The organism is Sphingobium jiangsuense, from assembly GCF_014196495.1.
Classification (GTDB): domain Bacteria; phylum Pseudomonadota; class Alphaproteobacteria; order Sphingomonadales; family Sphingomonadaceae; genus Sphingobium; species Sphingobium jiangsuense.
On the sequence record NZ_JACIDT010000016.1, the window covers coordinates 1 to 57,671 of the forward strand.

47 protein-coding genes and 1 pseudogene (1 of these 48 running past the window's edge) are annotated in these 57,671 nt (G+C 65.9%); 20 read left to right on the plus strand and 28 right to left on the minus strand.

Features of this window, described 5'->3' with window-relative positions; all coding sequences use genetic code 11:
• Window positions 1-103: 103 nt before the first annotated feature.
• Genes trbK-alt through GGR43_RS17815 form a run of 6 tightly spaced genes read left to right on the plus strand, consistent with a single transcriptional unit; the run spans window position 104 to window position 4,847 of the window.
• The gene (gene trbK-alt, locus GGR43_RS17790) at window positions 104-391 is read left to right on the plus strand and encodes a putative entry exclusion protein TrbK-alt (RefSeq protein WP_223177510.1); all 288 of its coding nucleotides are present in this window, start codon (window positions 104-106) and stop codon (window positions 389-391) included.
• Window position 392: 1 nt separating this feature from the next.
• Window positions 393-1,700 carry a P-type conjugative transfer protein TrbL gene (gene trbL, locus GGR43_RS17795; protein WP_053555773.1) on the plus strand — a complete coding sequence of 436 codons (1,308 nt, stop codon included), beginning with the start codon at window positions 393-395 and terminating at the stop codon, window positions 1,698-1,700.
• Between the two features lie 6 nt (window positions 1,701-1,706).
• Complete coding sequence (trbF, locus tag GGR43_RS17800) at window positions 1,707-2,390, plus strand: conjugal transfer protein TrbF (RefSeq protein ID WP_053555772.1); 684 nt, start codon at window positions 1,707-1,709, stop codon at window positions 2,388-2,390.
• Entirely contained in the window at window positions 2,387-3,403 is a 1,017-nt protein-coding gene (gene trbG, locus GGR43_RS17805) for a P-type conjugative transfer protein TrbG (protein ID WP_053555771.1), read from the plus strand. The genes trbF and trbG overlap by 4 nt, the downstream gene beginning before the upstream one ends.
• Before the next feature lie 14 nt (window positions 3,404-3,417).
• Complete coding sequence (locus tag GGR43_RS17810; RefSeq protein ID WP_053556406.1) at window positions 3,418-4,626, plus strand: TraB/TrbI/VirB10 family type IV secretion system protein; 1,209 nt, start codon at window positions 3,418-3,420, stop codon at window positions 4,624-4,626.
• Entirely contained in the window at window positions 4,623-4,847 is a 225-nt protein-coding gene (locus GGR43_RS17815) for a DUF2274 domain-containing protein (protein WP_053555770.1), read from the plus strand. The genes GGR43_RS17810 and GGR43_RS17815 overlap by 4 nt, the downstream gene beginning before the upstream one ends.
• Before the next feature lie 15 nt (window positions 4,848-4,862).
• On the opposite strand, the gene GGR43_RS17820 is transcribed toward GGR43_RS17815, so the two are convergent.
• From GGR43_RS17820 to copC, 23 genes and pseudogenes are all read right to left on the minus strand, one after another.
• A complete protein-coding gene (locus GGR43_RS17820) occupies window positions 4,863-5,201 on the minus strand; it encodes an EexN family lipoprotein (protein WP_246343883.1) in 339 nt (112 codons plus the stop codon).
• 1 nt (window position 5,202) lies between these two features.
• The gene (locus GGR43_RS17825) at window positions 5,203-6,126 is read right to left on the minus strand and encodes a LysR family transcriptional regulator (RefSeq protein WP_083455517.1); all 924 of its coding nucleotides are present in this window, start codon (window positions 6,124-6,126) and stop codon (window positions 5,203-5,205) included.
• Between the two features lie 20 nt (window positions 6,127-6,146).
• Complete coding sequence (locus GGR43_RS17830) at window positions 6,147-8,678, minus strand: heavy metal translocating P-type ATPase (protein ID WP_188073321.1); 2,532 nt, start codon at window positions 8,676-8,678, stop codon at window positions 6,147-6,149.
• A gap of 54 nt (window positions 8,679-8,732) precedes the next feature.
• The gene (locus GGR43_RS17835; protein WP_246343884.1) at window positions 8,733-8,948 is read right to left on the minus strand and encodes a hypothetical protein; all 216 of its coding nucleotides are present in this window, start codon (window positions 8,946-8,948) and stop codon (window positions 8,733-8,735) included.
• A 298-nt stretch (window positions 8,949-9,246) separates the two neighbouring features.
• Window positions 9,247-9,549 carry a TFIIB-type zinc ribbon-containing protein gene (locus tag GGR43_RS17840; protein WP_083455516.1) on the minus strand — a complete coding sequence of 101 codons (303 nt, stop codon included), beginning with the start codon at window positions 9,547-9,549 and terminating at the stop codon, window positions 9,247-9,249.
• Between the two features lie 49 nt (window positions 9,550-9,598).
• Window positions 9,599-10,207, minus strand: a complete 609-nt coding sequence (locus tag GGR43_RS17845; RefSeq protein WP_053555767.1) for a cation efflux transmembrane domain-containing protein — start codon at window positions 10,205-10,207, stop codon at window positions 9,599-9,601.
• On the minus strand, window positions 10,200-10,700 hold the full coding sequence (locus tag GGR43_RS17850) for an SRPBCC family protein (RefSeq protein ID WP_188073322.1): 501 nt from the start codon (window positions 10,698-10,700) through the stop codon (window positions 10,200-10,202). The genes GGR43_RS17845 and GGR43_RS17850 overlap by 8 nt, the downstream gene beginning before the upstream one ends.
• A 100-nt stretch (window positions 10,701-10,800) precedes the next feature.
• Complete coding sequence (locus tag GGR43_RS17855) at window positions 10,801-14,037, minus strand: efflux RND transporter permease subunit (RefSeq protein ID WP_188073370.1); 3,237 nt, start codon at window positions 14,035-14,037, stop codon at window positions 10,801-10,803.
• Between the two features lie 5 nt (window positions 14,038-14,042).
• Window positions 14,043-15,215: an efflux RND transporter periplasmic adaptor subunit gene (locus tag GGR43_RS17860; protein WP_053555764.1), complete on the minus strand. Its 1,173-nt coding sequence runs from the start codon at window positions 15,213-15,215 to the stop codon at window positions 14,043-14,045.
• Window positions 15,212-16,480 carry a TolC family protein gene (locus GGR43_RS17865; RefSeq protein ID WP_027443720.1) on the minus strand — a complete coding sequence of 423 codons (1,269 nt, stop codon included), beginning with the start codon at window positions 16,478-16,480 and terminating at the stop codon, window positions 15,212-15,214. Before GGR43_RS17865 ends, GGR43_RS17860 begins: the two co-directional genes overlap by 4 nt.
• Window positions 16,481-17,226: 746 nt before the next feature.
• Window positions 17,227-18,642, minus strand: a complete 1,416-nt coding sequence (locus GGR43_RS17870; protein ID WP_027443719.1) for an argonaute/piwi family protein — start codon at window positions 18,640-18,642, stop codon at window positions 17,227-17,229.
• Complete coding sequence (locus tag GGR43_RS17875) at window positions 18,639-20,372, minus strand: SIR2 family protein (protein ID WP_188073323.1); 1,734 nt, start codon at window positions 20,370-20,372, stop codon at window positions 18,639-18,641. The genes GGR43_RS17870 and GGR43_RS17875 overlap by 4 nt, the downstream gene beginning before the upstream one ends.
• A gap of 145 nt (window positions 20,373-20,517) precedes the next feature.
• Window positions 20,518-21,132 carry a hypothetical protein gene (locus GGR43_RS17880; RefSeq protein WP_188073324.1) on the minus strand — a complete coding sequence of 205 codons (615 nt, stop codon included), beginning with the start codon at window positions 21,130-21,132 and terminating at the stop codon, window positions 20,518-20,520.
• 3 nt (window positions 21,133-21,135) lie between these two features.
• Window positions 21,136-22,053, minus strand: a complete 918-nt coding sequence (locus GGR43_RS17885) for a hypothetical protein (RefSeq protein WP_156894075.1) — start codon at window positions 22,051-22,053, stop codon at window positions 21,136-21,138.
• Window positions 22,054-22,498: 445 nt separating this feature from the next.
• A complete protein-coding gene (locus tag GGR43_RS17890) occupies window positions 22,499-23,608 on the minus strand; it encodes an L-dopachrome tautomerase-related protein (RefSeq protein ID WP_188073325.1) in 1,110 nt (369 codons plus the stop codon).
• Window positions 23,608-24,282 (minus strand): putative quinol monooxygenase, encoded by a 675-nt coding sequence (locus tag GGR43_RS17895; protein WP_184724585.1) that lies wholly within the window; start codon window positions 24,280-24,282, stop codon window positions 23,608-23,610. Before GGR43_RS17895 ends, GGR43_RS17890 begins: the two co-directional genes overlap by 1 nt.
• Window positions 24,283-24,339: 57 nt before the next feature.
• Window positions 24,340-25,179 carry an aldo/keto reductase gene (locus tag GGR43_RS17900; RefSeq protein WP_188073326.1) on the minus strand — a complete coding sequence of 280 codons (840 nt, stop codon included), beginning with the start codon at window positions 25,177-25,179 and terminating at the stop codon, window positions 24,340-24,342.
• Between the two features lie 320 nt (window positions 25,180-25,499).
• Complete coding sequence (locus GGR43_RS17905) at window positions 25,500-25,808, minus strand: putative quinol monooxygenase (protein ID WP_188073327.1); 309 nt, start codon at window positions 25,806-25,808, stop codon at window positions 25,500-25,502.
• Window positions 25,809-25,848: 40 nt separating this feature from the next.
• A pseudogene (locus GGR43_RS17910) lies at window positions 25,849-26,261 on the minus strand (GlcG/HbpS family heme-binding protein).
• A 783-nt stretch (window positions 26,262-27,044) separates the two neighbouring features.
• Entirely contained in the window at window positions 27,045-27,434 is a 390-nt protein-coding gene (gene cueR, locus GGR43_RS17915; protein WP_188073328.1) for a Cu(I)-responsive transcriptional regulator, read from the minus strand.
• Complete coding sequence (locus tag GGR43_RS17920; protein WP_188073329.1) at window positions 27,431-29,782, minus strand: heavy metal translocating P-type ATPase; 2,352 nt, start codon at window positions 29,780-29,782, stop codon at window positions 27,431-27,433. The genes cueR and GGR43_RS17920 overlap by 4 nt, the downstream gene beginning before the upstream one ends.
• 61 nt (window positions 29,783-29,843) lie before the next feature.
• The gene (gene copD / locus GGR43_RS17925) at window positions 29,844-30,746 is read right to left on the minus strand and encodes a copper homeostasis membrane protein CopD (RefSeq protein ID WP_188073330.1); all 903 of its coding nucleotides are present in this window, start codon (window positions 30,744-30,746) and stop codon (window positions 29,844-29,846) included.
• 3 nt (window positions 30,747-30,749) lie between these two features.
• On the minus strand, window positions 30,750-31,133 hold the full coding sequence (gene copC / locus GGR43_RS17930; protein WP_188073331.1) for a copper homeostasis periplasmic binding protein CopC: 384 nt from the start codon (window positions 31,131-31,133) through the stop codon (window positions 30,750-30,752).
• 124 nt (window positions 31,134-31,257) lie between these two features.
• On the opposite strand from copC, the gene GGR43_RS17935 reads away from it, so the two are divergent.
• The 8 genes from GGR43_RS17935 to GGR43_RS17970 all read left to right on the plus strand — a co-directional run bounded on the left by GGR43_RS17935 (window position 31,258) and on the right by GGR43_RS17970 (window position 39,273).
• The gene (locus GGR43_RS17935; RefSeq protein WP_188073332.1) at window positions 31,258-31,539 is read left to right on the plus strand and encodes a hypothetical protein; all 282 of its coding nucleotides are present in this window, start codon (window positions 31,258-31,260) and stop codon (window positions 31,537-31,539) included.
• Complete coding sequence (locus tag GGR43_RS17940; protein WP_188073333.1) at window positions 31,536-31,973, plus strand: periplasmic heavy metal sensor; 438 nt, start codon at window positions 31,536-31,538, stop codon at window positions 31,971-31,973. The genes GGR43_RS17935 and GGR43_RS17940 overlap by 4 nt, the downstream gene beginning before the upstream one ends.
• Entirely contained in the window at window positions 31,970-32,539 is a 570-nt protein-coding gene (locus tag GGR43_RS17945) for an RNA polymerase sigma factor (protein ID WP_188073334.1), read from the plus strand. The genes GGR43_RS17940 and GGR43_RS17945 overlap by 4 nt, the downstream gene beginning before the upstream one ends.
• 124 nt (window positions 32,540-32,663) lie before the next feature.
• On the plus strand, window positions 32,664-34,637 hold the full coding sequence (locus GGR43_RS17950; RefSeq protein WP_188073335.1) for a copper resistance system multicopper oxidase: 1,974 nt from the start codon (window positions 32,664-32,666) through the stop codon (window positions 34,635-34,637).
• The gene (locus GGR43_RS17955) at window positions 34,634-35,707 is read left to right on the plus strand and encodes a copper resistance protein B (RefSeq protein WP_188073336.1); all 1,074 of its coding nucleotides are present in this window, start codon (window positions 34,634-34,636) and stop codon (window positions 35,705-35,707) included. The genes GGR43_RS17950 and GGR43_RS17955 overlap by 4 nt, the downstream gene beginning before the upstream one ends.
• Window positions 35,708-35,763: 56 nt before the next feature.
• Window positions 35,764-36,207 (plus strand): DUF411 domain-containing protein, encoded by a 444-nt coding sequence (locus tag GGR43_RS17960; protein WP_419682428.1) that lies wholly within the window; start codon window positions 35,764-35,766, stop codon window positions 36,205-36,207.
• A 19-nt stretch (window positions 36,208-36,226) separates the two neighbouring features.
• On the plus strand, window positions 36,227-36,784 hold the full coding sequence (locus GGR43_RS17965) for a DUF305 domain-containing protein (RefSeq protein WP_188073337.1): 558 nt from the start codon (window positions 36,227-36,229) through the stop codon (window positions 36,782-36,784).
• Window positions 36,785-37,341: 557 nt separating this feature from the next.
• The gene (locus GGR43_RS17970) at window positions 37,342-39,273 is read left to right on the plus strand and encodes a putative bifunctional diguanylate cyclase/phosphodiesterase (RefSeq protein ID WP_188073338.1); all 1,932 of its coding nucleotides are present in this window, start codon (window positions 37,342-37,344) and stop codon (window positions 39,271-39,273) included.
• A gap of 15 nt (window positions 39,274-39,288) precedes the next feature.
• On the opposite strand, the gene GGR43_RS17975 is transcribed toward GGR43_RS17970, so the two are convergent.
• The gene (locus tag GGR43_RS17975) at window positions 39,289-39,774 is read right to left on the minus strand and encodes an Lrp/AsnC family transcriptional regulator (RefSeq protein ID WP_281392532.1); all 486 of its coding nucleotides are present in this window, start codon (window positions 39,772-39,774) and stop codon (window positions 39,289-39,291) included.
• Window positions 39,775-39,903: 129 nt separating this feature from the next.
• On the opposite strand from GGR43_RS17975, the gene GGR43_RS17980 reads away from it, so the two are divergent.
• Window positions 39,904-42,258, plus strand: coding sequence for a transketolase (locus tag GGR43_RS17980; protein WP_188073339.1), 2,355 nt, complete (start codon window positions 39,904-39,906; stop codon window positions 42,256-42,258).
• A 1-nt stretch (window position 42,259) separates the two neighbouring features.
• Window positions 42,260-43,549: a dihydrolipoamide acetyltransferase family protein gene (locus GGR43_RS17985; RefSeq protein ID WP_188073340.1), complete on the plus strand. Its 1,290-nt coding sequence runs from the start codon at window positions 42,260-42,262 to the stop codon at window positions 43,547-43,549.
• A 164-nt stretch (window positions 43,550-43,713) separates the two neighbouring features.
• Here the strand turns inward: GGR43_RS17985 and GGR43_RS17990 are convergent, their stop codons facing one another.
• The 4 genes from GGR43_RS17990 to GGR43_RS18005 are packed head-to-tail and all read right to left on the minus strand — an operon-like array spanning window position 43,714 to window position 50,326.
• Window positions 43,714-44,019 carry a DUF2149 domain-containing protein gene (locus tag GGR43_RS17990; RefSeq protein ID WP_188073341.1) on the minus strand — a complete coding sequence of 102 codons (306 nt, stop codon included), beginning with the start codon at window positions 44,017-44,019 and terminating at the stop codon, window positions 43,714-43,716.
• Window positions 44,019-44,495: a MotA/TolQ/ExbB proton channel family protein gene (locus tag GGR43_RS17995; RefSeq protein WP_188073342.1), complete on the minus strand. Its 477-nt coding sequence runs from the start codon at window positions 44,493-44,495 to the stop codon at window positions 44,019-44,021. The genes GGR43_RS17990 and GGR43_RS17995 overlap by 1 nt, the downstream gene beginning before the upstream one ends.
• Window positions 44,482-48,357, minus strand: coding sequence for a cobaltochelatase subunit CobN (cobN, locus tag GGR43_RS18000; protein WP_188073343.1), 3,876 nt, complete (start codon window positions 48,355-48,357; stop codon window positions 44,482-44,484). The genes GGR43_RS17995 and cobN overlap by 14 nt, the downstream gene beginning before the upstream one ends.
• Before the next feature lie 4 nt (window positions 48,358-48,361).
• Window positions 48,362-50,326, minus strand: a complete 1,965-nt coding sequence (locus GGR43_RS18005) for a TonB-dependent receptor domain-containing protein (RefSeq protein WP_188073344.1) — start codon at window positions 50,324-50,326, stop codon at window positions 48,362-48,364.
• 721 nt (window positions 50,327-51,047) lie between these two features.
• On the opposite strand from GGR43_RS18005, the gene GGR43_RS18010 reads away from it, so the two are divergent.
• The 4 genes from GGR43_RS18010 to GGR43_RS18025 form a co-directional block, all read left to right on the plus strand.
• The gene (locus tag GGR43_RS18010; RefSeq protein WP_188073345.1) at window positions 51,048-53,339 is read left to right on the plus strand and encodes a TonB-dependent receptor; all 2,292 of its coding nucleotides are present in this window, start codon (window positions 51,048-51,050) and stop codon (window positions 53,337-53,339) included.
• 117 nt (window positions 53,340-53,456) lie between these two features.
• Window positions 53,457-56,150 (plus strand): glycoside hydrolase family 2 TIM barrel-domain containing protein, encoded by a 2,694-nt coding sequence (locus tag GGR43_RS18015; RefSeq protein WP_284276801.1) that lies wholly within the window; start codon window positions 53,457-53,459, stop codon window positions 56,148-56,150.
• Window positions 56,151-56,181: 31 nt separating this feature from the next.
• A complete protein-coding gene (locus GGR43_RS18020) occupies window positions 56,182-57,456 on the plus strand; it encodes an MFS transporter (protein WP_246343906.1) in 1,275 nt (424 codons plus the stop codon).
• A protein-coding gene (locus GGR43_RS18025; protein ID WP_188073346.1) for a hypothetical protein crosses the window boundary here: on the plus strand, window positions 57,453-57,671 show its start. The gene runs 297 nt beyond the window's last position; 219 of the gene's 516 nt are visible here — the first part of the coding sequence; the start codon lies at window positions 57,453-57,455; its stop codon lies beyond the right edge, outside the window. Before GGR43_RS18020 ends, GGR43_RS18025 begins: the two co-directional genes overlap by 4 nt.

The following is a 57,671-nucleotide window of genomic DNA, read 5'->3' on the forward strand; positions in this document are numbered from 1 at the left end:
GGGCTTCATCTTCGTTCCTTCGTCACTACGACGAAGCCCAAATCCTCCTTAATTCACAACCTCAAATCTGTGCCATTGGCGCTGACGCCGGACAAGCAAGCTCCTGGCCCGGATCGGCGCGATCGTGTTCGTCGCCATCGCGATCACTATGACCGCGATCGAGATGAGCCGGCCGCCCGAACCCGCGCGCGAGGCGCCGGCGACCGTCGCCGAAACCCCGGCGACGGACCCGCTGCTGATCGAGCTGCGCCGGTGTCAATCGCTTGGACCGGCCGGCGCGAGCGATCCCGATTGCCTCCGCGCCTGGGCCGAGAACCGCCGCCGCTTCCTCGCGCCCGGCGCGCGTCCCGCCGCCCGCATCGCCGATGCGGCCACCCCGCAGGAGAATTGACATGGGCGGCACCGGCGTCGTCGATCGTTTCTTGGATGTCTTCACCCGCTACATCGACAGCGGGTTCGGCCTGCTCGGCGGGGAGGTGGCGTTCATCGCCACCACTCTGATCGTCATCGACGTGACGCTTGCGGCGCTGTTCTGGAGCTGGGGCGCCGATGACGACATTCTTGCCCGCCTCATCAAAAAGACACTGTTCGTCGGCGTCTTCGCCTACATCATCGGCAACTGGAACAGCCTCGCCCGCATCGTCTTCGAGAGCTTCTCCGGCCTCGGCCTGAAAGCCTCGGGCACCGGCTTCACCGCCGCCGAGCTGCTCCAGCCGGGCCGCGTAGCGCAGGTCGGGTTGGAAGCTGGCCAGCCGATCCTCGAATCCATTTCCGATCTGATGGGCTGGGTGTCGTTCTTCGAGAACTTCATCCAGATCGCTGTGCTGCTGTTCGCCTGGGCGCTGGTCATCCTCGCCTTCTTCATACTGGCGATCCAGCTTTTCATCACGCTGATCGAGTTCAAGCTGGCGACGCTCGCCGGGTTCGTGCTCATCCCGTTCGGCCTGTTCGGCAAGACCGCCTTCATGGCCGAGCGCGTGCTGGGGCTGGTGATCTCGTCCGGCGTCAAGGTGCTGGTGCTCGCCGTGATCGTCGGCATCGGCTCGACCCTGTTCGACGAGTTCCGCGCCGGCTTCGGTGGCGCGCAGCCGACGATCGAAGACGCGATGGCTGTCGCGCTCGCCTCGCTCTGCCTGCTCGGGCTTGGCATCTTCGGCCCGTCGATCGCCAACGGCATCGTCTCGGGCGGCCCTGCGCTCGGCGCGGGTGCCGCGGCCGGCACGGCGCTCGCCGCGGGCGGCGCGCTGGCCGGCGGTGCGGCCGCCGCCCGTCTTGGCGCCGGTGCGGTCGCTGGTGCGATCGGCGGCGCGGCGCGCGGCGCGGCCTTCACATCCGGGGCCGCCAGCAGCGCCTATGCGCTCGGCTCGGCCGGGAAGACCGGCGCGGCCGCCGTCGCGGGTGGGGCCGGCGGCGTCGGCAAGGCTGCCGTAGGCGCAGCCATGTCGCCGCTCCGCCGGGCGGCCGCCTCGCTCAAGGACAGCTATCGCTCGGGCGGCCGCGCCGCCGTGACCGCCACCGGCGGGACGATCTCCGGCGACCCGTCAACACCAACGCCGTCGCCGGACGGTCCGCCCGCCTGGGCGGCCGCGATGAAGCGCCGCCAGACCATGACTCACGGCGCGACCGTCGCCGCCCACACGCTGCGCTCCGGTGACGGTGGCGGCAGCGGCGCATCCGTCGATCTCAGCCAGAAGGATTAGCCGCCAATGTTCCGACGCCCCACCATCCGCTACGGGCAGACGCCCGAACCCACGACGCCCTACCAGCGCGCCGCCCAAGCCTGGGACGACCGCATCGGCTCTGCCCGCGTGCAGGCGAAGAACTGGCGGCTCGCCTTCTTTGGCTCGCTCGCTCTTTCGGGCGGCCTGGCCGGCGGGCTGATCTGGCAGTCCGCGCGCGGCCATATCGTACCGTGGGTCGTGCAGGTCGATCGGCTCGGCGAAGCGCAGGCGGTCGCGCCGGCCGAGGCCGGCTACCGTCCGACCGATCCGCAGGTGGCGTTCCACCTAGCGCGGTTCATCGAGCAGGTGCGCAGCATCCCGGCCGATCCGGTCATCGTCCGCCAGAACTGGCTCCGCGCCTACGATTTCACGACCGACCGCGGCGCGCTGGCGCTCAACGATTACGCCCGCGCCAACGACCCGTTCGCCAATGTCGGCCGCGTGCAGGTCGCGGTGGACGTGTCCAGCGTGATCCGCGCGTCGCCCGACAGCTTCCGCGTCGCCTGGACCGAGCGCCGCTATCAGGACGGCAGCCTTGCCGCCACCGAACGCTGGTCGGCGATCCTCACCGTCGTCGTGCAGCCGCCGCGAACGCCCGACGCCCTGCGCAAGAACCCGCTCGGCATCTTCGTCAATGCCCTCAACTGGTCAAAGGAGCTGTCGCAATGACGCGCCCACCGTTTCCCCGCGTCGCATCGGCGGCGCTGATCGCCTCCGCAGCCGCGCTCGCCGGCTGCGCCACCACGTCCGCCCGGCCGCCCGCAATCGCCTACGACGATCCGCCACGCGAGATCGCAGCGACGCCCGCGCCCGAAGCGCCACGCGCGGTCGAGGTGGTAACGATCCCCGAGCCGCTGCCGCTGCCCGGCCAGTTGAAGCCGGTCGGCGAATCCGCATCGCCGCCCGAGCCTGCCGATCCGCGCCGCCGCGTCGGCGCCGCCAACGCCGCCGCCCGTGTGCAGCCGGTGCGCGACGGGTTCCTCAACGCCATCCAGCAATATCCGTGGACCGATGGTGCGCTCTATCAGGTCTATACCGCGCCCGGGCAGGTGACGGACATTGCCTTGCAGGAAGGCGAGCAGCTCGTCGGGCCGGGGCCGGTCGCGGCCGGGGATACTGTGCGCTGGATTATCGGCGACACGATCAGCGGCAGCGGCCCGACCGCGCGCGTTCATATCCTCGCGAAGCCCACGCGGCCCGACATCGCAACCAACCTCGTCATCAACACCGACCGCCGCACCTATCACCTCGAACTGCGCGCGACGCCTTCGACCTACATGGCGTCGGTGTCCTGGACCTACCCGCAGGATCAGCTCATCGCGCTGCGGAGCGCCAATGCGGCGGCAGCCACCGCTGCGCCGGTGGCGAGCGGCGTGGACGTGTCCGCGCTCAATTTCCGCTATCGGATCGACGGCGAGCGAGCGCCGTGGCGTCCGGTCCGCGCGTTCGACGATGGCCGACAGGTCTTCATCGAGTTTCCGGCCGGGATCTCGCAGGGCGAGATGCCGCCGCTGTTTGTAGCCGGTGCGGCCGGCGACGCCGAGCTGGTCAATTACCGCGTGCAGGGCCGCTACATGGTGGTCGATCGCCTGTTCGCCGCCGCAGAGCTGCGGCTGGGCGATCGGCGCAGTGAGCAGCGCGTCCGCATCGCGCGCAATGATGGACGGGAGCGGCGGCCGTGAACGATCGCACCGACATGCCTGCCGCTGATCCGGCTCCGTCGCCGGCTCCTGCCGATCCGAGGCCATTCCAGCTCAGGGGCGACCCGCCGCGCGTGATGCGGCTGTCGCGCAAGGCGCTGACCGTCATGGGCGTCGTCGCCGGGCTCGGCATCGGCGGCTCGCTGATCTACGCCCTCAAACCGGCCAGCGAGCGGCAGGCGGAAGAACTCTACAATACCGAGAGCCGCGCCACGGCCGAGACCATCACGTCGGGTCCGCGGGACTATGCGCAGGCGCCGCGTCTCGGCCCGCCGCTTCCGGGCGATCTCGGCCGGCCGATCGTGTCCGCCCAGCAGCGCGGCGAGAATGTGCCGGTGCTGCCGGTCGGCGCGCAGCCGGGTCAGCCTGACCCGCGCGCGCAAGCAGAGGAAGCTGCCCGGCAGCGCGCGCAGCAGGAGCGCGACTCCGCTCGCATGAGCAGCGTGTTCCTCGGCGGCAATGCGGGCAACAGCGGGACGGCGGGTCTCCCGTCGGTGGCCCTGCCGGGGCAGGCTGCGCCGCAGCCGGCGCAGCAGCAGGCGGCCGCCGCCGAGGGCGATCAGGCCGGGAAGCGGGCGTTCATGGCGCAGGCGTCGAACCAGCGCACGGTGAGCGTCGAGCGGCTAAGCGCGCCAGCATCGCCCAATATCGTGCAGGCCGGAAGCATTGTGCCCGCAGCCCTCATTACCGGCATCCGCTCCGATCTTCCCGGCCAGATCACCGCGCAGGTCACGCAGAACGTTTATGACAGCCCGACCGGCCGCATCCTGCTCATCCCGCAGGGCGCGCGGCTGATCGGCGAATATGACAGCGAGATCGCAGCCGGGCAGACGCGGGTGCTGTTAGCCTGGGACCGGCTCATCATGCCGGACGGCCGCTCGATCGTTCTCGAGCGCCAGCCCGGCGCCGATGGCGCGGGGTTCGCGGGCCTCCAGGATCAGGTCAATCAGCATTGGGGCAACCTGCTGAAGGCCGCTGCTATCTCGACGCTTCTCGGTGTGGGGTCCGAACTCACAACCAGCGGCGACGACTCTCTGAGCCGAGCGCTGCGCTGGGGCACGCAGGGGACCATCAATCAGACGGGCCAGCAGGTCGTGCGTCGGCAGCTTAACGTGCAGCCGACGCTCACCATCCGGCCTGGCCATCCGCTGCGCGTGATCGTCACCCGCGACCTCGTCCTCGAACCAATAGGTGAAACGCGATGACCAAGTTGAAGCTCGGAGCGATCGCTGATGACCGACCTGTCAAAGTGACTGTCGAGCTACCCGCCGTCGTTCACCGCGATCTTACTGCCTACGCCGCCGCACTCGCGGCAGAGACCGGCGCTCAGGCCGTGCCGCCCGAGAAGCTCATTGCGCCGATGCTCGCGCGGTTCATGGCGAGCGACCGGGGTTTTGCACGCGGACGGCACAACGCGAAAAACTGACCACCTTGTGCGCGCTCAGTTGCCGAGAAAGCGCCTCCGACGCTCCTCCGCATCCACCTTGATGATCGCCTCCTCGGCATTGGCGCATTCTCCGCCTCGCACAGTGCCGTCGCGGCAGCCGGCCACGACTTGGCGCGCCTCGTCTATATGCGACATGAAATACTGAGTACCGCGCGCCTGGCTGGACGCTGGAGCTACCGGCGACGTGAACGTGTCGACGTCCGCCTGTTGCATCGGCGCGATCACGGGCCGCAAGATAAAACCTCCCGCAAATCCGATGAGCAATGTAACCAGAACGATGACGATTGTCCCAACCGAAAACATGGTGGTCACTCCATAAACCTGCCTAGCCATTTTACTGAGATTCCTTGGTAAAATCAAAAGACAGAGCATACCGTGTCTTGATGAATTCAAGGAAACGCCGAAGCGCAGGATTGCAGTTGTCATCCCGCCAGTAGCCCGAATATCCGATCAATGCCGGGCCTTGTTCCCCATGGATCGGACGATACACAACATCGGGATAAACCGCGCCGGTGGCGCCCTCGCACACAATGGTGACGCCGCGGCCACCGCCCAAAACGCTCAGGATCGTTTCCCGGCTCGATTGGTGCATTCGAATGTCCGGCTTCGACGCTGACGCGGGCAACCTTCCGAGCAGTAGATCGCGAATTTCAGAGCCCGGATCGGCTGCGGGCAACAGGAAGCGTTCGTTGCGCAGGTCCGTCCAATGCACGATTTCGCATTCCGCCAGTGGATTTGCCGTCGGGAGCGCGACCAGGACTCGTTCGCTCCAAAACGGCTCGGATCGAAAACCCTCGTGGGCCAGTGCGCCCATCAGGATGGCTATATCGATCTCGCCGGTATCCAGTCCTGCGAGCAAAACGCTGCGGTCAGCCTCGACGCACTCGACTTCCACAGCGGGATGCGCCTGGCTCCAACTCATCATGGTCGCGCGCAGATGGCCTGCCGAAACCGAACTGTTATGCCCCAATCGAAGGCCTCCAGCACGGCCCTGACCGGCAGCGCGCATCATCGCGACGAGCTTGTCCGCATTGGTGACGATCGATCTCGATCCGCGCAGGAAGGCACTGCCCGCCAGCGTCGGGGTAACACCAGCGCGGGAGCGCTCGAATATCGGCATGCCGACGGCACGCTCCAGCTTCAGAATATTGCGACTGAGAGTGGACTGCTCAATGTCGAGGGCACGAGCAGCGCGGTAGAAGCTGCCGTGGTCTGCCGCCGCAATGGCGTAACGCAGTTGACGGATGTCGAAGGCCATCGGCTCGCGTCTCACATCCGCTAGCGCGCAGCGCTGCTCGGGGACGCGGGCGACCGAGCACGCCTCTGTTGGGGGTCGGCATAGGCCAACAGTCGCAGCGCGTTGAACACGACCAGCAGTGTCGAGCCTTCGTGGACTGCAACAGCAGGTCCGATGCCGAGCCCGAGGATCGTCGCCGGCACGAGAAGCGCGACCACGCCAAGGCTGACGAATACATTCTGCCGGATCACGGATCGCGTCCGGCGGCTCAGGCCGACCGCGAAAGGGAGATGGTCGAGATTATCGGCCATAAGGGCAACGTCGGCGGTTTCGAGCGCCACGTCCGATCCCGCCGCACCCATCGCAATGCCCACGGTCGCCGTCGCCATGGCGGGCGCGTCGTTCACACCGTCGCCTACCATCGCGACCTTAGCTTCGGCGCGGAGCTTCTTGATCGCGTCCACCTTGTTTTCGGGCAGGAGATCGCCCCAAGCCTCGTCAAGTCCCACGTCCCGAGCGATGGCTTCGGCAGCAAGCTGGTGATCCCCGGAGATCATGATCATCCGCCGGATGCCGATCGCGCGCAGCCGTTCGAGCGCCTCGCGTGCTTCCTCACGGGGCGTGTCGAGCAATCCGATCACGCCTAGATCCCGCTCGCCGCGACGGACGATCATGATTGTCTGGCCGGTCTCGCGCAGCAGCGGGAGCATGTCGTGCATCCCCTGCGAGAGCGGAGCGATGCCGTCGGCGCCAAACATCTCGGCCTTGCCGATGAGAACCTCGTCCTCACCGATGACGGCCGAGACGCCGCGGCCCGTAAGGCTCTTCAGACTCTCCGCCTGCGGAACCTGACGCTCGCCGATATGATCGCGCCCGTCGCGCGCGATGGCTTGCGCAAGCGGGTGATCGCTCAGCGATTCAACCGCCACGGCCACCGCCATCATATCCTCCCTGGATACGCCGGGCGCGGTGACGACCTGATGGATGCGCGGCTCGCCCTTGGTGAGCGTGCCGGTCTTGTCGAAGGCGATCGCGTCGAGCGAACCGAGCAGTTCGAGCGGCGCGCCGCCTTTGATCAGCACGCCGCCCCGAGCCGCTCGCGCGACTCCGGAGAGAACGGCGCTGGGCGTGGCGATGGCGAGCGCGCAGGGGCTTGCCGCAACCAGCACCGCCATTGCGCGATAGAAGCTGTCGCGGAACGGCTCATCGACCACGACCCAGGCGAACAGCAGGATGAAGGCCAGCGCCAGCACCGCAGGCACAAAGAAGCGCTCGAACCTGTCGGTGAACCGCTGCGTCGGAGACTTCTGCGTTTCGGCCTCGCTGACCAGCTTGACCACCTTGGCGAGCGTGCTTTCGGTGGACAGGCGCGTGACCTCGATCTCGACGAGACCGCTGCCATTGATGGTGCCGGCGAACACCCTGCTTGCCGCGTCGATCCGGTCGGGATCGGCGCGGGCGGCCGCATCATCCAGCACGGGACGCTTGTCCACCGGCATACTCTCGCCCGTCACCGGCGCCTGGTTGATGGCGGTGATGCCTTTCACGACAAATCCATCCGCGGCCACACGCTCGTCGGGCTTCACGACGACGATTTCGCCGACCTTCAAATCCTCGACCGGAACATCGCTCGTGCCGCCGTCGGAGCGGCGCACGGTAGCGGTGCGCGGCGCCAGTTCGGCCAGCGCCTCGATCGCGCGCTTGGCGCGGCCCATGGCATAATGTTCGAGCGCATGGCCGAGGCTGAACAGGAACAGCAGCAGCGCGCCCTCGGCCCAGGCGCCGAGCGCCGCCGCGCCGGCGGCCGCCACCAGCATCAGCGTGTCGATCTCGAAGCGTTTCAGCCGGAGATTGTCGATCGCCTCGCGCAGCGTGTAGAAGCCGCCGAACAGATAGGTGGCCACGTAGAGCGTAAACGGCAGCCAGGCCGGCGCGCCCGCCACCAGCTTCTCGATTGCGAATCCGATCCCCAGGGTCGCGCCGCAGGCGAGCGCAAAGATCAGTTCGGTATTGGCCCCGAGCAGACCGCCATGCGCGTAATCGTGACCGTCGTCGGGGCCATGCTCCCGCTTCGGTTGCGCAGGGCCATCGACATGGCGGGCATGAGCATCTGCCGCCGCCGGCACAGGTCTGGGCGTTGCGCCGAGCTTCGTCAGTTCAGCGCTGATGTCGTCTCGGGAGAGCTGATCGCGATCATATTCGATGCGCACCATGCCGGCGGCCGAGGCGTCCGCTTCGATCACACCGGACAGGGCGCGAAGGCTTTCGGTGACCGTGCGCGCGCGGCGTGCGTGACCGATGCCATCGACCTCCCAAAGGATATGCCCGTAGCGGTCCGCGATTTCCGCTCCCGAGGCATGGGCGAGTTCGCGGATGCGTGCGAGCGTCACCACTTGCGGGTCGAAATGGACGCACAGCGTCGCAGGGCTGGCGGCGTCGGCCGCGACCACATGCGCCTGCTCGACACCGGGCCGGTCCTTAAGCGCCGCGACGAGCCTGCCGACGCAGGCATCGGCCGCATCGGTGACGTCGGGGAGAAGTATGGGGATTTCGAGGCGGAGCTTTTCGATCATGACGTGGTTCCTTCGCGAGGCGCGCTTCTGTGGTGAGGACCGTGCGGCTCGCTGTCAGGGCGGTGCGGTATTGGACCTGAGCCGCGTGCAGGTCAGGGGCGGCGCATCGGGGCGCAACAGCGTCATCCGATCACCGCCGGAGAGCGACACGTTGAGCTTGTCGCCCACGAAGGTGAGGCCGGTGGCCGGCGCGACCAGCCGCACCGAACGACCATCCGGCAGAATCGTGAGATCGAGGGTCAGGCCGTCGGCGAGGAAATCGGCGTCCACGCGCGATCCATCGGCGCAGGCATAGATATGTTCGCCAACGAGATTGGAGACGGAGCGACGGTCATGCCGCTCGCCCGCATCCTTGTCGTTGGAAGCGGGCGAGCAGCCGGACAGGCCGGGCGCAAGCGCGAGCCCAGCTAGCGCGAGGAGCACAGGACGACCGCGCGTCGGCGTCCTTGCTCTCCATCCTCGCCGGAATCGTTCGCCATGGGCGCTCAAGGGGGCGGCGCCCATGGCGCGGGCCGTTCTCACACCTTCACCCGAAGGGCCCGTGGTGCGGCGGCCAATCCACAGCATCTCAGTCGAACAGTTCGCTCAGGAAGCTCTTGCGGCGATGATGGCCGCGCTCGTAGCCGTGCTTCCTGTCATGATCGCCGCGCCCGCGATGCTCGTCGAACATGCCGAGCCGGCCGCCGCTCGACCGGCGGGCCGCTTCGTCGCCGGCGCTCCGCTCGATGATCTTGTCGAGTTCGCCGCGATCGAGCCAGACGCCGCGGCATTGCGGGCAGTAGTCGATCTCGATGCCCTGGCGCTCGCTCATGACGAGATCGACGCGACAGGCTGGACACAACAGACTCGTTGAAGTGCGGCCTTCTACCATGATGGCATCCTTTCTTCTTCGGCTTGGGGGGAGTGAATGGTGGGAGGCCTCATTCCTTTGCCTCCCTGTCCCGGCGCGCTTCCTCTCGCGCATCGCGCAGGATCTCGACGCCACCCTTGACGGCGATGGCCGCGGCAAGCAGCCCGACCAGCAGATCGGGCCAGTTGGAGCCGAGCCACCAGACCAGCAGGCCGGCGATCAGGATTCCGCCGTTCGAGATGAAATCGTTGAAGCTGAAGGTCGTCGCGGCGCGCAGGTTGACGTCGGGCTCGCGCAGCCGTTGCAAGAGCTTGAGGCAGATGAAGTTGACCACAGCCGCGACCGCAGACATCGCCATCATGGTGATGCCGATCGGCTCGCTGCCTTGCAGGTAACGTCGTCCGACATCGAGCATGATGCCGCCGGCGAAGATCAGGAGCATGACCCCCGACACGGCGGCCGCGCGGGTCTTCCATTTCGCGCCTCGGCTGAGCGCGATCAGGCTCAGTGCGTAGACCGCCGCGTCCGAGAGATTGTCGAGACCGTTGGCGAGCAGCGCGCTGGAATCGCCACTGATCCCAGCGATCAGGAAGGCCAAGGCGATCCCGACGTTGAGCATCAGCACGATCCAGAGCGTGCGGCGCTCGGCGGGCGCGCCCGCGGATGCAGGGTCAGTCATTGGCGGCCTTTCGGGTGAGCTGGGCCTTGCGGGCACGCCGGCGCTGGCGGTTGATGGTGAGGCTGCTGCCGCGCGCTTCCCTGGTGAGGTAGCGGAGCAGCGCCGCATCCTGCGCGCGCATCGATCTGCGCAGGCCTCGCCGCACGAGATAACCAAGCGGGCTCAGCGCGCCTTCCATCCTGACCGTATGGCGAACCTGCGTCTGCGGGCCGGCCTCTTCGAGCGCATATTCCTCGCTCAGCGTGAACAACCCGCCGAGGCCGATCCGCCAGGCGAACCGTTGTGCCCGTTCGTAGGCGACGATCGTGGCTTCGGTTCTTAGCGGCAGTTCTCCCTTGAGCATGCCGAAGGTCAAACCGACTTCGGCGTGTGGGGTAGCGACGCGGCGAAAGCGATAGGTCGGATGCCACAGTGCGAACGCGGCCAGATCGGCGATATAAGTCCAAGCCCGGATCGGCGTGATGGTCAGGGCGAAAGCGGTGATCTCCTTCATGGTCCGCGCCCCTCTTCGCTGGTGGGCCTTGCGGCGGACGGCATAGCCGCCCGCCGTTCAGCCCGGACGGCGAAGACAAGGGTGCGATGATTGTCGAGACTCACAGCGGAGCCTCGACCGGATCAGCAGGTGGCGCGTCGTCCCGCTCCTCCCGTGCCGGGATATCCGTTTCCCTGCGCCCATAGCGGGCGTAGAGCGTCGGCAGCACGAACAGCGTGAGCAGGGTCGCCGAGATCAGGCCGCCGATCACCACGGTGGCGAGCGGCTTCTGCACCTCCGCGCCCGATCCGGTGGCGATCGCCATCGGCACGAACCCGAGGCTCGCCACCAGCGCGGTCATGACGACCGGCCGCAGCCGCATCATCGCGCCCTCGCGCGCGGCCCGTGCCCGGTCCATGCCTCGCGCCATCAGGTCCTGGATCGAGGAGACCATGACCAGGCCGTTCAGCACCGCGATGCCGGACAGGGCGATGAACCCGACCGCCGCCGAGATCGAGAACGGCATCCCTCGCAGGAACAGCGCAAGCACGCCCCCGACCAGCGCCAGCGGCACGCCGGTGAACACGATCGCCGCGTCGCGCACGCTGCCCAATGCCCCGTACAGCAGCAGGATGATGAGCGCGAAGCAGGCCGGGACCACCAGCATCAGCCTTTGACTGGCCGACTGGAGGTTCTCGAACTGGCCGCCCCAATCGAGATATTGCCCTGCCGGCAACCGGACTTGGGCGTCGATCGCGGCCTGGGCGTCGGCGACGACGCCCGCCACGTCGCGCCCGCGCACGTTCGCCTGGACGACCACGCGGCGCTTGCCGTTCTCGCGGCTGATCTGGTTGGGACCGTCGGTGACGCCGATCTCGGCGACGCTTTGCAGCGGGACGAACCCACCGTTCGGCAAGGGCACCGGCACCTGGCCGAGCGTTTGCAGATCGGCGCGCGCCGCATCCGACAGGCGGATGGTCACGGCGAACCGCCGGTCCCCTTCGAAGATCATCCCGGCGTCGCGGCCGCCGATCGCCGCCGATATCGTGTCCTGCACGGTCTGTGCGGTGATGCCGAGCCTCGACATGATGTCGCGGCGCGGGCGGATGTCGAGCATCGGCAGGCCCTCGGTCTGCTCGACCCGGACATCGGTCGCGCCCCGCGTCTGGCGCAGGATCGCCGCGATGCGGTTGGCGGTCGCGGTCATCGCGTCGGTGTCGTCGCCGAACACCTTGATCGCGATGTCGCCCCGCACGCCCGCGATGAGCTCGTTGAACCGCATCTGGATCGGCTGGCTGATCTCGAACGCGCCGCCGGGCAGCCCTTCCAGCACCCGCTCGACCTTCGCCACCAACTCGGCCTTGGAGAGGTTCGGGTTGGGCCATTCATCGCGCGGCCTCATGATGATGAAGGTGTCGGAGATGTTGGGCGGCATCGGATCGGACGCGAGTTCCGCGGTGCCGGTCTTGGAGAAGACGAACCGCACCTCCGGCAGCCGCCCGATCTGCCGTTCGATGCGTGACTGCATCGCCTGGCTCTGATCGACCGAGGTGCCGGGGATACGCAGCACCTGGGCGGTGAGGTCGCCTTCGTCGAGCTGAGGCAGGAACTCCTGGCCGAGAAACGAGAAGGTGAGGATCGCGGCGAGGAATGCGCCGACCCCGACCCCCATGGTGAGGGTCGGCCGCTTCATCGCCCGATCAAGACCCGGCTCGTACCGGCGCTTGAGCCAGGACATGATGCGGCCTTCCTTCTCCTCGACCGGCTTTGAGAGCCAGATCGCGAGCATCGCCGGCACGAAGGTGAGCGAGAGCACGAAGGCGCAGACGAGCGCGATGATGACGGTGAGCGCCATCGGCGTGAACGTCTTGCCCTCGACGCCGGTGAGCGTCAGCAGCGGGACATAGACGAGGATGATGATCGCCTGCCCGAACACCGACGGGCGGATCATCTCGCGCGCGGCCGTCGCGACGACCGACAGCCGCTCGTCGAGGCTGAGCGTGCGGCCATAGTGATGCTGCCGCTCTGCGATGCGCCTGAGCGCATTTTCAACAATGATGACGGCGCCATCGACGATCAGGCCGAAGTCCAGAGCGCCAAGGCTCATCAGGTTGGCCGAGACGCCGCCGCGCAGCATGCCAAAGCTGCTCATCAGCATGGTGATCGGGATCACCAGCGCCGCTATCAGCGCGGCCCGGAAGTTGCCGAGCAGCACGAACAACACGACGATGACGAGCAGCGCGCCTTCGGTGAGATTCTTGGCGACCGTCTTGATGGTCGAATTGACCAGCGCGGTGCGGTCGAGCACCGGCTGCACCACGACATCGGTCGGAAGCGAGGCGTTGATCTCTTTCAGCCGCTCGGCGACTGCCGATGCGACGGTGCGGCTGTTCTCGCCGATCCGCATGATCGCCGTGCCGACAACCACCTCCTCCCCATTCTCAGACGCCGAGCCGTAGCGGATCGCCTGTCCCAGGCGGACCTGTGCGACCTGATCGAGCCGGATCGGCACGCCTTCGCGCGTCGCGATCACGGTGCTCGCCAGCTCTCCGACATTGCGGATGCGTGCGTCCGAGCGGACTGCCAGACCTTCGCCGCCGCGGTTCACGACGCCGGCGCCCACGCCGACATTGTTCTCTTCGAGCGCGCGGGCGAGGTCGGACAGGTTCATGCCGATGGCGGCGAGGCGCTGCACGTCCGGCACGACCTGGAACTGCTTCACATAGCCGCCGATCGAGTCCACGCCGGCGAGGCCGGGCGTGTTCCTGAGCAGCGGAGCGACGATCCAGTCCTGCGCGGTGCGCAGATAGGTCGCCTTGTCGGCTTCGGTGACGAGCCGCTCGCCTTCGGGCGTGATGTAGCTGCCGTCGGGCTGGATGCCCGGCTCGCCGGGCCGGTGCCGGTCCTCCCGGCGATGTTCGAGATGGACCGTCCACATATAGACTTCGCCGAGGCCGGTCGCGATCGGCCCCATGGTCGGGACCGCACCCTCGGGCAGGCTTTCCTCGGCGACCCGCAGCCGCTCGGCAACCTGCTGGCGGGCGAAGTAGATGTCGGTCGAATCCGAGAAGACCGCCGTGACCTGCGCAAAGCCGTTGCGGCTCAGCGACCGCGTGTATTCAAGGCCGGGAACGCCCGCGAGCGCGTTCTCGATCGGGAAGGCGACCTGCTTCTCGACCAGCTCGGGCGAGAGCGCCGGCGCGGTGATGTTCACCTGCACCTGATTGTTGGTGATGTCGGGAACGGCGTCGATCGGCAGGCGACTGATGGCCCAGCCGCCGATCACCGCGGCGATGAGCGTCAGCAGCAGGATGAACCAGCGGCGCTCGACGGAGAATGTGACGATGCGGTCGATCATGGCGGTCAATGGCCTCCATGCTCGGCTTCGCCCTTGCCGAGTTCGGCCTTGAGGGTGAAGCTGTTGGCGCCGGCGAGCTGTTCGTCGCCGCGAAGGCCCGAGGTCACGGCCACATTGTCGCCGCTGGGCGCGCCGAGCGTGACCGGGGTTGCCCGGAAGCCGTGCTCGGTGCGCACGAACACCATCTGTCGGCCTTCGACGGTCTGCACCGCGCTTTGCGGGACCAGCACCGAACCGGCGCCGGCATCGCCGCCGGCCAGCCGGATCGACGCGGTCACCGGCTCGCCGACCCGCCATTGGCCCAAGCGGTTGTCGATCACCGCGATCACCGTCGCGAGCCGCGTCGCCTCGTCGAGGATCGGCGAGACAAAATCGACCCTCGCCACCGACCTGCGTTCCCCCGCGACGACCTCGATGTCCGATCCCGGCCGCACCCTGCCGGCATCAGCCGGCGAGAGGGCGAGCGTGACCGCCACGCGCGAAAGATCGGCGACCCGGAACAACTCCGCGTCGGCCGCGACCGTCTGGCCGAGCGTCACGCTGCGCGCGACCACCTGGCCGGACAGCGGCGATGCAATGCTGACGCGGTTGAGCGCGCCGCCTTGGCCACCGGCCGCGGCGACCTGCTGCTGCGCGAGGCGCAACGCGATCCGCGCCTCGGTCGCCGCCGTTCGTGCGGCGATCAGATCCTGCTCGGGCGAGACGCGCTCGTTGAACAGGCGCTGTTCGCGGCGAAGATTGGATTCAGCAAGTCCGAGCCTGGCGCGTGCTGCCTCGATCTCGGCGTTAAGCGACGCCGCCTCACGGCTTTCGATCACCGCGAGCGTTTGCCCCCGGCCGACCGATTGACCGAGATTGCGGGTGAGCGACACCACGCGCCCGCCGATCGCGGCCGACACCACCTGCATGCCTTGCGGATCGCCTTCGATCGTCGCCGGCAGCGTGAGCGCGCCACCACCGCTGCGCACCGCACGGACCAGCTCGATGCCGGCGGCGCGTATCTGCTGCGGCGTCAACTCGATCTCGCCTTCTTCTTCCGCGTGACCGCCTTCCTTGCCGGCTTGCGCGGTGTTCCCGGCATCGGCGTTCTCCGGCGCGGGGTCGCCGCCGGAGCATCCCGCGACAGCGAGGGCGGCGGCGAGGGTGAGCGGCAGGACCGCTGCAAAACGGGTCTTCATGGGTTTTCCCCCTGGGTAGTCGGCGCGCGTGCGGTCAGCCGCTCGAGCTGCGCCTGGGCGATGTGGTAGGAGAGCAGCGCGTCGATTGCGGCTGCGCGCGTCTCGGCAAGCGTGCGTTCGGCGTCGAGCAGGTCGAGCTGGCCGAACTTGCCTTCCCGGTAGCCGATGCGGGCGATGCGGGCGGCTTCCTCGGCCGCCGCCAGCGCAGGACCGCTCGCGGTCGCGGCGCTGGTCGCGGCATTGGCAGCGTCCGCTTGTGCGCGGGCGATGGCCTGATCGACGTCGAGCGCGGTGACCCGGCGTTGCGCCTCTGCCCGCTGCCGTTCGGCCGAAGCCTGTGACAGCGCCGCGCGCCCATTGTTGAACAGCGGGAGCGGGATCGACAGGCTGAAGATCGCCGCCGTGTCGTTGGTCTGCTCGAACCGACGGGCGCCGGCGCCAACAGTTAGATCGGGCACACGCTGCGAACGGGCGAGCCGAACCCCTGCGTCGGCTATGGCGAGGTCGGCGTCGGCCGCAGCGAGCGCCAATGTGCCGGCGCTCTCGATCGGACGGAGCGGCCCATAGCCTGCCGGCACCTGGCCGAACCAGCCCGCATCGAGCGGCCCTGTGATCGGTTGCCCGACAATCCGTGAGAGGCTGTAGCGCGCAACCTCGACGGCGCGTTCTTCGCGGGCAAGGGCCGTCTCGGCATTGACGCGAGCCACGTCGGCGCGCTGGACCTCGATCGGCGAGGCTCGGCCCGCCTGGACGCGAACCTGCGCGGCGCGCAGCGCCTCCGTCGCGATACGCACTTGATCGCGCGCCGTTACAAGCCGCCTCTCTGCGGCGGCGGCTTCGGCATAGGCGCGGACGACCGACAGCCGGAGATCAGCCTGCGCGATCGCCGCCTGGATAGCCGCTCGATCACTGCGCGCATTGGCGACGGCGATCCGCGCCGATCGCTTGCCGCCAAGCTCGATCGGCAACGTGAGGGAAGTCGTCGCCTCCACGCTGTCGATGCCCCGATAGGGGCCGGAGCCGGCCACATTTTCGGCTTCGACGGTGACGCTTGGATTGGGGCGCAGACCAGCCACGCGGCGACCGGCTTCTGCCGCCCGCACGTCGGCCGATGCGGCCTCCAGCGACGGCGAGACCGCGCCCGCCAATTCCAGCGCTTGGTCTAGTGTGAAGGATTGGCCAGCTTCCGCTGGCGGCGGCTCTTGGGCCTGCGCGACGCTCGCGCAAGCCATCGCGGCCAACACGGCCGCGAGCAATCGGTGCATGATCGAAGACTCCTGACGATTCCGGAAAGCCCCGCAGACGGGGCTAGGTTGGAGTCGTCAGGCTCTTGGAGGGCGGAGTGCTGGGTCTGTGCCAGCCGACACGAGGTCTCTGGCGTTGCCGATGGAGGGCGGCGACGCCGACAGCGACAAACTGGCGCCGACCCCGTCGTCAACCGGCGGGGCGACCTGATGATGCCCGTGACATCCGCCATGCTGGTGCGGCGTGGCTTTGTTATCGCTGGAAGGCGCTTGCTCGCTTCCGCCGGCATCGTGGCCAGAGCCTGAAACCACGTCCGATTCGAGGCAGACAACAACTGGCTCCACGGCATGCGAGACCGCGCCCGCTGTCACCGACAGCGCAACGAAGCACATCATGATCGTTGCCAAAATGCGAGCCATTCGCAGTTCTTAGCACGGAACCGCCGCTTTGAGAACCATCCCTTTGTCTCCGGCAAACTCACGGAACCAGCGTGACCCTACTTCCCAGGACCGGGTAGGGCTTGCGGTCACTCTCGCCGGTTCAGGGCGGTGGGAGTCGTCACGAAGCGGCACTAGGGTAGTGCAAACGGCGAGATATATTCGTTATGTTTATCCGGTGCGGAGCACCAAATTCCGCCGTCGGCCGCCGTTTATGCGCGTAAGCCGCACAGGCTACGATCTGCGAAAACTCAGGATTTGCATGATCGTAGGCACGACGGTCGCTGGCGGCAAAAAGTTCGAATCCTACCCGGTGAAACCCGTTCTCCCTACATGAAGAATCGGAACTGGTAGGGCGTGCTGCCCAGATTCGTCATGCGCTTAAGGACACGCGCAAGAACCTTCGCATAGCTCATCGTTACGGGTAGCGGATCATACAGCCCGTCGTTGTTCCAGTTCATCTTCGACAAGGCGAGTGCCGCGCGGGCGCTGTCGTCCCACGTGCCGTGCCCGGCATGGCGGACAAGTCGGATCGGACGCGGCGTGCCGCGTTGACCCTGAAAATAGGTTTTCGGCCCAAGAGTCTCGACGGCACCGTGCATCCACAGCAGCGCCTCGCGCTCGCCAAGCCCGATCAATGAGCCGCGCTTGACTGGAAATGCCGCCGCCTGACCTCCCGGATTGGCCTGATCGCGTTCCCAACGCGCGCCGCGCCAGCCCACATCCTCGACAACCTGAATCAAGTCGACCGCCTCGCACAGCGGCAACGCCTCGAAGCAGCCGAGCACTTCGGCGTCTTTGAACTCGGTCGACTTGTGGACCATCACCCGGCGTGGTGAGCGTCCACCATGTCGGTGACGATATAGCGTCATCGACCGCGTGATGACCCGGAACATCTCGGCCTGTGATAAAAAGGGATTGTCGCGCTGCACCTGCACGTCGGCGGTGTCGTAGGCGATAAATTCGAGGCCAGCGCCCTCCGCGTCGAACACCTGGCTGCAACAGGTCACAAACCGCGGTTTGTCGGCACCGTTCGACCGCACCGCATAGGAAATGCCGATATAGGCGGTCTCTGGATCGACATCGGCTAGCTTCCAGGGAACGCCGCCGGCCTTGGCATATAGCGCCAGGCCCACTCGCCACATCACGCTCGCACGGCAGCGATAAGCGAGTGCCTTGTCTTCACGCACGATCTGGATCGGCATCCCGCGCGCGGCCGTGTAAGCCTTGAGATGGTCGTGGAGATCGAAATCGTCCCCCACGCCGTAGAAGCCACGCTCCCATCGCTGCGGCAGGTAGATGAACAAGACATCGAACTCGCTACGGAACGCTTCAAGCGGCTGGATTGCACGGACGAGCTGTTCAGCGAGCAACACGTGCGGCATCGCCGATTGTGCCATCTCGCTCTCAAACGATCCGTCCAGCTCGACACGGCATTTCTTGGCTGCCGCCGTCACGCGCATGTCAAACACCGTATTGAAGCCCGGCCAGTCCGGCAGATAGTCGGTTCGCTCGACCGGGCGCACGCTTTGGCTCAGCTCGCGCATGAACGCGAACAGGCGTTCTGACTCGCCGGCCGGCGCCAATGTCGCCACTCGGATCGGTGATTGCACCAATCCGCGCGAATGGGGGCCGAAACGCTTGAGCCCGCGCAGCGGATGGATGTCGCGTTCGCTCGTCCGCTCGGGATGAAACACCAGCTCGGGCTCGGGATACCATATGGTGGGCGCGATCTCGCTCGTCATGGCTGCACCAGCTTAGAGAAGGCCGTGTTCTTCCCAACCGCGAAGCGCGCATCAATCCCGTCGCCAATCGAAAGCGCCGGAAGCGCTTCGCCGGCGAGGTGCTTTGCCCAAAAGTCGATGAGCCGATCCAGGTCACGATTATAACGCTTCACCGTCCGCTCGCGCGCGAAGTCGGCGGTGATCGCCTTAGTCTCGTCTGTTACGCCCTCGAACACGATCTTTGGATCAAGCAGCAGCCACAGACCGTCGTCCGCCCAGTCAAGCCGGACCCCGACCCCCTCGTGCCATTTCAGGTTCGGGTGTTTGGGCACAGCGCCAGTCGTCTGACGAGTTATCCCGCGAAGCCCATCCCATGCGCTGTCGGCGGGATCTACTGGCACGAGCAAATCAGCGCTACGGCGGCGGATCGCACGAACATTCTTGGCGGCACACAGCGCCTCTACCAAGGCGTCGCGTAGCAGGCCGCGTTCGCCAGACTCATAGCGCAGGCGCCGCTTTTCGAAGGTGGCCAGATCAAAAGCAGTGATTCCGAACGGGTCGAACACTCGATGGAACTCAGCATCGCTTCCGAAGCCGAGCACCCCCGCTTGGGTGCGGGTTACGATCAGGCGCGCGTTGGCCTCGGCGACCGCCGCGCGCGCCGCCGCGACACCCTCGATCGTGCATACCAGCTTGCGGCAATTGGCCGGGATGGTGACGGCAAGCCCATTGAGCCGAATGAGGGGCCAGCCTCGCTGGCCCGAGGGCTCGGGAGCGCCTGACACGCGCGACCGTCCCGTTGCCAGCGCGTTGAGAGCAGATGTGTCGAGCGCGGGCAGCAGCCGCACCAGATCACGTAATATCTCGTCGAAGCTCTCAATCCGCACCAGCCCGCATTCAACACCCGCGTCGTTGGCGCACTTGAGAAGTCGGATGACCCGTTCAAGCGGTGGATCGCTACCGCGATGCAGCCAGAACAGTCCACCAGGATAACCGCCCGGCTGATCGAGTGCCGCTTCAAGTGCGTCCATCACTGAATCGTCGCGTCCGCTGTAGCCGGCGACTACGAGGCCGGATCGGCGGCAGGCATCCACGAGCTGCTGACGAAGCGCGGCATCCTGCTGGCGCAGCTCATCGGTTGTGTTTTTAAGCCGACGCGAGCGGAAATCGCCGTGCAACTTTACTGCGATCGGCCATTTCTGCGCGCCGATCAATTGCCCTGCCAATTCCGGAGCGTCGAGTGCAACGATGCTCAACGTGCCCGTTGTGCCATACGTTCTCGCGCAGGCATCTTCTATCAAGTGGTCGAAATTGGTAGTCCAGACGAGTTGAGTGTGGCCCGCTTTTAGAAGTGACGCGAGAGCAAGATGGCCATAGGCCAGCTTCGCGCCGCTAATCATGCCTTGAATGAAAGTCGTGCGGTCGCGCTCCACCGGGTAGGTTGCTTCGAACAGCGCCGCGTATTCGTCCGGCGAACCCGGCGGGGGTAGTCGCTCGGAACTCGCAATATGCGAGTCCAACAACGCGCGGATAGCCGGATTGCCGAGATCGGCGACACTCTGCGGCGACGCCTTGCGCTGGGCGATGAATAAGGTCTGCTTGAACTGCCAGATCATATCCCAAGCGCTTGGAATACCAGCGGACACTGACGCGCCCGCGCCGAGCAACCACATCAACTGGCCTGGTCGCAGCGCAAAGCGCCGCGCAAAATCATCGCTCGATAGCTCGCTCAGGCTCGTTATGCTCTCCATCGGACTATGCCTAACCGATCCACGAGCCTTCGCCAGCAGATTTTGTTCTCTAATGGTTCTCTCGGCTCAACCTTGTGATCGGTAGCTGCGGGAAGCGATGCTACCTCCTGTAAGCACGTGGGCTTCCGCGCAGCCGCGGCGCAGGTCATTCGGGCGGTGCTGGCAGCCGATGGGGAGCCTCATAGGCTTCTAGCTGCCACGGCCCCTGATAGTTCTCGATGATGCCCTCGGTCGGCACGGGCATGCGGGCAATGAGCGCGATTTGCCCGAGGCACCGGCTCAGGTGTCCGCGCAAGATTTCGAGACCGTCGAAATAGGCTTGGCGCACGTCGGGCGGTCGATGAAACTCGCCGAACCGTGGATGCAGGGGCGCATCCTTGTCTCGCCGCAACAGCTCCTCGAAAGTCATAAACTGTCGAATCCCAGCCGCCATCGCTTCAAGCAGAAGGAACAGCGGTCCGTCCTGCAATTCGGCGAGTTCCACCTCTTTGTCGACGATAAATTGGCGGATTTCGTTGAGCGAGGTGAGGGCTTTCTCGATGCAATCGTCACAACATTCCCACGCGGATAGGACACGCCGATCGCGCAAACGGAGGACGATCTCGCGCGCCACCCGGCGCTCGCGATCTTGAGGGCTGACCGCAATGCTGATGAAAGGCAAGTTCAAGGTGACGTCCCCCAGCCGGCCAGTGACTTGGCGGCGAGCGCGGGCGAGGAGATCGGTCAGATCGAACTTGAAGGGGATATCGCCACTTCGCATGGTTCAGACCTCGTCCGGCAGGGTAATTGATGCGGCGAGAGCCGCTCCAATGGGGCCCGATCGGCGTTCGAGGAAATAGCGGACGCGATCGTCGTTGCTGTCATCGAATTGCTGTCCAACCTGACAGGTCAGCAGCAGATCGGCAGCCCAAGTTTCGAGCGGCCAATCCCGCCCAACGCAGGCGGACTTCAACAGGCTGAAGGTAGGAGATTGGCCGTCATTGAGTTCTGCAAGGGCACGGTGGACGTTGTCGGCATCGACCACCCGATTTCCAACCGGAATGTCGTCAACGCGGATTCGTTGTCGCAGGGGATAGGTAATTGCGTAGGGAAGCTCAGGCGGTGCGTAGAGCAGGTAGAAGACGGCCTTGCCGAAATCCCGATTGAGCGTGTCGATCAGCTCGACCTGTCGGTGTCCAGCCTGGATTGCGGCGAAGGTGCAGCTTTCGTCGAAGCTGTAGGTTCGGTGGAGCGCGGCGGCTGCTTGCTGCCCGTCGCGGCGGATGAATGCATTCATGCCATGAAGGAAGCCAATTTCATCCTCGTCCTCGACATCATGGTTGGTCGGAAAGAGGCGCTTGGACTGGAGCAGGCCAATCTTCTTCGCCACCAGCTTGTCGCGTCGATAGACGAAGACGAGGATCGCAATATCCGCCGTTTCCCAACGCCGGCGTTGCGGAAAGTCCCAATCCCAATGGGGAGCGCCTAAGCGCCGCAAACCACCGATGTTGTGAGTATCCATGCGGATGATCGCACCCGAAGGAAGGAGCGTCGGCGCGCTGTCGGGGATCAGCGCTTCAATCAAACCGTCATCGAGCGATGTCTCGCGGATGTTGGGGAGATTGACCAGACGTTCGCACACGCGGCGGTTTGCGTCCGCGAAGACACCGCGGAACCAAGCGACAACATCGGCGGGTATCACTGGCCAAGGATTCAATCTGGTTCCCCTCATCCGCCGAGGTAATTGCACTACGCAAACCGACAAAGCGCTATCTACATCGGCGGCAGAGGCAGCTTGCCATCGGGAGGCTCGAAAGTGTGGGCCGTTGATCCCACCATCGAAGCTACTCGAATAATCAGCGGCGGCGCACTACGCCATAGGGCAGCTACCGGTGCCCGGCGGCGGTTCTATAGTAGTGCAAACGGCGACTCGTATTCGTTATGCTTATCCAGGGCGGGGCGCCAGCTACCGCCGTAAGCCGCCGTGTCCAGCCCGTCTGCCGCCCCGACTACGTCAGGGTAGCAGGTCCGGCGCCCCTTGTCGGTGACGGAGTTCGAATCACGCCTCGCGGCCCAGTGCGAACGAGCGAGGCCACCGGGCCAGCGATGCCTTGAGCGAGCCGGCGCATATAATCGATGGCAGCGCGTTACCGACGAAAGGAAAAGAGCGCGGTTGGCAGCGAAGCGGGGGCGCCCGGCTTATACCAGTTCGTATCCTGGATGTGCGAGGCAGTGACGTAGATCGTCCCGTCCGGCCCTTCCGACAGCGTATCGGGCCAGCGCAATCTCTTGTCGGTCACCACCGGCTCCAGCGCATCGCCCGTCCAATATTTTACCGAATTGTCGGTTGGCGAGGTGACATAGAGTGTGTCGTCGCTGCCCATCCAGAGTCCGTCCGCGACATTGGTCGTGCCGACGGTCTTCACTGCCGCTTCGACGTCGGAGGTCGGAGTGCCCTTGCTGAGTTTCGACGTTTCGATCGAATAGAGCGTTCGGCCGGTAAGTGCCTGCCAGTAAAGCGTGCCGCCATCGTTGGAAATCGCGAGGCTGTCCGACGAGAAGGTCGGCTGGCGGCCGTCGGGCCGACGCAGCGGCTTGCCGTCAATCTCGACGATCACGTCCTTCTCGACCTGCGTCGACTTATGGCCGTCGAGCGCGCGGAAGGCGTCACCGGTGTCAAGGTCAACGACGATGATCGCGCCGCGCGTGCCGGAATCGGTGATGTAGCCGGTCTTGCCGTCAGCGCTGAAGCGAATGTCATTGAGATACGTGCCCTGCAGGGCCACCGTTTCGTCGAACAGGATCGTCTTGGTGACTTGATCGGTGGCGAGATCGACCCGGACCAGCTTGGGGCCGCCGGGAAGAATTTTTTCATTGCCGGGCGCGGCGGGGTCGAGCACCCACAAGGCGCCCCGACCATCTGCCACGATCGACTGCACGCAGACGAAATATTCGCCGACCGGCATCTCGTTCGCCTTGGCGTTGCGCCACGAATTCCATTTTTCGTCCGGATAGGCCTTGAGCTTTCCGCTCGGCAGCAGCTCGGCGACCGAGATCGGGGCGTCGTCGGTCCAGCGCGGGAAACAGACGAAGATCCGCCCGTCCTCGGTGACGCTTACGCCGGTCACCTGATGGCCGAAATCCGCGACCTTGGTGAGCTTCGAATCCGTGCCCGCGAACTTAAACGCGAACGCGGCTCCGGCTGCTGCGGTGCCGGCAACGGTGGCTCCGACGAGCGCCTTCTGCTTCGTGTCCATCAGACTGTCCCTCTCTCAAGCGGCCGCGTGACCGACGTGTTGCTGCTCGTCCTCTCCTCATCACCAGCGGACGCAATCTTGAACGCCAGGATCTCTGCGCGGTGGATCTGGGGAGGCTCGGCGAACAGCGAAGCGGAGCTTCCGGATAGCGCCGTGCCGACTTCGCCCGACAGATGCGCCTCGCGCCCTGCCTCGTCGGCGAAGGTATCGACGATGGCGAACCGAGTCTTTCCGAGACGCAGAGCGTACCACGACAGGGTGCCCGGCTCCCGCTCCACGGCCGATCGGGCTCCTTGCAGGAAGCGGGCAACCTCTTCCTCCGCACCGTCCCGTGCTTCAAGCGGAACATGCAGGGCCAGGCGCGGCAGGGCGTCCGCCGCCGGCACCTTGAGGGCGAGGATGTCGGCCGGCTCGATCTCCGGCAAGCCGTTGAGGATGGTGAAGGTCTTCACCACCAGCGCCCGGCCGACCGTGCCGAACAGATGCTTCAGCCGGCCGGCATTGCCGGGGAAGGTATCGAAGATGGCGAAGTCGGCGGGGCCAAAGCGCAGCGCGTACCAGTGCCGCGTGTCCTGCTCATGCTCGACCGGCTCCAGCGCACCCCGGAGGAATTCAGCGGCATCTTCCTGGTGGGTCGGCCCGGCTTCAATGCCTACAAACAGTGCCTTGTGCATCTTTTCTCTCCTTGTTCCGAAGGTAGCGCCTCGAGCTCCACGGAAGGCGTCCTGGGCCTAAATCATGGGAAGTTCGCGCGGCCGGGCGCCAAGCGGGAACGCCGCGTCGATCATGGCGAGTTCGGCGTCCGTCAGCCGCAGCGCGCCGGCGCCCGCATTGTCGGCAGCGTGCTCCGCGCTGGACGCCTTGGGGATAGCGAACAGCGATGGCCGACGCACAAGGAAGCGCAGCGCCACCTGGCGTGCTGTCGCGCCATGGCTCGCTGCAATCTCCTCCAGCACGCGGCCGCCCGGCGTGTCCGGGCCAGGGAAGTTGCCATGGCCGAACGGGCTGTAGGCAACCACGGCGACGCCGTGCTCCTCACACCAAGGCAGCACGGCATGCTCGATCGCGCGCTCACCAAGATTGTAGAGAACTTGGTTGCAGGCGATCCGGCCCTCGCCGCCGGCTTTCCAAGCGGCATCGAGGTCGGGAACGTCGAAGTTGCTTACGCCCCAAGATAGGATCTTTCCCTGTTCGCAGAGCCGCTCAAAGGCGGCGAAGGTTTCCTCGAGGGGGTACGACCCGCGCCAATGCAAGAGGTAGCAGTCCAACCTGTCAGTCCGGAGGCGCGCGAGCGAGCGCTCGCAGGCGGCGACCGTCCCGCTACGGGAAGCGTTGCTGGGGAGCACCTTCGAGACGAGGAAAACCTCGTCTCGCCGCCCCGCTATGGCCTCTCCGACCACAACCTCGGCTTCGCCGTACATCTCAGCGGTGTCGATGTGGGTCATGCCGAGGTCGATGCCGTGACGCAGCGCGGCGACCGCGGTGGGCCGGTGCGCGTCGTCGATATACCAGGTCCCCTGGCCGATCACCGGGACGTCGCCGGGTGCGGCACCGAAGGGACGCCGCTCCATGGTCTCCTGTCCCGGCGAAGACGGCCCCTGCTGCGCGGCGGCGTGTGTCACGCGGCCACCGCCCGCGGCGACACCTGTTCGAATCCGTCCGTCAGTAGGATCGCAACCTTCAGGCCGACGAGAATCTCATTCGCCATCTCTCCATCTCCTACAAGTTGTCACTTCGAAATTGGCTTCGTCTACCCCTAACTCTTCAACCAACTAACCGTCTGCCCCGCGGCTCGCCCCCTCCGAACGCCACGCGGACCAGCGCCCCAATCAAACTCCCGCTTCATGCAGCGTCTGGGTTGATCCGCACCGCCCCGCGGGCGCCACCTGTTCTAGGCAGGCTGCTTCTCCGCCACGACATCGAGCTGCTCGATCGTGGGCTTCTCGAAGAGAACGCCCGTGTTCTCACCGAGCGCTTTCCCGACGTCGCCCGACAGGTGCGCCTGGCGCCCGTCTTCGTCGGGAAAGGCGTCGAATATCCCGAACGACGAGGGTCCGAACTGGATTGCGAACCACCTTACGGTCTTGGGCTCCCCTTCGACGATCGACAGCCCCTGGTTCAAGAAGGCGCGGAGATCGTCCTCTTTGCCGGGTAGTGCTTCGAGGCGTACCAGAACCGCTTTGCTGACTTGCGTTGCCATCTTGAATCTCTCCTTTGCCTTGCTCGGGTTGTCGCGATGATCAAAACGCGGCTGCGGCCGCCTCGGCGACCGTCTGATCCTGCGCGCCGCTGCCCCCGCTCACTCCTACCGCCCCGACTACCTGGCCGTCTTGGCGAAGTGGATGCCCCCCGGCGAAGATCATCACCCGGCCATGGTTGGAGTTCTGGATGCGTAGAACTGCTTTCCGGGCTGAGCGTTCTCCCCCAGGTCCGTGGTGGCGATGTCGAACGCGCGCGCCGTGAAGGCCTTGTTGATCGAGATGTCGATGCTGCCCACCCACGCATTGTCCATGCGGATGTGGGAGACGAGGTTGCCGCCCGCGTCGACCACGGTCACATTGCTCGGCGACCCGATCTCGCCCGCCTTGGCCTGACCGGCAGCGATCACGCGCTGTGCGTCTTCGAGCGATACGGATACTTGGCTGATGGTCATGACGTTTTCCTTGGGTTGATCGCTTGGATCATTTTCGACCGGCGTTTCGCGGCTGCCGCGTCACCGTCCCATCGATGTGCACAGTGGCGTCGCGAGGCGAGGGCCGTTCTCAGGCTTCAACTAGCGCTGCTCCTTGTTCGTTCCTGGCGGCGTGAACAAATGCGGCAAGATCGACGTCCCTCAAGGACCGTGGGGTGCGGGGCCGCGGTCGGAGTCATCGCAATGCGTCAAGGAACCGATCGGAACCAGATCGTCCCCGCGGCACCCCACCGGCCGTTCGAAGGCTTTGCCGACGCCGTCTTCCCGATCGCGCTGAGCCTGCTGTCAAGCCGCCCGGCAGCCCGATGAATCCGGCCGGTTGGCCAATCTCGCCGGCAAGGTCGGCCGCGCGTTGATTGCCAAGGCGCCAACATTCATGAAGCATCGCCCACAATCGAGCACGCCAAGGTGTCGAAGTGCGAGCGGCAAGGTTAAGCGGCGGAGGCCGCTAATCGGCGGTGCTCGGCGGGTCTAGGGTAGTATGAATGGCGAAATGTATTCGTTATGTTTATCCGGTGCGGGGCGCCAAATACCGCCGACTGCCGCCGTCTTCTACGCAGGAACCGCGATGGCTATGATCGGCGAAATCGCTGGGAGTTCAACGTAGTAGGCGCAGCGGTGCGCTTCGGCGATGCCGTTCGAATCGCTCCGGGTGAAACGAACCTAACGGGCGTCATTCACCTCGAGGCGATGCTGTACTTCCGTCACGAGGCGTGAGGGTTGTGCTGCCCGCAAACCCGATCACTAACGGCGTTCGAGGGTGTCGATGATCGGACAATCTGGCCGGTCGTCGCCGTGACAGCGGGTCGCGAGGTCGAGCAGGGCGAGGCGCATTCTCTCCAGCGCCTGTGCCTTGCGGTGCAATTCATCGGCGCGCGTCGTCGCCAGCCGCTTCACGTCGGACGAAGAACGGGCGCGATCGCTCCACAGTTCGAGCAGCGTCCGGATTTCCTCGATCGGAAAGCCAAGGTCGCGGGCGTTGGCGATGAAGCGGAGCCGCTGGACATCGGCGGCGGAATAATCGCGATAGCCGCTGTCGCGGCGCGGCGGCTGCGGCACCAGGCCGATCTTCTCATAGTGGCGGATCATCCGCTGCGAGACGCCGCTCGCGTCCGAGGCGGCGCCGATCTTCACAGCTTTACCCGATTGAGGCGCAGCGCATTGGCGACGACGGTGAACGAGGACAGCGCCATCGCCGCGCCTGCGAACATCGGCGACATCAGGATGCCGAACGGCGGATAGAGCACGCCCGCCGCCACCGGCACGCCGATGCCGTTGAACAGGAACGAGAAGAACAGGTTCTGGCGGATGTTGCGCATGGTCGCGTCAGCCAGCCGGCGGGCGCGCACGATCGCGGAGAGGTCGCCGCGGGTCAGCGTCATCCCGGCGCTCTCGATCGCCACGTCGGTGCCTGTGCCCATGGCGAGGCCGACATCGGCGGCGGCGAGCGCGGGCGCGTCGTTGATACCGTCGCCGGCCATCGCCAGCCTGGCGCCCGACGCCTTGAGCTCGCCGACGATCCGCGCCTTGTCGTCGGGCCTCAAATCGGCATGGACCGCATCGAGCCCGCCCACCTGCCGCGCCACGGCTTCGGCGGTCGCCGCATTGTCGCCGGTGAGCATCATCACCTTGAGCCCGTCGGCGCGCAGCGCCGCGATCGCCTCGCGGGCATTGGCGCGGACCGGATCGGCGACCGCGAGCAGGCCGGCGGGCCGGTCGTCGATCGCCACCAGCATGACGCCGGCGCCGTCTGCGCGGTGCGACTGCGCCAGTTCTTCGAGTGGTCCAGGGTCGGCACCGATCCGACGCAGCTGCGCGGCGTTGCCGATCACCACCGACCGTCCGCCCACGTTTGCGCTGACCCCAAGTCCGGTCTGCGATTCGAAATCCTGAACCGCTGCCAGCTTCAATCCGCGCTCCTGCGCCGCCGTGACGATCGCATGCGCGAGCGGGTGCTCCGATTGCGCCTCGACCGCGGCGGCGAGCGCGAGAAGATCGTCCTCGTCCTCGCCGGCAAGTGTCTTGGCCGCAATAAGCCTCGGCTTGCCCTCGGTGATCGTGCCGGTCTTGTCGATGACCAGCGTGTCGACCGTCTCCAGCGCCTGCAGCGCTTCGGCATTCTTGACGAGCACGCCGGCATGCGCCCCGCGGCCGGTGCCGACCATGATCGACATCGGCGTGGCGAGGCCGAGCGCACAGGGACAGGCGATGATGAGCACGGCGATGGCGTTCAGCAGCGCATGGCCGAAGCGCGGCTCGGGGCCGACGAAGTTCCACACTACGAAGGCAGCGAGCGCGATGGCGACGACCAAGGGCACGAACCAGCCCGAGATGCGGTCGGCAACCGCTTGGATCGGGGCGCGGCTCCGCTGCGCCTCGGCGACCATGCGAACGATCCGCGCGAGCATCGTGTCGGCGCCGACCGCGCGGGCTTCCATGACGAGGCTGCCGGTCCCGTTGACGGTGCCGCCGGTGAGCTGCGCCTCGGATATCTTTTCGACCGGCACCGGCTCGCCGGTCAGCATCGACTCGTCGACCGAGGACCGGCCCTCGATTACGACGCCGTCGACCGGTATTGCGTCGCCGGGCCGGATGCGCAGGCGGTCGCCGGCCATAACGTCGCCGACCGATACCTCTTCCTCCGAGCCGTCATCACGAATGCGGCGCGCGGTCTTGGGCGCAAGGTCGAGCAGCGCGCGGATCGCCTTGCCGGTGGCGGCGCGGGCGCGCAACTCGAGCACCTGTCCGAGCAGCACCAGCGTCACCACCACGCCCGCGGCTTCATAATAGACCGGGACCATCCCGCCGTGCATGCGGAAGGTCGGCGGAAACAGCCCGGGCGCGAAGGTCGCGACGAGGCTGTAGAGGAAGGCCGCGCCGACGCCGATCGCGATCAGCGTGAACATGTTGAGATGGCGCGTCCTGATCGACGCCCAGCCGCGCTCGAAGAACGGCTTGCCCGCCCAAAGCACGATCGGCGCGGTCAGGGTGAGCTGCACCCAAGGCGAGGCTTGCGGACTGACGATTTGCAAGCCGAGCATTTCGGCCACCATCGACACGACCAGGAGCGGTACCGCCAGCACCGCCGACACCCAGAAGCGCCGCGTGAAGTCGACCAGTTCGGGGTTGGGCGCATCGTCGAGGCTCGGTTCTTCGGGTTCGAGCGCCATGCCGCAGATCGGGCAAGTGCCCGGGCCCTCCCGCCGAATCTCGGGGTGCATCGGGCAGGTCCAGATCGCGCCCGGCGTCGCTTCGGGCTCGGGGCGCGGCCCATCGCCGAGATAGCGCTCGGGATCGCCGAGGAACTTCGTGCGACAGCCAGCGCTGCAGAAATGATAGTCCTCGCCGTCATGTCGGGCGTGGTGCGGGGTCGTCGCGGGATCGACGGTCATCCCGCATACGGGATCGATCGCGCCGCCGGTCGCCGGCTTGGTCGCGCAGCAACTCGCGCCTTGATGATGGTGGTGATCGGCATGGTTCATAGCGGGAATCCTTCCATGCCCACTCATATGGAGTCTGACATCATGTCAGAGTCAAGACATGCTAGATCGTCGGCTGCGGCGACAGCGTCCCGAGCCACGCGACCAGCGCGAGGATCAGCATGGCCGCGCTCGTTTCGAGCGCGATGCTGCCCCGCAGCGCACGCACACCGCCGGAAGCGCCACCGGCGTCCCCCGATGCCAATCGCGGCGTGAGCCGCCACCGGTTGGCGGCGGCAAGCCCGAGCATCGCCGCGAACAGCACCAGCTTTGCGATCAGGAGCTGTCCGTAGAGTGTCGTCGGCAGCCGCAGGGCGCCCTCCACGCCGACGATCATCCAGACGTTGATGAGCCCTGTAGCCACGATCAGCGCGACGATGATCGAGCCGGCCACGGCAAACCCCGCCAGCGCCGAGCGTGCCGCGGCGACCGACTTATCGTCCTCGATGCGCGCGAAGAGCAGCGTGACGAGGACCGCGAGCGCGCCGAGCCAGGCACCTGCCGCCAGCAGATGCAGCCCGTCCGCCAGGCGATGGATGGTGCCCGCAGCGCCTTCGGTCACTGCGGCATGGCCCGTCCAGGCGAGCGTGCCGAGTGCGACGCCGGCGCCGAGGGTCACCACCGGCGATCGGATCTTCGCGGATTGCAAGAGCGCCGCGACGAACGCTGTCGCGAGCGCCGCGGTGCGCCACAGAAATGCGGCACCCGGCGGCGTTTCGAACAGGACGAAATCGAACGTCTCGCGACCGATGCCGGTGATCGTAGCGCTCGACATCGACGCGACCATCTGCAAGAAGGACAGGTTCGAGAGCAGCAGGCCGAGCCCGGCGAGGCCGGCGATCATCGCGCGACCGCCCAACGGTCGAGATGGGCTGGCCGCATACAGCGGATAGGCGGCCAGCCCGAACAGCAGCAGCAGATCGGCATAGACCCCGAAGCGCAGCGCCACGCCGATCCAGTCGGCCATCTCCTAGCGGACCGAGAAGGCGTGCGTGCCCGTGATGCGGTGCGTGTCGGCGCCGACGATCACCCAATCGACCCGGTAGCTCCCGGCGGAAAGCGGCCTGGCGCTGGTGAGGGTAATCGACTTCCCGTCCTCCGATACCGCGCTCGTCACGCCCGTCATCTTCATGACGTGGTTCGCCATGCCCGGCATGGAGGTCATCGTCAGCGTTGCGCTCGACAATCGGGGCATGACGCGCTCGCTGAAGGTGAGCTGCACCGTCGTGGTCGGTGCGACGGTGGCGTTCGCGGCGGGCGTCGCCGCGACGATCTTCGGGTGCGCGTGCGCGGCGGCGGGCACGCTCAGTGCGGCCATCACCGCGAACGGGGCGATCAGCGATCGGAACTTCATATCAAACTCCTTTTGCAATCCATGTTAGGCGATACGCAGTTGCCGCGCGCATCCCTCACGCCAGCTTGGATGAGGGCACAATCCGCGCCATGCGTATGAGGGAGGCAGAAGGAAAGGTCAGGCGATGAACAACGATATCGACAGCGCGCTGGCTCGCTTCGCCGGGGCGGAACCGCATGCCGGCCTCGCCGGGCTCGAAGACCGCGTAATGTGCGCGATCGCGAGCCGATCGTCGTCTTCGGGTCTGGCGATGGGCGCATCGCTGAGTGCGGCCGCATTCGCGCTGGTGCTCGGCATCGTCAGCAATGCCGTGCCGCTGGCCGAAGCGCGCGCGGTGTCGACGCTCGCGCCGTTCGGCGCGCCGAGCCCGCTGGCGCCCTCCTCCTTGCTGCTCGAACCGCGATGAGAGCGCGTCAGCTTATCCTCATCGGGTTGATCGCGTTCGCTGCTGCGGTCATCGGGGTGCTGGTCGGGCGGTATTTCGTTCCCGCTCCGCCGCAGCCGGCGGCCGAGCTCCACGCGGTGCTGCACGAGCAGCTTTCGCTCGATCCGGAGCAGGAGCGACGGCTTGAAGCGCTGGAAGCGAGCTTCGCGGTTCGGCGCCGTGCGCTTGAGCTCGAGATGCGCGCCGAGAATGCCCGTCTTGCCGATGCCATCGCCGCCGAGCACGGCAATGGCCCTCGCGTCGCCGCCGCGGTCGACGCCTCGCACCGGACGATGGGCCAGCTCCAGAAGGAGACGCTGGCGCACATCTTCGCGATGCGCGCGCTGTTGAAACCGGAGCAGGCGGCAAAGTTCGATGCCGCCGTGACCAGGGCGCTGACCGAAGAACCCCGGTGAACGACGGTCTGGCCGACCGCACGGACGGCGAGCTCGTCGCGCTGGCGCTGGGCGGCCGGGAGGCGGCCTTCGCCGAGATCGTCAGCCGGCACAAGCAGCCGCTCCACCGCCTGATCGCCCGGATCATCGGCGATGACGACGAAGCGCTCGACGTCCTCCAGGACGTGTTCGTCGCGGCGCACGGATCGCTGCGCCGGTTCGACATGGGGCGGCCGATGCGTGCCTGGCTCGCGCGCATCGCGATCAACAAGGCGCGCGACTGGCGGCGACGCCGAGCGGTGCGGCGATTGATTTGGGCGGTGCTGCCCATCGAGCACGCATCGGACATCGCCGACGACCAGCCCGCGGTCGACACGCTCGCGGCCGACCGCGAAGAACTGCGGCAGGTGGGCGCGGCGATCGCCACGCTTCCGGCCAATCTGCGCGAGACGCTGGTGCTGCGCGCGATCGAGGGCATGAGCCAGGCGGAAACCGCCGAGGCGCTGGGAATCAGCGAGAAGGCGGTCGAGACGCGCCTCTATCGCGCCCGGCTGCGACTCGCGGCCGAGATCGACCGGCAACGATAGACGCTTGACCCTGACATGGTGTCAGACCCCATCTTGCCTTCAGCTTTTTTCGACTCCGCCATGAGGGGCATGATCGCCGCGCGCGTATGGTTCGGTAAGCCTCGCCAAGATTTCAGGACGATGAATGACCGCTTCGATTGATCGCCGGACACTGCTTCGCGGAACCGCCGCGCTGGGCGGCACGGCCGCGCTTGCCGCATGGTTTCCCGCCTGGGCGCAGCCCGTCTCGCAAGGCCTCGTAAGGCCGCTCCCGACCGTTTCAGGCGAGGACATCACGCTCACCATCGCGCGCCAGACGATGATGATCGACGGGCGATCCTCGCCCGCGATCGGTATCAACGGCACCGTGCCGGCACCGCTCATTCGGCTGCGCGAAGGCCAGATGGTGCGGCTCAATGTCGTGAACGACCTAGACGAGGACAGCTCGATCCACTGGCACGGCCTCCTCGTTCCGCCGCAGCACGACGGCGTGCCGGGCGTCTCGTTTCCCGGTATCAAGCCGCGATCGAATTATCTCTACGAATTCCCGATCAAGCAGAACGGCACCTATTGGTATCACAGCCATTCGGGGCTGCAGGAACAACTCGGCCATTATGGCCCGATCGTCATCGACCCCGTCGGCGAGGATCCGGCCCAGTATGACCGCGAGCACGTCATCGTGCTTTCGGACCACAGCCGGATGTCGCCCGAGGCGATCTTCCGGAACATGAAGCTCAATCCCGGCGGGTTCAATTTCCAGAAGCAGACCCTGGCCGGCCTGCTGGCGGGACGGGACCAGACAGCATCGCAACGCCTGATGTGGGGCGGGATGCGGATGGACCCGACCGACATTTCGGACGCAACCGGCTCGATCTACACCTACCTGGTCAACGGCCACGGCCCGATGGACAACTGGACCGCGCTGTTCACGCCGGGCGAGCGCGTGCGCCTGAGGTTCATCAACGCATCGGCGATGACCACCTTCAACGTCCGCATACCAGGATTGCCGATGAGCATCGTCCAGGCTGACGGGCAGAACGTCATGCCGGTCGAGGTCCAAGAGTTCCAGATCGGCGTCGCCGAAACCTACGACGCGATCGTCACGCCGAGCGAGGACCGGGCCTTCACGCTAGTCGGCGAGGCGATCGACCGCTCGGGCATGGCGCGCGCCACGCTGGCGCCGCGCGCCGGCATGAGCGCCGCGGTGCCGCCGCTGCGCGAGCGTCCGCTCGCGACCATGAAGGACATGGGCATGGGCGACATGTCGATGGATCATGGCGGCATGGGCGGGATGGACATGACGGGCGGGATGCGCGGCGTCGATCCCACCGCCGAGCAGAACCCATCGGCCGCGCTCGCGACCGGCGCGATGGCCGGCGGCGCGGCGGCGGTGGGCAATATGGATCACAGCACGATGCCGATGGACCATTCCGGCATGGCCGGCATGGATCACGGCGCCATGGCCGGCCAATCGGGCGGGATGGCCGGGATGGATCATTCGCCGATGGGCGGACAGTCCGGCGCGATGGCGGGCATGGACCACGGCTCGATGGACATGGGCTCGATGAGCATGCGCGACTTTTCCAATGCGCCGCAGGTCAAGAAAGGCCCGGGTGTCCAGACCATCTCGCCGATGCCGATGGACCGCACCGGCGAACCCGGCCAGGGGCTGGAGAATGTCGGGCACAAGGTGCTCGTCTACCGCGACCTGATGGCGCTCGACCGCAACCCCGACGTCCGCGCGCCATCCCGCAGCATCGACATCCACCTGACCGGCAACATGGAGCGCTTCATGTGGTCGTTCGACGGCGAGAAGATGTCGGACGTTCACGAGCCGATCCCGTTCATCGAAGGCGAGCGGGTGCGCGTGAACCTCATCAACGACAGCATGATGGGGCACCCGATCCACATCCACGGCCACTTCTTCGAGCTGGTGACGGGGCATGGCGACCATGCGCCGAGAAAGCACACCGTCATCGTCCAGCCGGGCGGCAAGGTGACCTGGGACTTCACCGCCGATGCGGTCGGCGACTGGGCGTTCCACTGCCACCTGCTCTATCACATGCACGCGGGAATGATGCGCGTCGTGAGCGTGCGGCCGCGGGGAGACGCGGCATGAAGACGCTGCTGCTGCTCGGCGCCGCTCCCGCCGTCCTTCTGGCCGCGCCCGCCGCGGCGCAAACGATGGACCATTCCAACATGCCCGGCATGACGATGCCGGCAAAGCCGGCGCAAGCGGAGCCGGCGCCCGAGCCCGCGCAACGGCCGCCTTCGCCTCCGGCGGCACAAGATGCCGCCCCCGCCCCAGCCGCTCCCGATTGCCCGCCCGAGCACGCGGTGATGGGGCATTGCACGCCTAAGCCAGCAACCGATCCGCACGCGGGGCACGCCATGCCCGGCCCGTCCCAGGCGGCGCCCGCGATGGACATGACCGGCACCGCGCTTCCGGCCGGCAATGCCCCGCCGCCGCAGCCGCCGGCGGATCATTATGCCGATCGCCAGTTTCCGCCCGAAGAGATGGCGGATGCCCGCCGCCAGATGATGTTCGAGCAGGGCGGCCAGCCTTTCTATCAGGTGATGTTCAACCTCGCGGAATATCAGGCGCGCGAGGGTGCCGACGGCTTCCGCTGGGACGGCGAGGGTTGGTTCGGCGGCGACGTCAACCGGCTCGTGGTGAAGATCGAAGGCTCGGGCGCGTTCGGCGAAGGGGTCGAGGATGCCGAAATTCAGGCGCTCTATTCGCGCGCGATCGGCCCCTACTTCAACCTCCAGGCCGGCATCCGCTACGACTTCAAACCCAATCCCTCACGCACCTACGCCACGATCGGCTTCGAGGGGCTTGCGCCCTATTGGTTCGAGGTAGAGGGCGCGCTGTTCCTCTCCGACAAAGGCGACGTGCTCGGCCGGCTCGAAGGCTATTACGACCAGCGGATCACCCAGCGGTTGATCCTGCAGCCGCGCGCCGAGTTTAATCTTGCCGCGCAGGATGTGCCGGAAACCGGCATCGGCTCCGGCCTGTCGGACATCGAGCTTGGCCTGCGCCTGCGCTACGAGATCACACGCCAGTTCGCGCCCTATATCGGCGTGTCGTGGGACAGGAAGATCGGCGACACCGCCGACTTCGCGCGCACGGCGGGTGAGAACCCGTCATCCACCAGCATCGTGTTTGGGATCAGGACCTGGTTCTGAACTAGACAGGACGATCGAGCCGCGCGCGAACGGCACGCCAGGTCGAAAGGAGATAAATGATGAAGATGTTCCGTACTCTCGCTCTTGCACTGGCGCTGGGCACACCGGCGGTCACGATGGCAGCGGGACCCATCGTCGTTCATCGCGATCCGGGCTGCGGCTGCTGCGAGCAGTGGGCACGCCAAGTGAAGGCCGGGTTCGATCGTCAAGTCAGAATGATTGACGATCCCAACCGCGCGGCGCTTAAGGCCCGGCTCGGTGTCCCAGCCGCGCAGTCGTCCTGCCACACCGCGATCGTCGATGGCATGGCGTTCGAAGGGCACGTCCCGATCGCCGATATGAAGCGCGCGCTCGCCGCGCGCCCGGCGGGTGTCAAGGGCCTCGCCGTGGCCGGCATGCCGATCGGCTCCCCCGGGATGGAAGTCGCCGGCGCCAAGCGACAGCCTTACGTCGTCATCGCCTTCGGAGAGAACGGCCAGCGAGTGTTCGCGCGTCACTAAAGATAGGAAGGTTCAATCGATGGAACAGGATCACGAAATGAAGAGTATGTCGTGGGGTCGCTTTGCGGCGATGATCGCAACCTCCACGTTGATCATGTTCTTCCTGATGTACCAGCTCGTCTATTCGTCCGAGCATCTGATGTTCAGCATCAACCGGCTGGTCGCCTCGCTGGTGATGGGCGCGGTGATGACAATGGTGATGCTCGGCTTCATGTGGTCGATGTACAAGGGCATGGCGATCAAGCTCGGGATCTTGGCGTTTGCGCTGGTCCTCGGCGTGGCCTCGCTTCTGGTCAATCGCAGTCAGGCGCTTATCTCCGACGTCACCTTCATGAAGTCGATGATCCCGCACCATTCGATCGCGATCAACAACGCGCGCAAGGCCAGCATCAGCGATCCCCGGGTTCGCGTGCTGGCCGACCAGATCATCGCCAGCCAGGTCCGCGAGATCGCCGAGATGAAGCTCCTCATCGAAGACATCGATCGGAACGGCGAACGCGGCACCCAGCCACTGCCGGCGCGGTCGGCCGAGGTTACGCAGGATATGCTGCCCGAGATTCGGGCTGCTGTTCGTTGAAGCGCAAGCCTTACGGATTACGCCCGCACAGGTTCCCGCGGATAACCTCACGATAAGCGGAGGTGCCAGCCCAATGCCACGAGCCTTCGATAGCGACAGCTTCTCACTGTGGCGAGAAGCGAAAATCGCCCGAGCGTAGCATTTGCGGCCGCGGAGAACGGCAGGCGGCAGGACCAGGCGATTGCGGACGCCTCTAGAGTAGTACGAACGGCGAAATATATTCGTTATGTTTATCCTGCGCGGGGCGCCATTTTCTTCAAAGGAAAACAAGGGTATAGCAGGCGGCGGAAGCCGCCTTTTTGCATTCGCGCGGACCGGCCCGCCATCCCGGCTCGGCTTGCGGCGGCATGCGCCCGTCTCCGTCCGTTCAGCGGCGGCAGTTCCCATGGCGCAACCGCTCCGGCTCGCCGCCGGAAGCCGCCAGGCGCGCTGCGCCGCAACGAAAGCGGCCTTGCTTAACCCTATCTCAACCCATGGACGGCAGAATACGCTCCCTGACCCCGATGCTCTTCGTGGTCGGCGGCCGACATGATCGAGAAGAGGAATGGGGGATCCATATGCTGGCCAGAATGGCCCGTCTCAGGCAGTTCTTCTCCGTATCGGTCAATGATCCCGAACTGTTGAAGGCGCAATATCGCGCCTTCGCCTATCAGCTTCCGATGCTGTACTGCATCCTGCTCATCAGCAGCTGGATCATGGTGCTGCCCTATATCGGCAGGGCTCCGGCCGTGCTGGCCGTGGTCATACCGGTGGTCCTCACCGCCTTCTGCGTGACGCGCGCGATCCAGTGGTGGTCGCGGCTGCATGCGGACCCCTGCGCCGAAGAGGCGCTGGCCGCGCTGCGCCGCACGAACATGCTTGCGCCGCTGCTGTCGGTGCTGTTCACCGGCTGGGCGATCCTGCTGTTTCCCTATGGGGACACCGTGGCGCAGGACCATATCGCCTTCTTCATGGGGATCACCGCCATCGGGTGCATTTTCTGCCTGATGCACCTGCGGTCGGCCGCCTTTCTGGTCGCCCTTATCGACAATGCGTTCATGATCGGCTTCCTGAGCACGCAGGACAATTCGGCCTATGCCGCCATCGCGGCCAATGTCGTCCTCGTCACCGGCGCGTTGCTGGTGATCCTGCTGTTCCACTATCGCGATTTCGCCCGGATGGTGACGCTCAATGCCGAGAACCGGCAGCTCGCCAATTGCGACAGCCTGACCGGCCTGCCCAATCGCCGCCATTTCTTCGAAAAGCTGGACGCCGCCGTCGCGAGCTGCCGCTATACCGAAGGCACGCTTGCCGTCGGCATCATCGATCTCGACGGTTTCAAGCCGATCAACGACCTCTACGGCCATGTCATCGGCGACCGCCTGCTCTGCGCGGTGACGGAGCGGCTGTCGCTGCTGTGCGCGGGGCAGGTCGATCTGGCGCGACTGGGCGGCGACGAATTCGCGCTGCTCGTCACGCAGGGCACGGCGGACGAGGATCTGCGGAGGTTCGGCACCCAATTATGCGACGGCCTGCGCGCGCCGTTCAGGATCGGCGACGTGACCGTGCAGATCGGCGGGTCGCTGGGCTTCGCGTCCTTCCCCGATCATGCGCGGACCGCCGAGCAGCTGTACGAGCTGGCCGACTATGCGCTCTATCACGGCAAGCGTCACCGGCGCGGCACGGTCAACATCTTCACAGTCGACCACGATACGCAGATCCAGCGCGACGCCGCGGTCGAGATCGCGCTGCGCAAGGCCGATCTGGAGCGGGAGCTGGTCGTCGTGTTCCAGCCCATCGTCGATATCGCGAGCGACCGCACCGTCGCCTTCGAGGCGCTGGCGCGCTGGAAAAGCGTCGCGCTGGGCGACGTGCCGCCGACCCAGTTCATTCCGATTGCCGAGCGCAGCGGGCTGATCGGGCGGCTGACGGTCATCCTGCTGGGCAAGGCGCTGGCGGCGGCGCGCCATTGGCCCGACACGATCCGCCTGTCGTTCAACCTTTCCGCGCACGACCTCTGCTCGCCGCAGATCGTGTTGCAGATCATCCAGATGCTGAACGACGCGCCGATCGAAACCAGCCGCATCGACCTGGAGATCACCGAAACCGCGCTGTTGCACGATATGGAGCAGGTGCAGGAAGCGATCCGCATGCTCAAGCTGCTGGGGTGCAGCGTGTCGCTCGACGATTTCGGGACGGGCTATTCCAGCCTCAGCCATCTGCACGCGCTGCCCTTCACCAAGATCAAGATCGACCGCAGCTTCGTGCAGGGGATGGACAGCAAGCCGGCCAGCTACAAGATCGTCAAGTCGCTGCTGGCGCTGACGCGCGACATGGGCATCGACTGCGTGGTCGAGGGCGTGGAAACCGTGGAGGAAATGAGCCTGCTGCGCGAGCTGGGCGGCAAGATGGTGCAGGGCTATTATTTCTCCCGCCCGATGGAGGAAAAGGACATAGCGGGCTTTCTGGCCGATCGCGCGCGGCCCGAACCGATGCTCCGCAGCGGCTGACCGCGCCGCAAACCGTCAGCCTGTCGTCGCGCCGCTCAGCGGCAGGGCGGTTTTGTAGACCACCGGACGCAACGCGAAGCTGGTGGTCAGCTGGCCGACGCCCTCGATCCGGGTGAGCTTGTAGCGCAGGAAATCCTCGAAGGTCTTGAGGTCCTTGACCAGCACGCGCAGCTGATAATCCGCGTCGCCCGTCATCAGATAGCATTCCATTACCTCCGGAAAGGTGGCGATCGCCTGCTCGAATATGTCGAGATGGCGGTCGTCCTGCTGGTCCAGCCGCACCCGCACGAAGGCGGTGACGCCCAGCCCCACGCTGTCGGGATCGACCAGCGCGACATAGCGGGTGATGACGTTCGCCGCCTCCAGCTGCTTCAGCCGGCGCAGGCAGGGGCTGGGGGACAGGCCCACATGCTCCGACAATTCCTGATTGGTCATGCGGCCATTGTCCTGAAGCCGGGCGAGGATTTTGCGGTCTAGATCGTCTATCGCTATCATTGCCATTATATGCCTTATGTGCGGGGTATAATGAAATATTATGCCAATATAACAGCACAGGGCGCATGATTTCGCAAGGACCTGTCCGGGGTTGTCGGCTATGTTTTCCGCCATTCTTCGGTACGGGATCGCGACATGAACACGTCATTTTCCAACAGTCAGGCCAATGGTCAGGGGGAGCTGGTCAGTTCCCTGGAATTGCTCGACACGCGCTTGCGCTGGCTCTCCTCATGGATGGTCCACAACGCCAACCATATCCGCCCCAAGCGGGACGGGCTGAAGGTCGGCGGGCATCAGGCGAGCTGCGCCTCGATGACGGCGATCATGGCCGCGCTCTATTTCCATGCGCTGCGCCCGCAGGACAAGGTCGCGGTGAAGCCGCATGCCGGGCCGGTGCTGCACGCGATCCATTATCTGCTCGGCAACCAGACGCTGGACAAGATGCAGCGCTTTCGCGGCCTGGGCGGCGTGCAGAGCTACCCCTCGCGCACCAAGGACGCGATCCCCGTCGATTTCTCGACCGGCTCGGTCGGGCTGGGTGTCGCCGTCACCGCCTTCACCAGCCTGGTGCAGGATTATCTGATCGCCCATGGCGCGGTGAAGGAGGAGGATGCGGGCCGTATGATCGCGCTGATGGGCGATGCGGAGCTCGACGAGGGCAATATCTACGAATGCCTGATCGAAGGCTATAAGCACGACCTGCGCAATTGCTGGTGGATCGTCGATTATAACCGCCAGTCGCTCGACAGCACCACGGCGGACCGGATGTTCCGCCGCTTCGACGATATTTTCGAAACCTGCGGCTGGCGCGTCATCACCCTCAAATATGGCAAGCGCCAGCGCGAGGCCTTCGCCCGCCCCGGCGGCAAGACGCTGGAGGAATGGATCGACAATTGCCCCAACGCCGAATTCGCGGCGCTCACCTATCAGGGTGGGGCGGCCTGGCGCGAGCGGCTGATGGCCGACATCGGCAAGAAGCCGCATGTGAAGAAGCTGCTCGACAGCTTCGACGACGAGGCGTTGTCGGCGTTGATGACCAATCTGGGCGGCCATTGCATGGAATCGCTGATCGAGGCGTTTGACAGCGCGCAGGACGACCGGCCGACCCTGTTCATCGCCTATACCGTCAAGGGCTTCGGCCTGCCGCTGGCGGGGCACAAGGACAATCATTCCGGCATGATGAACCCGGCGCAAATGGAGCAGTTCCGCGCCAGCCTGGGGATTGCCGAGGGCACGGAATGGGAGCGCTGGTGCGGCCTCGGCGACAATGCGGCGGCGCAGCTGCAGGCCTTTGTCGACGCCAGCCCGCTGGCGAGCAAGGCGCCGGAGCCGGTCGCGCCCGCCGTGCCCGTTCCCGCCCGCCTGCCGACCCCGGAGGGGGCGGACCAATCGACGCAGGCGGCGTTCGGCCGCATCCTGCTGGATCTCGCCAAGTCCGGCGAGGCGCTGGCCGACCGCATCGTCACCACCGCGCCGGACGTCACCCAGACGACCAACCTCGGCGCGTTCGTCAACCAGCGCGGCCTGTTCCGGCGGCAGGAACTGGCCGATGTGTTCCACAAGGCGAAGATTCCATCCGCGCAGAAATGGGCGCAGCATGCGGCGGGCCAGCATATCGAGCTGGGCATAGCGGAGAACAACTTCTTCATCATGCTGGCGTCGCTGGGTCTGGCCGCGCCGCATTTCGGCACGCGCCTGCTGCCCATCGGCACGGTCTACGACCCGTTCATCTCGCGCGGGCTCGATGCGCTGAACTATGGCTGTTATCAGGACTCGCGCTTCCTGCTGGTGGGCACGCCTTCGGGCCTGACGCTGGCGGCGGAAGGCGGCGCGCACCAGTCGATCAACACGCCGCTGATCGGCATGGGCCAGCCCAACCTCGCCTATTTCGAGCCAGCCTATGCGGACGAGCTGGCGCTGATCATGCGCTGGGCGTTCGACTATATGCAGCAGGACGACGGCAGCTCCGTCTATCTGCGCCTGTCCACCCGCTCCATCCCGCAGATCGCGCGGGAGGATAGCGGCTGGGAGGGCGACGCGCTGAAGGGCGGCTACTGGCTCCGCCGTCCGGCGCCCGGCGCGGAGGCCGCGATCGTCTTTACCGGCGTGGTCGCGCCCGAAGCGCTGGACGCGTGGGAGCAACTGGCCGAGGACATGCCGGGGCTGGGGCTGCTCAACGTCACCTCGCCCGATCTGCTGCATCGCGGCTGGTCGGCGAGCCGCGCGGGCCGCTGGACCGGCGAGGCGAGCGGGCCGAGCCATGCCGAACAGCTGCTCTCCGCGCTGGCGCCCGGCGCCGGGCTGGTGACGGTGCTGGACGGATCGCCGGGGGCGCTGTCGTGGCTCGGCGGCGTGCGGGGCATGCGGGTCAGCCCGCTGGGCACCGACCGCTTCGGCCAGACCGGCGACCTGTACGATCTTTATCATGAGTACAGGCTGGACGCCGACGCCATCATCGATGCGGCCGCCGAACTTTTTCTGAGGAACTGAAATGCCGATAGAATTGAAGATGCCGGCGCTGTCCCCGACCATGGAGAAGGGCGCCCTGGCCAAATGGCTGGTGGGCGTGGGCGATACGGTCAAGGCGGGCGATCTGATCGCCGAGATCGAAACCGACAAGGCGACGATGGAGTTCGAGGCCGCCGATGAGGGGCGCGTCGCGCAATTGCTGATCGTCGAGGGCACGGATGAGGTCGCCGTCGGCACGGTTATCGCGCTGCTAGCCGGGGAAGGGGAGGCGGCTCCCGAAGCGGAGGAAGCAGCCGCGCCGCCGCCGGTGCGGGAGGAGGCTCCTTCGCCAATGCCGGAAACAGTGACGGAGACAGCGCCCGTTGCCGCCCCGGTGGCGAAGGCGGTCGCGGTCGCCGCGCCGCTTGCGCTGGACGAAAGCGTTGCTGCAACGCCGCTCGCGCGCCGTATCGCGGCGATGGAGGGGCTGGCGCTCGACCGGATCAGGGGCAGCGGACCGGGCGGCAAGATCGTGAAGGCCGATCTCGGCCTGCCCGCCATCGTCGCCCCGGCGGCTGCGGCGACGGCGCCCCGCGCGGCGCCGGAAGCCGCCCCGGCGCAGATCGCTCCGCCCCCGGCGGGCGTGCCGGTGGAAACGGTCAGGCTGTCCACCATGCGCCGCACCATCGCCCGCCGCCTGACCGCCAGCAAGCAGACGGTGCCGCATTTCTACCTCACCCGCCGTTGCAACCTCGACCCGCTGCTGCGCCTGCGCGGGGAACTGAATGCCGGGCTGGCGGCGCGGGGCGTCAAGCTCAGCGTCAACGACATGCTGGTGAAGGCGATGGCGCTGGCGCTGATGCAGGTGCCCGATGCCAATGTGCAGTTCGGCGGGGATGAACTCCACCGCTTCGGCCGCGTCGACATCTCTATGGCGGTGGCGATCGAGGGCGGCCTGATCACGCCCGTGATCAAGGACGCGGGGTCCCTGTCCCTCTCCGCCATCGCGCAGGTCAGCAAGACGCTGGCGGAAAAGGCACGCAGCGGGAAGTTGATGCCGGAGGACTATGAGGGCGGCACGGCCTCGCTTTCCAATCTGGGCATGTTCGGCGTCGACGAGATGTTTCCGGTCATCAACCCGCCGCAGGCGCTGATCCTGGGCACGGCGGCGGGCATCGAGCAGCCCTGGAAGGTCGACGGCGGCATCGCGCTGGCGACGATCATGGCGGCGACGGCAAGCTTCGACCACCGCGCGATCGACGGCGCGATCGCCGCGCAATTCATGGCGGCCTTCCACGAATATGTGGAAAGCCCGATGCTGCTGCTGGGGTGAAGGGAGGAAAGGCGGACAGGCCGGGGGGTCTGTCCGCCTGCCTTTGTCGAGGGAGGCGCAATCTTCGGTGGGCGGGCGCCTGCCCTTCAATGAGTGCTTTCAAGGGTATGTGCTGTGGCGGTCCTTTCCTCGATCGAGGCTCAGACCAAAGTCACGTGATCAGCCTATTCCGGTACGTAGACGAGATCGCCGTTGGGCAGGCGATAGGTGGTTCCTGCCTTCACGCCGCCGCCTTCGCCGACCTGATCGGTCGAACTGTACCGCTCCAGCTTTTCTCCGTCCTTGATCGTGATGGTCATATTCTCCTTGCCCGGATTCTCGACCACGACGACATTCTTCGACTGAAACGGGTTGAGCGGGTTCTGCGCGATCAGCACCATCAGCACCGCGCAGATCACCAGGAACAGGTCGACCAGATTGACTACCGAGAGGATCGGATCGTCCGCCTCATCGTCTTCGAGGAAGCGCATCAGAATGGCTCCCTTGCCTGCTCGATGCCGCGCAACTCCTCCAGCAGCCAGCGCCGCCGGATCGTATAGACGAAGAAGGAAATCGACGCCGCCACCAGAGCGAGGATCACCGAGGAGAAGGCGACGACGAGATTCCTGCCGACCGCCGCGCCGTCATTGCTGCCGAGCGCGAGCAGTGCCGGCCCCATCGGGATCATGGTCGCGACGAGGCCCAGCATCGGAGCGCTGCGCGAGACGATCCGCTGCCACTCCAGCCGGCGCATGATGAGCAGTTCGAGATCGTCGCTGGAGCAGCCGGTGCGGCTCTGATGCGCGGTGAGTGGCCGGCCGGGCCGACCGGCGCCGCGTGCGGCGGCCTCCAGCGCGAAGCGGCCGAGGCTCAGGAGCGAATAGCCGAGCGATGCCAGGATCAGCAGGATCACCGGCACGAGGAACAGACGCGAGGCATCGTAGAGGGTCGCTTCAAGCGTAAGCATGGAGGCCTTTCTCTTGGGCATTGGAACGGCGGCCGCGCATTTCGAGCAGCATGCCGGCGAGGAACAGAAGGAGGATCGCCGCAAGCGCGGGAAGCTGCGCACCGATCGGCTTGACGGCGGCCTGCGATGGAGGATGCTGGCGCGCGAGAATCCGTCCCATCGGCGGCGGCTGGGGCGTCGGCGGGGCCGGGGCGCGCGCCGCTGCGACGGCGGATGCCGTGCGGCCCTTCGCTTGTCCGGCTTCGACTGGCGCAAGGCCGAAGCCGTTGGCGCTCAGCGTGCGCTCGCCATCGGCAACCGCCGGCTGGAGCGCGTCGCGACGCTGCTCCAGCGAGCGGCGGGTCGCATCGTCCGCCTTCCAGTAATCCCGGCGGATCGCCTCCAGCATCCGGTTCACGATCTGGAGCTGGGCGGACGGATGCGCCTTCTCGAAGAAGCGGCTGAGGCCCAGATTGCGGATATCCCGTATATAGGTGTCGTGCATCGCCTGCCACTGGTCGGCGCGCACGCTGGCCGGATCGGCGACCTGCCAGCCCCAAAGGTTGTTGACGACATCGGCCATTGCATTGGCGCCCGCATAGCCCTCCTTCTGCATTTCCCCGATCCATTGCGGATTGAGATAGCGCGCCCGCAATTCGTCCGAGAGGAAGGAGGCCGCGGTGGTCATTCGCGCCTCGCCGCCGCGCATGTCGGTGACGAAGAGGTCGGGTGTCTTGCCGGTCACGCGGCGGATAGCGAGCGAGAGGCCGCCCAGATGCTCGAAGGGATGGTCGGTGGAGAGAAGGCCATGCAGATTGGACGAGCGGCCGAGCACCGCCGCGTCCACCCCCTTCAACTGTTCCGCGAAAAGGTTCGCGCCTTCCGGCGTTACCCCCCAGTCGCGCGCGCCATAGGCGTGGCCCATGCGCGCCAGATAGGGATCGGCAAGGTCCGCCTCGTCCTTCCAGTCGTCCTTGTCGCCGGTGCCGTCCTTGATGATCCGGCCGGAAAGGCCGGTGCCATAATCGCCCGGCGCATTGGTGAAGATACGCAGGCGAGAGAGGGCGCGGGCGCGCTCCGCATCCAATCCGCGCGCGGTCAGCGCCTTTTCCAGCGCGCGGGCATTGGCGGCGGGGCCGTCCGTCTCGTCGAGCGCAGCGATGCGGTCTATACCGTTCGCGAGCAGGCGCATGAAGGCGTCGAACTGGTCGCGATAAACGCTGGTCGGCCGCATCACCACGTCGATGCGCGGGCGGCCCAGTTCGGCGCGCGGCACGATCTCCAGCCGTTCCACCCGTCCGCCGCGTCCCCAGACCGGACGCAGACCGAGTGCGTGCAATATCTGCCCCTCGCCGATGCCGAGCGTGCGGACCGTTTCTCCGGAGAACATCGAGAAAGCGAGCTTGCGCGGGCCCGTGCCCCCATGCTTCGCCTTATAGGCCTCGATCAGCCGGTTGAGCGCCTTGCCGCCTTCCTCATAGGCGGCCCGCGAAGGCACTTTCTCCGCCTCGAACGCATAGAGATTGCGCCCGCTCGGTACATCGGGATTGCGTACCGGGTCGCCGCCGGGGCCGGGCCGCACGAAGCGTCCGGCAAGTCCTGCCAGTAGCGTCTCCGTCTCGCCCGGCGTGGCGAGATTGCGATCATAGGCGGCGGCGCGCTCGATCTGGGCGCGCAGGGCAGGATCGGCGATGGTCGCGCTGTCCTCCCCGTCGCGCAGGTAACGATGTAAGGTGCGATAGGGCCGCCCTTCGCGAATGGCCGTGAAGTCTTCCGCGAAGGATTCCTTCGGGTCTTCACCCAGCGCCGCCCGATAGGCCGGTCCCAGCTGCTGCATCACCGTGGTCAGGCGATGATCGTCCGAAGGCGGCTCGCCAAAGACATGCAGCCCCAGCGGGATGGATGCACGGGCGAGCTGGTGCAGATGATCGTGCAGCGCCGTGTAATAGCCCGCAAAGTCGCGGTCGATCGCCGCCTCGTCCCAGCCCATGTCCGCATCGACATGCGCGGCCTTGGCCTGCGCGCGGATTTGCGCGGCGACGCGGTCGCGCACCGGACCTTCCTCAAGCTGTGCATATTGGTGGATCAGCGCATGGATGTCGCGCAGCTCGTCATAGAGGCCGGAGGGCGCAAAGCTCGGCGTCTGGTGGCTGATGGTGATGGCGCGCCCGCGCCGCCGCGCCTGGATCGCCTCGGCGACATTGTCCTGAATATAGGGATAGAGGACCGGCACGTCGCCGACCAGCAGGAAGGGGTAGTCATGGGCCCAAAGCCCCCGGTCCTTGCCCGGTGTCCATTCCTGCGAGCCATGAGTGCCGAAATGGACGATCGCATCCGCCTGCCCGCGTGTGCGCGCCCAGAGATAGGTGGCGAGATAGCGATGGTCGGGCGGCACCGCCTGATCGTGATAGCCCTTGGCGCTGCCCCCGTCGCGCGGCGGCTGGGGGAGGATGACGAGCTTGCCCAATGCAAGGCGTGGGATGAGGATATTGCCGCCGCGCAGCGTGGAAATCCCTTCCGGCGCGCCCCAGCGATCGGTGATCTGTTGCCGGATGGCGGCGGGCAGGATGGCGAGCCATGCCTTATATTCCGACAGCGGCAGGCTCGCGGTCATGCCGCGCGCGCTGAGGTCGTCCAGCGTTTCGGGGCGATAGAGGCCGGCGAGCATAGTCTGTCCCGCCGCGATCAGTGTTGCTTCGTCGGCCTCGCGCACGTCATAACCCGCCGCCGCCATGTCGCGGGTCAGCTTCGCGAGGCTCTGCGGCAGGTTGAGGTTGGAAGCGGCGAGGTTCTTCTCGCCCACCGGATGGTTCCAGAAGAACAGCGCGACATGCTTGTCCCGCGCGGGCTTCGTCCGCAATGCCACGAGCCGGGCGAGCTTGGCGGCGAGCAGTTCCACCTGCTCCGGGATCGGCACCGTTTCGCCCCTGTCGGCGGCGGCGATCACGATCGGGTCCGATATGCCCCAGCTTTCCGGCACGCTCAGCATCACGGCGGCAGCTGCGCCGCCTATGCCGCTGGTTGCGGCGTGCCACTCGTCCGGCGTGCCCGCGCGGTTGGCCAGGGCCTGTACCGCCGGAATGTCGAGAGCCACGAGTTCCTCAGCGCGCGCCTCGCCATTCTGCATATGCGTGAAATTGACCAGCGCCTGCGCGCCCAGCGGCCGGAGCATCTTGGTGAGCGCCTTGGGATCCCTCTCGTCATACCAGAAGAAGGCCGGGGTCAGCCCGTGCATTTCGATGCTCTTCGCCAGCGCATCGATCACCCCGGTCTGCATGTCGCGGATCTGCCCGTCGGAAATGGCGATGGCGACGATGGGCCGCGCGCCGCGCGCCGCTGCCCAGTTGCGGAACGCCTCCGGCGTGGCGAACAGCGTCGGCGCGTCGGGATGATAAAGCCCGGCGTCCGGCAAGGTTCGCGGCGGCGGAAGGTCGTCGAGGCTTCCGCCCGCCAGCGCCAGCGGTACCGCCTTCACAAAGGCGCGCAGATTGTCCTCCCCGCCGCCCGCATAATAGGCGATGAGCCGCCGGGCGACGCCGGGCGGCAGATGTCCGAAGGCGGGAGGCCCGCCGCCGATCTGAAGCCACGGCACAGCGATGCCGTCGAGCGGCCCCACCGCCTTCTCGACAGCCGCCCGATCGCCCGGACGTGGCCCGTCGAGCAGGAGCAGCGCCGCTCCCCGCGTCACATCCGCGCTGCCCGGCGCATCGGCATAGCGCCATTCGATGCGATAGCCCTCCATCTCGGCCCATTGCGCGAGCCGCGCGAACTTGGCCGGCAGCACGAAATCCGTGCTGACTATCCGGACGACGGGCCCCTCGGCGGCGCGAGCCGGGACTTGCAGCGCCAGCAGGCAGAGGAGCAGGGACAGCCAATAACGCATCGGCTCAGAAAGCGGCGCCCAGACCGACGAAGAAAATTCGCCCCGGCTCGGCATAGCTGTAAAGCGCCGACTCCTCGGCCAGACGCTTCCTGAAGAGATTGTCGACCCCGGCCTTGAGCGTCAGCCGGTCCCCAAGCTCATGGCTGAAATCGAACGACCAGAGATCATAGCCGCGAAGCCGGATCGGCACATTGTTCTGATAGAGGGTCTGCTTGCCGACATAGCGGCCACGCAGGTTCACGGCGCTGCCTGTGACCGGTTCCCAGCGGGCCGCCCATTTGATGCTGTGATTGGGACGTTCGGACAGTTCCCGGCCGTTCGACAGATCCTGCGGATCGACATAGGCATAGCTGGCCGACAGCATGATGCTCTCGACCGGCATCCATTCGGCGTTCAGCTCCACACCGCGGATGCGCGCCTTGTTGACATTGACATAGGCGCGCCGCTCGCGCCCGCGAATGCCGCAAAGCTCGACGCAGATGGTCTGGACCAGATCCCGGAGATCGCTTTGGAACAGCGTCGCGCCGACGTGCCAGTTCCGGCCGTAATAGGTCGCGCCCGCCTCATAGGCCGTGCTGGTCTCCGGCTTGAGGTCGGGATTGCCGGTGATGATGAACCGCCCGCCGCCGCCCACGGTGATATAGCCGAGCGAAAGTTGCTTGAGGCTCGGTGCCTTGAACGCCTTGCCGACGCCCCCGCGCAGCACGAGGCCTTCCACGGGCTTGAGCGTCAGATAGGCGCGGGGACTCGTCTGCCAGCCATAGGCGGGGTGATGATCGAACCGGCTGCCGACCGTCAGCGACCCGAGATCGCCGAACGACCATTCGTCCTGCACGAAGACGGCGTCGTGATCGACGCTTGCCCTGCCTTCCTGATTGACCCTGCTGTCGCGCAAGGCTTCATGCCGGTGCTCGACGCCGGCCGTCAGGCGGTTGCCGGTGAAGATATTGAGCGTGAGGCGTCCATCGGCGACGAAATCCGTGGCCTTGGTCGGCTCGGTCGGCGCCTGCCCCTGATCCCGCTCATTCACCCGCTTCAGCACCGAGCGATAGGCGCGCGCCTGAACCTCTCCCCAGTCCCATGTGCCGGTATAGCTGCCATGGGTCTGTGCGCGGGTGACATGATCCTGATATTCGTAATAGACCGGCCGGGCATCGGTGGTGACGGCATCGCGGGCGCGGTCGTCGTCGACCGCAGCCTGACCGATCTCGATCCGCTGGTTCGGGGCGGGCATCCACCACGCGATCACGCTGCCGCTTAGCGCATCGCGCGCTTCCAGTTCGCTCTGGCGGGGATCGTCCTTCATCTGTGTGCGCGCCCGCTTGCGCCATTCGCCCCAGGCGACGATGCCGAGCTTGTCCTCAATGATCGGCCCGCCGATCAAGACGGAAAGCTGCGTCGTATCGCCGCCCACGCCATCGCGAAAGCCCTGCATGGCGAGCGCGCTGGCCTCCAGCTTGTCGGGCCTGCGTGTCAGGACGTTGACGACGCCCGCCAGTGCCTCTGAGCCGTAGAGCGCGGAGAGGGGGCCGCGCACCACCTCGATCCGGTCGATCGCGATGCTCGGCACCCAGCCCAGATCGAAATCGACATGCGCCATGTTCGCCGCGGAATCGCTGATCCGACGTCCGTCCACCAGGGTCAGCAGATGCTCGTTCGACATGCCGCGAATGGAAATGCCGCGCCGCGTCATGCCGATGCCGTTGATGGTGAGGCCGGGTTCGTTCTCCAGCGCCTCGGCGAGATCCTGCACCGGCCGGCGGCGCAGCTCGGCGCCGGTCACGATCGACATGGTGGCGGGCGCATCCTTGATGGCCTGTTCGGTGCGGGTCGCAGTGACGACGATATCGCTGCCTTCGATCGCGGATTTCTGCCGGGCACGAATCTGGGCGCGATTATCCTGATCTTCGGCGAGCGCAGGTGACGTCCAGGCAAGTACAGACGCCGCGATAACGGTGATTTTCTTCATGATCCCCCAAAAGCTAAGTGAAATGCCGGTCACTCGACCATCGACAAGGACCGGCCGGGCCATGGCTGACCGCCCTCCAGGACAGGAGTTGCCGATTCGTGATATGTTATAACATCTCTATTTCTGAGCCGCAATCTGCAATCCCGACAGGCAATGACCTTGCTCATCGACGAGGGTTGCGAGAGGATTTCAACTCGCTCGATATTAGCGTGCTGCGCCTATATCATCTTACAGGCCGATGAGACGAGGCCGGAGAATGGCGCCCTGTTTCGTGCGCAAACGTCTCGCTACTGCGCGCGCCATAGGCCCATAGATCGACCAACCGGATGCACGATCCGTAGTTTCAGCCAGAACCGGTAACACACCGCCTTCAGCGGTGGAGAATGACAAGAGGGCCGACCCCCGAAGAACATAAGCAATGGGCACAGGAATATCGCCGGGGCGGGCGTTTTTGATCGTGACGGCCGTCAGAGGTGTGAGGCTACGCGCTGAAAACGGGCGCTCTATATCCGGGAAGAGCTGAAGCAGGCATCAATCACCTCGACACGCAGCAGGAAGCTGCTTGACCAGCGCCATGGGCTGGAACCGGCTGTCTGATCTGTCATGCGTCACAGAGACGGTGCGCTTTCCGGATAAGTCATATCAGTTCCTTATTGACCTCTCACCAAATCGATAATACTGGTCAGTCCAATATTGATAAATTGGATTGGGAGGTTTCCAGATGCGATATCATGCTCTTTTTGTGACGACCGCCGCCTGCGCTCTGATGGCCGGGCCGGCGCTGGCCCAGGGTACGGCGGCCGCCGCCGCCGGGCAGAGCGGCGGGCTTGAGGAAATCGTCGTCACCGCACAAAAAAGAGAGCAGAATCTTCAGGATGTGCCGGTTGCCGTCACGGCTTTGACCGCCGATACCCTTTCGAACCGCGGCATCAACGATGTGGTGGACATCACCCGCGCGGTTCCCAGCCTTACCATTACCCAGACGCAGAGCCCCAATAACAGCAACATTATCCTGCGCGGCATCGGCACCAACGCATTCAGCACCGGTGTCGAATCCAGCGTGGCGGTGGTTGTCGACGACGTGTCGCTGCTCCAGCAGTCGCAGGCCTTTTCTGGTCTGACCGATATAGCCCGCGTCGAGGTGTTGCGCGGTCCTCAAGGCACGCTGTTCGGTAAATCCGCTTCCGCAGGCGTCATCAGCATCACCTCCCAAGCGCCGACGAGGGACATGTCGGCGGGCCTCAACGCCGTCGCAACCTCCGACGAGGAATATCGCGTCGACGGCTATGTTTCCGGCTCGGTCAACGAGCGGATCGGCGTGCGTTTCAATGCCTTCTATTCCACGCGGGAAGGCTATATCCGCAATCTGGCGACGGGCAACAAGCTGGGCGGGGACGAATCCTACGGCTTCCGCTTTCGCGGCGATCTGGAGCCGACGGACAGGCTCACCATCAACCTGATCGCCAGCTATTCCAACAGCTCCTCCACGCCGACGCGGACCTGGCGCTATGCGGATCCATCGGCGCGCATTTTCGGTGGCGGCGGCAATCCCGGCGTCCTTGTCGCGCCCGCATTGGTTGGGCAGAATGTCGGGCCGGAAAATTTCACCGTGCGCCAGAATGTCGAAGGCTCCGTGGACAGCAAACAGTCCATGCTGGTGGGCAAGGTGACGCTGGACCTCGGCGCGGCAAGCCTGATGTCGATCACCAGCCATCAGGACTGGAAGCAGGCGGCGGGTCTGGATGACGGTGACTATACCGATCTGGCGGTTGTCGGCCGCGCGGAGGGCATGACGTCCACCTCGCCTTTCCATGCGCGCCAGTTCGCGCAGGAATTGCGGCTGGTATCGACCGACAAGGGGCCTTTCAGTTATTTGCTCGGCCTCTATTACGCCAATGGCCGCACGGACCGTTATTTCGATCGTCTGGCGGTCGGCCCGCTGCGCGCAAGCTGGGATTCGGAGGCGGGCACCAAGACCTATGCCGCCTTCACGCAGCTCAGCTATGATCTGACGTCCACCACCCATGTGGATGCGGGGCTGCGCTGGAACCGGGAAAAGATCCACGTCCGCTTCGCCAATCTGCTGCCGCCGGCAACCAATGCCTGCTATGCGACCTGCATCGGCAATGCCGCCGACAACCGCGCCACCTACAAGATCGCGCTGCGTCAGGATATCGGCCGGGACGCGATGCTCTATGCGTCCTATGCCACCGGGTACAAGGGGCAGGGTTATGACGTTTCAACCGGCTTTACGGCGGCGCGCGCTGCCAATCCTGTGAAGCCCGAATATTCCAGGGCCTATGAGATCGGCCTCAAGAGCGAGTTCTTCGACCGCCACCTGCAATTGAACGTCACCGGGTTCTGGACGGACTACAAGAATTTCCAGGCGCAGAGCGCGGTGTTGGTCGACGGCACGCCCCAGTTCCAGCTGAGCAATGTCGGCAAGCTGCGTAGCAAGGGCGTGGAGGTCGAGCTTTCCGCCAAGCCCGCCGAAGGGCTGCGCATCGATGCATCCGCCGCCTATACCGATGCGAAGATCAGGGATTTCCCCAATGCCAATTGCTATGTGGGCCAGACCGTCGCGCAGGGCTGCGTGGACATCAATCCCGGCCCCGCGGTGACGATGGCGCAGGAAAATCTCGCCGGGCAGCGCCTCGCCAATGCGCCCAAGTTCAAATATACGGTTTCGGCCAATTACACGGCGCCGCTGTCCGGCGGGCTGGATGCTTTCGTCCAGGCCGACTGGACCCATCAGAGCAGGGTCAATTTCGACCTGCTCGGCAATCCCGCGACCGTGCAGCAAGGCCATGGCATATTGAACGGCAGCATCGGCATCGAGGAATCCGACAGCAAGGCCTTCCGGGTGAGCCTGTTCGTCAACAACCTGCTCGACAAGGCCTATGCCAGCCTCATCATTCAGGCGCAGGGCGAGCAGCAGGGTCTGGCGACGCAGCAGTTCCTGCCCCGCAATGCGCGGCGCTACGGTGGCATCCGCGCCCGCTTCCGCTATTGATGATCGGGGAGAGGGGCGGGCGAGCACCGCTCCTCTCCTTCTATTCGGCAAGGGCAGTCCGGCAAGGTCCGCCGGGAAAAGAACGAGACCATATAAGGTTGTGCAGGGAGAGATGGCGTGAGGCGGCATTGGCTATTGGCGGGTTCGATCATCGGGGCGATAGCTGAGGCGGCCCTCGCGCAGCCTCTTCCCGCGCACCATGCCGCACCCGTCGCGCAGAGCGCGCGCCTCTCGCAATCCCTCGCGGAGGGATGGCGTTTCCGGCAGGCCGATGCGCAGGGCGCGCAGGCACCCGATTTCGATGATGGCGACTGGGAACAGGTCGTCGTTCCCCATAGCTGGAACCGCGTCGGCTATTATGATCCGGGCGCCGGAACCGGATCGCAGACCAGGGACAGCGTCAACAAGGCTCAGGGCATCGGCTGGTATCGGCTGGGCTTCGCCACGCCCGCCATGGCCAAGGGGCAAAGGCTGTGGCTTCAGTTCGACGCGGCCAGCCGGGTCGCCGACGTCTGGCTCAACGGCAAGCTGCTGGGGCGGCACGAAGGCGGCTTTTCCCGCTTCCGCTTCGATGCGACCGAAGCACTGCGCGCCGATGGCCGCAATATACTGGCGGTGCGGGTCGACAATAGCCATCCGGCCCCCGGCACGGCGACGGCAAACGCCTTTCCGCTGACCGGCGATTTCTTCGTCTATGGCGGGCTGTATCGCCCCGTCAGCCTGATCGTCACCGATGCGGTGCATTTCGACATGCTCGATTTCGGCGGACCGGGCGTCTATGCGCGGACCGACGCCATTACTGCCGAAGGCGCGAAGGTCGGCGTGCGGGCAAAGCTTCGCAATGATGGCGCGCGCGCTTTCACGGGCAGGCTGGTCACGAGACTGGTCGATGCGGATGGCGCGGTCGCGGCGGAAAATATCGCCGAGATCCGCATCGCGAAGGGGCAGGGCAGGGAAAGCGCGTTCGATCTCGTCGTGCCTCGGCCGCGCCTTTGGCAGGGGGTGGACGACCCCCATCTCTACCAGCTCGTCGTCGAGTTGCGCGGCGCGAAAGGCGAGGTGCTGGACAGCCTCGCGCAGGATTTCGGCATCCGGCAGATCCAGCTCGACCCCGACAAGGGGATGATCCTCAACGGCAAGGCGGTGCGCCTGAAGGGCGTCGGCCTGCATCAGGATCGCGAGGGCAAGGGCTGGGCGCTTGGCGAGGAGGATATCGCCGACACCTTCGCCACCATCCGCGACATGGGCGCCAATTCGATCCGGCTGACCCATTATCAGCATGGCGAGCCGATCCATCGCCTCGCCGATCGCCACGGTTTCATCCTGTGGGACGAGATCGCCCTCGTCACCGCCTGGACTTTGACCCCGGATCAGCAGGAAAGCCCGGCGGGCCTCGTCGCCAATGCGCGGCAACAGCTTCAGGAGATGATCCGGCAGAATTACAACCATGCCTCGGTCGCGCTCTGGGGCATCGCCAATGAGGTGGATTTCGGCCCCAACCGTCCGGACTTCCTCGGCAAGGCGCCCGATATCGTCCCCGACCCCGCTCCCTTGCTGAGGGAACTGAACGCCTTATCGAAGTCCGAGGACCCGTCGCGGCCGACGACGATGGCGACCTGCTGCGAGGATCATGGCATGCAGGGCATACCGGTCGTCGCCGATCTGGCGGATACGTCGGGCGTGAACCGCTATTATGGCTGGTATTACGGCAAGCCCGCAGAGCTGGGCGCGCATCTCGATCATCTCCATGCCAAGCGCCCGATGCAGCCGCTTGCCGTCGCCGAATATGGCGCGGGCGGAGCGTTCTCGATCCACAGCGACGATCCGCTGGGCGGGCCGATCGACATGGCCGGGCGGCGGCAGCCGGAGGAATATCAGAGCTGGGTGCATGAGCAGAGCTGGCCGGTGATCGCGGTCCGGCCCTATCTGTTCGCCAGCTGGCTGTGGAACAGCTTCGATTTCAGCTCGACGGCGCGGCGCGAAGGGGATTCGCAGGATATCAACACCAAGGGGTTGGTCAGCTATGACGGCAAGACCCGCAAGGACGCCTTTTATTATTACCGCGCGAACTGGTCGGCTGAGCCGACGGTGCACATCACCGGGCGGCGCTATGCCGATCGCGCCTATGGCGTGACCGACATACGCGTCTACAGCAATGCATCCGCGACGGAACTGCGCCTGAACGGCCGCTCGCTGGGTGTCCGGCGCGATTGCGTCAACAGGATTTGCATATGGCCGCAGGTGCGGCTCGATCCGGGCGCCAATCGCCTGACCGCCACGGGGCAATTCGCGGGCGGCGCCGTGGAGGACGGGATCGAATGGAAGCTCGATCCGGCCCGCCGCAACCTCTTCCGCATCGACAGCGGGGCGGTGGTCGCGGCAGAGGTGCGGGAAGGGCGCTTCGGCTCGGATGCTTTCTTCAGCGGCGGCACGGCAGGCACCATGGATCGTTTCGCGCGCGGAAAACCGCCGCAACTCGCCGCCATCGCCGGCAACCCGGACCGGGATCTGCTCACCACCTATCGCGAAGGCGATTTCGGCTATTCGGTGCCGCTAGACAATGGCCGCTACATGCTGTCGCTTACCTTCGTCGAGCCTTCGGCCAAGCCCGGCGAGAGGCAGTTCACCGTCCTTGCCGATGGGCAGGTCCTGCTACGTGATTTCGACATCGCCACAACGGCGGAAGCCCTCTTGCACGCCATCACCCGCAGCTTTCCCGTCATAGTGAGTAATGGGCGGCTCGACCTCCGCTTCGTGCCCGTGCGGGGCAAGGCGATCGTCTCGGCGGTCGAGATCACCCCCCGGCGCTGACCGCCCGGCAGGAAAAGGACGAGCCCTCTTGTTGATCCGTTCCGTTCGATTGCGCTGGTGGATGATCGGCCTCGTCACGCTGGGCACGATCCTCAACTATCTGGCGCGGTCCTCGCTGTCGGTGGTGGCGCCCACGCTGACGCAGCAGTTTGACATGACGACCGAGCAATATAGCTATGTCGTGCTGGCCTTTCAGGGCGCCTATACGATCATGCAGCCGATTGCGGGCATGGTGCTCGATGCCTTGGGCGGGCGGCTGGGACTGGCGCTGTTCGCGTGCGGATGGGCGCTGTCCAACATGGGGCATGCGTTCGCGACCGGCTGGCAGGGACTGGCCTTTTTTCGGGGTCTGCTGGGTGGCGCGGAGGCGGCGGCGATGCCCGCCGGACTCAAGGTCGTGGCAGAATGGTTTCCGGCGAAGGAGCGCACCGTCGCCACCGGCTGGTTCAACATGGGCACCTCGGTCGGCAACATGATCGCGCCGCCGCTCGTCACCTTCTGCATCATCGCCTGGGGGTGGCAGTCGGCCTTTCTCGTCACCGGCGGGATCAGCCTGTTCTGGGCGCTGCTCTGGTACGGCCAATATCGCGCGCCGCGCGACCACCCCAATCTGACGGAAGAGGAGCGCGCCGCAATCCGCGAGGGGCGGGAAGAGAGCGAGCCGGTCGAAAAGGCTTCATGGCGCAGCATATTTTCCACCCGCCGCTTCTGGAGCATCGCGGTGCCGCGCTTTCTGGCCGAGCCCGCGTGGCAGACGTTCAATTTCTTCATCCCGCTCTATCTGGTCGCGGTCTGGCATCTCGACCTCAAGCAGATTGCGCTCTGGGCGTGGCTGCCGTTCGTGGCGGCGGATCTCGGCTCGCTGGCCGGGGGCTATCTGGCGCCGCTGCTGATCCGGCGGCTGGGGGTGTCGGTGCTGACGTCGCGCCAGCTCATCGTCACGCTGGGCGCGGTGCTGATGATCGGCCCGGCGTCGATCGGTCTGGCGGGCAGCCCCGGCATGGCGATCCTGCTCTTTTGCGTGGGCGGCTTCGCGCACCAGATGCTCTCCGGCGCGCTGCTGACGCTCAGCGCGGACATATTCCCGGCAAGCGCGGTCGGGCGTGTGACGGGCATGGCGGGATCGGCCGGATGGATCGGGGGAATGCTCTTCACCTTCGCCATCGGCCAGAGCGCGGACGCTTTCGGCTATGATCCGCTGTTCGCGGCATTGGCTGCGCTCGACCTGCTCGGCGCGGCGATCCTCTGGATCCTGCTCGGCACGCGGCGCTCGCAGGGCGTCGGGAACAGGGAGGCGAAGGCATGAACGGCTCAGGCTTCGACAGGCCCTCGGCCACGGCGCGCGCTTGCTCCTACATCCTGAGGGAGACTGCGATCAGCATGGTCATCAACATGGCGATCACCGCCGGCTTCTATTGGCTGGCTTTCGGCGGCCTGCCGGAGGTGTCCGCGCAGGGCCTCGGCCGGGATTGCATTCCCCAAAGCTTCATGATCGCGCTGATGAGCGCATGGATACCGTCC

Coding starts and splice junctions, on each gene's coding strand:
- trbL (WP_053555773.1), top strand. CDS start 393: ATGGGCGGCACCGGCGTCGTCGATCGTTTCTTGGATGTCTTCACCCGC.
- trbF (WP_053555772.1), top strand. CDS start 1,707: ATGTTCCGACGCCCCACCATCCGCTACGGGCAGACGCCCGAACCCACG.
- trbG (WP_053555771.1), top strand. CDS start 2,387: ATGACGCGCCCACCGTTTCCCCGCGTCGCATCGGCGGCGCTGATCGCC.
- GGR43_RS17810 (WP_053556406.1), top strand. CDS start 3,418: ATGCCTGCCGCTGATCCGGCTCCGTCGCCGGCTCCTGCCGATCCGAGG.
- GGR43_RS17815 (WP_053555770.1), top strand. CDS start 4,623: ATGACCAAGTTGAAGCTCGGAGCGATCGCTGATGACCGACCTGTCAAA.
- GGR43_RS17820 (WP_246343883.1), bottom strand. CDS start 5,201: ATGGCTAGGCAGGTTTATGGAGTGACCACCATGTTTTCGGTTGGGACA.
- GGR43_RS17825 (WP_083455517.1), bottom strand. CDS start 6,126: ATGGCCTTCGACATCCGTCAACTGCGTTACGCCATTGCGGCGGCAGAC.
- GGR43_RS17830 (WP_188073321.1), bottom strand. CDS start 8,678: ATGATCGAAAAGCTCCGCCTCGAAATCCCCATACTTCTCCCCGACGTC.
- GGR43_RS17840 (WP_083455516.1), bottom strand. CDS start 9,549: ATGGTAGAAGGCCGCACTTCAACGAGTCTGTTGTGTCCAGCCTGTCGC.
- GGR43_RS17845 (WP_053555767.1), bottom strand. CDS start 10,207: ATGACTGACCCTGCATCCGCGGGCGCGCCCGCCGAGCGCCGCACGCTC.
- GGR43_RS17850 (WP_188073322.1), bottom strand. CDS start 10,700: ATGAAGGAGATCACCGCTTTCGCCCTGACCATCACGCCGATCCGGGCT.
- GGR43_RS17855 (WP_188073370.1), bottom strand. CDS start 14,037: ATGATCGACCGCATCGTCACATTCTCCGTCGAGCGCCGCTGGTTCATC.
- GGR43_RS17860 (WP_053555764.1), bottom strand. CDS start 15,215: ATGAAGACCCGTTTTGCAGCGGTCCTGCCGCTCACCCTCGCCGCCGCC.
- GGR43_RS17865 (WP_027443720.1), bottom strand. CDS start 16,480: ATGCACCGATTGCTCGCGGCCGTGTTGGCCGCGATGGCTTGCGCGAGC.
- GGR43_RS17870 (WP_027443719.1), bottom strand. CDS start 18,642: ATGACGAGCGAGATCGCGCCCACCATATGGTATCCCGAGCCCGAGCTG.
- GGR43_RS17875 (WP_188073323.1), bottom strand. CDS start 20,372: ATGGAGAGCATAACGAGCCTGAGCGAGCTATCGAGCGATGATTTTGCG.
- GGR43_RS17880 (WP_188073324.1), bottom strand. CDS start 21,132: ATGCGAAGTGGCGATATCCCCTTCAAGTTCGATCTGACCGATCTCCTC.
- GGR43_RS17890 (WP_188073325.1), bottom strand. CDS start 23,608: ATGGACACGAAGCAGAAGGCGCTCGTCGGAGCCACCGTTGCCGGCACC.
- GGR43_RS17895 (WP_184724585.1), bottom strand. CDS start 24,282: ATGCACAAGGCACTGTTTGTAGGCATTGAAGCCGGGCCGACCCACCAG.
- GGR43_RS17900 (WP_188073326.1), bottom strand. CDS start 25,179: ATGGAGCGGCGTCCCTTCGGTGCCGCACCCGGCGACGTCCCGGTGATC.
- GGR43_RS17905 (WP_188073327.1), bottom strand. CDS start 25,808: ATGGCAACGCAAGTCAGCAAAGCGGTTCTGGTACGCCTCGAAGCACTA.
- GGR43_RS17920 (WP_188073329.1), bottom strand. CDS start 29,782: ATGAACCATGCCGATCACCACCATCATCAAGGCGCGAGTTGCTGCGCG.
- copD (WP_188073330.1), bottom strand. CDS start 30,746: ATGGCCGACTGGATCGGCGTGGCGCTGCGCTTCGGGGTCTATGCCGAT.
- copC (WP_188073331.1), bottom strand. CDS start 31,133: ATGAAGTTCCGATCGCTGATCGCCCCGTTCGCGGTGATGGCCGCACTG.
- GGR43_RS17935 (WP_188073332.1), top strand. CDS start 31,258: ATGAACAACGATATCGACAGCGCGCTGGCTCGCTTCGCCGGGGCGGAA.
- GGR43_RS17940 (WP_188073333.1), top strand. CDS start 31,536: ATGAGAGCGCGTCAGCTTATCCTCATCGGGTTGATCGCGTTCGCTGCT.
- GGR43_RS17950 (WP_188073335.1), top strand. CDS start 32,664: ATGACCGCTTCGATTGATCGCCGGACACTGCTTCGCGGAACCGCCGCG.
- GGR43_RS17955 (WP_188073336.1), top strand. CDS start 34,634: ATGAAGACGCTGCTGCTGCTCGGCGCCGCTCCCGCCGTCCTTCTGGCC.
- GGR43_RS17960 (WP_419682428.1), top strand. CDS start 35,764: ATGATGAAGATGTTCCGTACTCTCGCTCTTGCACTGGCGCTGGGCACA.
- GGR43_RS17965 (WP_188073337.1), top strand. CDS start 36,227: ATGGAACAGGATCACGAAATGAAGAGTATGTCGTGGGGTCGCTTTGCG.
- GGR43_RS17970 (WP_188073338.1), top strand. CDS start 37,342: ATGCTGGCCAGAATGGCCCGTCTCAGGCAGTTCTTCTCCGTATCGGTC.
- GGR43_RS17975 (WP_281392532.1), bottom strand. CDS start 39,774: ATGGCAATGATAGCGATAGACGATCTAGACCGCAAAATCCTCGCCCGG.
- GGR43_RS17980 (WP_188073339.1), top strand. CDS start 39,904: ATGAACACGTCATTTTCCAACAGTCAGGCCAATGGTCAGGGGGAGCTG.
- GGR43_RS17985 (WP_188073340.1), top strand. CDS start 42,260: ATGCCGATAGAATTGAAGATGCCGGCGCTGTCCCCGACCATGGAGAAG.
- GGR43_RS17990 (WP_188073341.1), bottom strand. CDS start 44,019: ATGCGCTTCCTCGAAGACGATGAGGCGGACGATCCGATCCTCTCGGTA.
- GGR43_RS17995 (WP_188073342.1), bottom strand. CDS start 44,495: ATGCTTACGCTTGAAGCGACCCTCTACGATGCCTCGCGTCTGTTCCTC.
- cobN (WP_188073343.1), bottom strand. CDS start 48,357: ATGCGTTATTGGCTGTCCCTGCTCCTCTGCCTGCTGGCGCTGCAAGTC.
- GGR43_RS18005 (WP_188073344.1), bottom strand. CDS start 50,326: ATGAAGAAAATCACCGTTATCGCGGCGTCTGTACTTGCCTGGACGTCA.
- GGR43_RS18010 (WP_188073345.1), top strand. CDS start 51,048: ATGCGATATCATGCTCTTTTTGTGACGACCGCCGCCTGCGCTCTGATG.